Annotated in this window: 39 protein-coding genes and 1 riboswitch (1 of these 40 running past the window's edge); of the genes, 26 read left to right on the top strand and 13 right to left on the bottom strand. The window is 69.2% G+C overall.

Annotated features, from left to right (window positions below):
• The 4 genes from ACFXJL_RS04380 to ACFXJL_RS04365 form a co-directional block, all read left to right on the top strand.
• Positions 1-182, top strand: the 3' end of a protein-coding gene (locus tag ACFXJL_RS04380; RefSeq protein WP_003948568.1) for a response regulator transcription factor. The gene continues 430 nt to the left of window position 1, outside the view; the window shows 182 of its 612 coding nt (coding positions 431-612); its start codon lies beyond the left edge, outside the window; its stop codon occupies positions 180-182.
• A 253-nt stretch (positions 183-435) separates the two neighbouring features.
• Entirely contained in the window at positions 436-1,011 is a 576-nt protein-coding gene (locus ACFXJL_RS04375) for a sigma-70 family RNA polymerase sigma factor (protein WP_358876438.1), read from the top strand.
• Between the two features lie 326 nt (positions 1,012-1,337).
• A complete protein-coding gene (guaB, locus tag ACFXJL_RS04370) occupies positions 1,338-2,840 on the top strand; it encodes an IMP dehydrogenase (protein ID WP_358876437.1) in 1,503 nt (500 codons plus the stop codon).
• A gap of 150 nt (positions 2,841-2,990) precedes the next feature.
• The gene (locus tag ACFXJL_RS04365; RefSeq protein ID WP_329022296.1) at positions 2,991-4,115 is read left to right on the top strand and encodes a GuaB3 family IMP dehydrogenase-related protein; all 1,125 of its coding nucleotides are present in this window, start codon (positions 2,991-2,993) and stop codon (positions 4,113-4,115) included.
• A gap of 188 nt (positions 4,116-4,303) precedes the next feature.
• On the opposite strand, the gene ACFXJL_RS04360 is transcribed toward ACFXJL_RS04365, so the two are convergent.
• The gene (locus tag ACFXJL_RS04360; RefSeq protein ID WP_358876436.1) at positions 4,304-5,533 is read right to left on the bottom strand and encodes a nucleotide sugar dehydrogenase; all 1,230 of its coding nucleotides are present in this window, start codon (positions 5,531-5,533) and stop codon (positions 4,304-4,306) included.
• Positions 5,534-5,989: 456 nt separating this feature from the next.
• Between ACFXJL_RS04360 and ACFXJL_RS04355 the strand changes: the two genes are divergently transcribed.
• The 7 genes from ACFXJL_RS04355 (at position 5,990) to ACFXJL_RS04325 (ending at position 21,530) form a co-directional block, all read left to right on the top strand.
• The gene (locus ACFXJL_RS04355) at positions 5,990-7,696 is read left to right on the top strand and encodes a glycerol-3-phosphate dehydrogenase/oxidase (protein ID WP_358876435.1); all 1,707 of its coding nucleotides are present in this window, start codon (positions 5,990-5,992) and stop codon (positions 7,694-7,696) included.
• Between the two features lie 262 nt (positions 7,697-7,958).
• Positions 7,959-10,706 carry a protein kinase gene (locus ACFXJL_RS04350; protein WP_384689034.1) on the top strand — a complete coding sequence of 916 codons (2,748 nt, stop codon included), beginning with the start codon at positions 7,959-7,961 and terminating at the stop codon, positions 10,704-10,706.
• A 171-nt stretch (positions 10,707-10,877) separates the two neighbouring features.
• Positions 10,878-13,946: a serine/threonine protein kinase gene (locus ACFXJL_RS04345; RefSeq protein WP_384689032.1), complete on the top strand. Its 3,069-nt coding sequence runs from the start codon at positions 10,878-10,880 to the stop codon at positions 13,944-13,946.
• Positions 13,947-14,159: 213 nt separating this feature from the next.
• On the top strand, positions 14,160-15,875 hold the full coding sequence (locus tag ACFXJL_RS04340; RefSeq protein WP_384689029.1) for a serine/threonine-protein kinase: 1,716 nt from the start codon (positions 14,160-14,162) through the stop codon (positions 15,873-15,875).
• A gap of 105 nt (positions 15,876-15,980) precedes the next feature.
• Positions 15,981-17,681 (top strand): serine/threonine-protein kinase, encoded by a 1,701-nt coding sequence (locus ACFXJL_RS04335; RefSeq protein WP_384689026.1) that lies wholly within the window; start codon positions 15,981-15,983, stop codon positions 17,679-17,681.
• 322 nt (positions 17,682-18,003) lie between these two features.
• The gene (locus ACFXJL_RS04330) at positions 18,004-19,608 is read left to right on the top strand and encodes a succinic semialdehyde dehydrogenase (RefSeq protein ID WP_384689023.1); all 1,605 of its coding nucleotides are present in this window, start codon (positions 18,004-18,006) and stop codon (positions 19,606-19,608) included.
• Positions 19,609-19,673: 65 nt separating this feature from the next.
• Positions 19,674-21,530, top strand: a complete 1,857-nt coding sequence (locus ACFXJL_RS04325; protein ID WP_384689020.1) for a GMC oxidoreductase — start codon at positions 19,674-19,676, stop codon at positions 21,528-21,530.
• A gap of 245 nt (positions 21,531-21,775) precedes the next feature.
• Here ACFXJL_RS04325 and ACFXJL_RS04320 read toward each other — a convergent pair whose 3' ends face one another.
• Positions 21,776-22,363, bottom strand: a complete 588-nt coding sequence (locus ACFXJL_RS04320) for an LPXTG cell wall anchor domain-containing protein (protein WP_358876428.1) — start codon at positions 22,361-22,363, stop codon at positions 21,776-21,778.
• Positions 22,364-22,415: 52 nt separating this feature from the next.
• On the opposite strand from ACFXJL_RS04320, the gene ACFXJL_RS04315 reads away from it, so the two are divergent.
• The 3 genes from ACFXJL_RS04315 to ACFXJL_RS04305 all read left to right on the top strand — a co-directional run bounded on the left by ACFXJL_RS04315 (position 22,416) and on the right by ACFXJL_RS04305 (position 24,511).
• On the top strand, positions 22,416-22,730 hold the full coding sequence (locus ACFXJL_RS04315) for a hypothetical protein (RefSeq protein ID WP_358876427.1): 315 nt from the start codon (positions 22,416-22,418) through the stop codon (positions 22,728-22,730).
• Between the two features lie 568 nt (positions 22,731-23,298).
• A complete protein-coding gene (locus tag ACFXJL_RS04310) occupies positions 23,299-23,814 on the top strand; it encodes an SMI1/KNR4 family protein (RefSeq protein ID WP_384689016.1) in 516 nt (171 codons plus the stop codon).
• 112 nt (positions 23,815-23,926) lie between these two features.
• Complete coding sequence (locus ACFXJL_RS04305; RefSeq protein ID WP_384689013.1) at positions 23,927-24,511, top strand: SMI1/KNR4 family protein; 585 nt, start codon at positions 23,927-23,929, stop codon at positions 24,509-24,511.
• A 608-nt stretch (positions 24,512-25,119) separates the two neighbouring features.
• Here ACFXJL_RS04305 and ACFXJL_RS04300 read toward each other — a convergent pair.
• Entirely contained in the window at positions 25,120-25,416 is a 297-nt protein-coding gene (locus tag ACFXJL_RS04300; RefSeq protein WP_329022317.1) for a chorismate mutase, read from the bottom strand.
• A gap of 331 nt (positions 25,417-25,747) precedes the next feature.
• Between ACFXJL_RS04300 and guaA the strand changes: the two genes are divergently transcribed.
• Positions 25,748-27,334 (top strand): glutamine-hydrolyzing GMP synthase, encoded by a 1,587-nt coding sequence (gene guaA, locus ACFXJL_RS04295; RefSeq protein ID WP_358876424.1) that lies wholly within the window; start codon positions 25,748-25,750, stop codon positions 27,332-27,334.
• A gap of 294 nt (positions 27,335-27,628) precedes the next feature.
• Complete coding sequence (locus ACFXJL_RS04290; RefSeq protein ID WP_384631694.1) at positions 27,629-28,138, top strand: DoxX family protein; 510 nt, start codon at positions 27,629-27,631, stop codon at positions 28,136-28,138.
• On the opposite strand, the gene ACFXJL_RS04285 is transcribed toward ACFXJL_RS04290, so the two are convergent.
• Both ACFXJL_RS04285 and ACFXJL_RS04280 read right to left on the bottom strand, forming a co-directional pair.
• Positions 28,045-28,509, bottom strand: a complete 465-nt coding sequence (locus ACFXJL_RS04285) for a hypothetical protein (protein ID WP_384689009.1) — start codon at positions 28,507-28,509, stop codon at positions 28,045-28,047. The two genes, ACFXJL_RS04290 and ACFXJL_RS04285, sit on opposite strands and share 94 nt — an antisense overlap.
• Positions 28,496-29,872, bottom strand: a complete 1,377-nt coding sequence (locus ACFXJL_RS04280; RefSeq protein WP_384689006.1) for a PspC domain-containing protein — start codon at positions 29,870-29,872, stop codon at positions 28,496-28,498. Before ACFXJL_RS04280 ends, ACFXJL_RS04285 begins: the two co-directional genes overlap by 14 nt.
• Before the next feature lie 287 nt (positions 29,873-30,159).
• Between ACFXJL_RS04280 and ACFXJL_RS04275 the strand changes: the two genes are divergently transcribed.
• Together ACFXJL_RS04275 and ACFXJL_RS04270 are read left to right on the top strand one after the other, a co-directional pair.
• Complete coding sequence (locus ACFXJL_RS04275) at positions 30,160-31,467, top strand: PspC domain-containing protein (protein WP_329022329.1); 1,308 nt, start codon at positions 30,160-30,162, stop codon at positions 31,465-31,467.
• A complete protein-coding gene (locus ACFXJL_RS04270) occupies positions 31,464-32,159 on the top strand; it encodes a response regulator transcription factor (protein WP_329022331.1) in 696 nt (231 codons plus the stop codon). The genes ACFXJL_RS04275 and ACFXJL_RS04270 overlap by 4 nt, the downstream gene beginning before the upstream one ends.
• 182 nt (positions 32,160-32,341) lie before the next feature.
• On the opposite strand, the gene ACFXJL_RS04265 is transcribed toward ACFXJL_RS04270, so the two are convergent.
• On the bottom strand, positions 32,342-32,791 hold the full coding sequence (locus ACFXJL_RS04265; protein WP_358876420.1) for a hypothetical protein: 450 nt from the start codon (positions 32,789-32,791) through the stop codon (positions 32,342-32,344).
• 467 nt (positions 32,792-33,258) lie between these two features.
• Positions 33,259-34,320, bottom strand: coding sequence for an NlpC/P60 family protein (locus ACFXJL_RS04260; protein WP_384689001.1), 1,062 nt, complete (start codon positions 34,318-34,320; stop codon positions 33,259-33,261).
• Positions 34,321-34,576: 256 nt separating this feature from the next.
• On the opposite strand from ACFXJL_RS04260, the gene ACFXJL_RS04255 reads away from it, so the two are divergent.
• On the top strand, positions 34,577-34,930 hold the full coding sequence (locus ACFXJL_RS04255) for a hypothetical protein (RefSeq protein WP_384688998.1): 354 nt from the start codon (positions 34,577-34,579) through the stop codon (positions 34,928-34,930).
• Positions 34,931-35,123: 193 nt separating this feature from the next.
• On the opposite strand, the gene ACFXJL_RS04250 is transcribed toward ACFXJL_RS04255, so the two are convergent.
• Positions 35,124-36,200, bottom strand: a complete 1,077-nt coding sequence (locus ACFXJL_RS04250; RefSeq protein ID WP_384688995.1) for a C40 family peptidase — start codon at positions 36,198-36,200, stop codon at positions 35,124-35,126.
• 62 nt (positions 36,201-36,262) lie between these two features.
• Positions 36,263-36,427: riboswitch (cyclic di-AMP (ydaO/yuaA leader) on the bottom strand.
• Positions 36,428-36,751: 324 nt separating this feature from the next.
• Positions 36,752-38,425: an ABC-F family ATP-binding cassette domain-containing protein gene (locus tag ACFXJL_RS04245; protein WP_384688992.1), complete on the bottom strand. Its 1,674-nt coding sequence runs from the start codon at positions 38,423-38,425 to the stop codon at positions 36,752-36,754.
• A gap of 527 nt (positions 38,426-38,952) precedes the next feature.
• Between ACFXJL_RS04245 and pcrA the strand changes: the two genes are divergently transcribed.
• The gene (gene pcrA, locus ACFXJL_RS04240) at positions 38,953-41,418 is read left to right on the top strand and encodes a DNA helicase PcrA (RefSeq protein ID WP_358876415.1); all 2,466 of its coding nucleotides are present in this window, start codon (positions 38,953-38,955) and stop codon (positions 41,416-41,418) included.
• A gap of 204 nt (positions 41,419-41,622) precedes the next feature.
• On the opposite strand, the gene ACFXJL_RS04235 is transcribed toward pcrA, so the two are convergent.
• A complete protein-coding gene (locus tag ACFXJL_RS04235; protein ID WP_384688988.1) occupies positions 41,623-43,410 on the bottom strand; it encodes a M23 family metallopeptidase in 1,788 nt (595 codons plus the stop codon).
• A 357-nt stretch (positions 43,411-43,767) separates the two neighbouring features.
• A complete protein-coding gene (locus tag ACFXJL_RS04230; RefSeq protein ID WP_384689172.1) occupies positions 43,768-44,658 on the bottom strand; it encodes an esterase/lipase family protein in 891 nt (296 codons plus the stop codon).
• A 727-nt stretch (positions 44,659-45,385) separates the two neighbouring features.
• On the opposite strand from ACFXJL_RS04230, the gene ACFXJL_RS04225 reads away from it, so the two are divergent.
• Entirely contained in the window at positions 45,386-45,799 is a 414-nt protein-coding gene (locus tag ACFXJL_RS04225; protein WP_329022351.1) for a cobalamin B12-binding domain-containing protein, read from the top strand.
• 639 nt (positions 45,800-46,438) lie between these two features.
• Here ACFXJL_RS04225 and ACFXJL_RS04220 read toward each other — a convergent pair.
• Both ACFXJL_RS04220 and ACFXJL_RS04215 read right to left on the bottom strand, forming a co-directional pair.
• Positions 46,439-48,085, bottom strand: coding sequence for a DUF5691 domain-containing protein (locus tag ACFXJL_RS04220; protein WP_384688985.1), 1,647 nt, complete (start codon positions 48,083-48,085; stop codon positions 46,439-46,441).
• A gap of 11 nt (positions 48,086-48,096) precedes the next feature.
• Positions 48,097-49,434, bottom strand: coding sequence for an SWIM zinc finger family protein (locus ACFXJL_RS04215; protein ID WP_384688982.1), 1,338 nt, complete (start codon positions 49,432-49,434; stop codon positions 48,097-48,099).
• A 118-nt stretch (positions 49,435-49,552) separates the two neighbouring features.
• On the opposite strand from ACFXJL_RS04215, the gene ACFXJL_RS04210 reads away from it, so the two are divergent.
• From ACFXJL_RS04210 to sucD, 5 genes are all read left to right on the top strand, one after another.
• Positions 49,553-50,677 (top strand): AAA family ATPase, encoded by a 1,125-nt coding sequence (locus ACFXJL_RS04210; RefSeq protein ID WP_358876410.1) that lies wholly within the window; start codon positions 49,553-49,555, stop codon positions 50,675-50,677.
• The gene (locus ACFXJL_RS04205) at positions 50,674-53,448 is read left to right on the top strand and encodes a DUF5682 family protein (RefSeq protein WP_384688979.1); all 2,775 of its coding nucleotides are present in this window, start codon (positions 50,674-50,676) and stop codon (positions 53,446-53,448) included. The genes ACFXJL_RS04210 and ACFXJL_RS04205 overlap by 4 nt, the downstream gene beginning before the upstream one ends.
• Before the next feature lie 101 nt (positions 53,449-53,549).
• Positions 53,550-54,701: a VWA domain-containing protein gene (locus ACFXJL_RS04200; protein WP_384631938.1), complete on the top strand. Its 1,152-nt coding sequence runs from the start codon at positions 53,550-53,552 to the stop codon at positions 54,699-54,701.
• A gap of 618 nt (positions 54,702-55,319) precedes the next feature.
• Entirely contained in the window at positions 55,320-56,501 is a 1,182-nt protein-coding gene (sucC, locus tag ACFXJL_RS04195; protein WP_384631667.1) for an ADP-forming succinate--CoA ligase subunit beta, read from the top strand.
• Positions 56,502-56,522: 21 nt separating this feature from the next.
• Positions 56,523-57,407: a succinate--CoA ligase subunit alpha gene (gene sucD / locus ACFXJL_RS04190; RefSeq protein WP_358876407.1), complete on the top strand. Its 885-nt coding sequence runs from the start codon at positions 56,523-56,525 to the stop codon at positions 57,405-57,407.
• The last annotated feature ends 264 nt before the right edge of the window (positions 57,408-57,671 follow it).

Below are 57,671 nucleotides of genomic sequence, written 5' to 3'. Positions count from 1 at the left end.
CGCGGGAGATCCAGGTCCTTGAAGGTATGAGCCACGGCCGGTCCAACGCGGAGATCGGCCGGGAGCTGTTCCTCTCCGAAGACACCGTGAAGACCCACGCCCGCAGGCTTTTCAAGAAGCTCGGAGCCTCGGACCGGGCGCACGCCGTCGCGCTCGGATTCCGCTGGGGCCTGGTGCGTTAGACACCGGACATGGGGTGCCCGGGGGGTGCGATCTACCCCGCTCGCCGTACGGTGGGCGGGGAAACGGCCCGCACGGGCGCCCGTTTCCCTCGCGATGCCGCATTCTTGAGGGGTGGAGTTCCTCGGGGACGAGTCCAGCGAGCGGAAGGGGAGGGCGCAGGCAATGAGTTCCAGCGCACCTGCTCATAACGCTTCGGTGCACAACATGGGGCGCGGTGCCACGGATCAGCGGCCACCAAGGCACCATGGACCGATGCGTGACGACCAGACCACGGTGATCGGCGCGCTCGTTCACCGTGCTGTCGACGGAGACGAGCAAGCCACGCACGATCTACTCGCACATGTCCATCCGCTCGCGCTGCGCTTCTGCCGCACCCGGCTCAACCGGCTGCCAGGTGATGCGCGCCACTTCGTGGAAGACCTCGCTCAGGAGGTCTGCGTTGCGGTGTTGATGGCCCTACCGCGCTATCGAGATACCGGAAAGCCGTTCGAGGCTTTCGTCTTCGCCATCGCTTCGCACAAGGTCGCCGACCTTCAGCGGGCGGCCATGAGACATCCGGGGTCGACGGCGATTCCTTCTGATGAGATGCCCGAGCGTCCCGACGATTCACTGGGGCCCGAGGAGAGGGCACTGCTCAGCGATGATGCGGAGTGGGCCAAGAGACTCCTCGCCAGCCTGCCGGAGAACCAGCGCGAGCTGGTGGTGCTTCGGGTCGCCGTGGGGCTGACCGCGGAGGAGACGGGACAGATGCTCGGAATGTCGCCCGGTGCGGTGCGGGTCGCCCAGCACCGGGCCCTGAGTCGACTGCGGGCCCTGGCGGAGCAGTAGGGCCGGTCCGGGCTTGATGGCCGCCCGGTGTGGACACGGCAGTGGTAGGGCCGGCCGCCCCGGAAACGTACAGCGCAATCCTCTGCCCCGGACGCCCGTCCGGGGCAGAGGGCTTTCCACGGGGCCAACGTGATCAGCGCCACCCGGATCTTCGGTTCGGCCGCGGAATGAGCCGTCACCGCCCTCTTTGCGTATGACTTCGCACCAGATCGTTCGTACGTACGAACACACAAAGCCGGCGAGCGATCTTGATCGTGGAATGGGACGGCGTTTCAGGCCGTTAGCATGGACATCCGCACCGATCAAGGCCATTTGGGGAAGGTGTCATGACCAACGTCGACGGAGTGCCCGAGAAATTCGCGACACTCGGGCTGACCTACGACGATGTACTGCTGCTGCCGGGCTCTTCCGACATGGCCCCGGACCAGATCGACACCGCCTCGTATCTCTCGAAGAACGTGCGGGTGAACATCCCGCTGCTCTCCGCGGCGATGGACAAGGTCACTGAGTCCCGCATGGCGATCGCCATGGCACGGCAGGGCGGCGCGGGTGTCCTCCACCGCAATCTCTCCATCGCCGACCAGGCCAATCAGGTCGATCTGGTGAAGCGTTCCGAGTCGGGGATGGTGACCGACCCCATCACCGTGCTGCCGGACGCCACGCTCGCCGATGCGGACCGCCTCTGTGCGAAGTTCCGCATCAGCGGTGTTCCGGTGACGGACCGCGCCGGCAAGCTGCTGGGCATCGTCACCAACCGGGACATGGCCTTCGAGTCGGACCGCACCCGCCAGGTGCGCGAGGTCATGACGCCGATGCCGCTCGTGACCGGCAAGGTGGGGATCTCCGGTGTCGACGCCATGGAACTGCTGCGCCGCCACAAGATCGAGAAGCTGCCGCTCGTCGACGAGGTCGGGATCCTCAAGGGCCTGATCACGGTCAAGGACTTCGTCAAGGCCGAGAAGTACCCGATGGCGGCCAAGGACAAGGAAGGCCGGCTGCTCGTGGGCGCGGCCGTCGGAGTCGCCGGCGACGCGTACGAGCGTGCCCAGGCCCTGATCGAGGCGGGTGTCGACTTCATCGTCGTCGACACCGCGCACGGCCACTCCCGGTTGGTCGGCGACATGGTCGCCAAGATCAAGTCGAATGCCGCGGGGGTGGACGTCATCGGCGGCAACATCGCCACCCGCGACGGCGCCAAGGCGCTCATCGACGCCGGTGTGGACGGCATCAAGGTCGGCGTGGGACCGGGCTCGATCTGTACCACCCGCGTGGTGGCCGGCATCGGAGTTCCCCAGGTCACAGCGATCTACGAAGCTTCCCTCGCGGCCAAGGAAGCCGGTGTTCCGGTGATCGGCGACGGCGGCCTCCAGTACTCGGGTGACATCGCCAAGGCCCTGGTGGCCGGCGCTGACACGGTGATGCTCGGCTCGCTGCTCGCGGGTTGCGAGGAGTCGCCCGGAGAGCTGATGTTCATCAACGGCAAGCAGTTCAAGTCCTACCGGGGCATGGGCTCGCTCGGTGCGATGCAGTCCCGTGGTGAGCAGCGCTCCTTCTCCAAGGACCGCTACTTCCAGGAGGGCGTGGCCTCGGACGAGAAGCTGGTGCCCGAGGGCATCGAGGGCCAGGTTCCCTACCGCGGTCCGCTGTCGGCCGTCGTCCACCAACTGGTGGGCGGGCTGCGCCAGTCGATGTTCTACGTCGGCGGGCGCACGGTGCCCGAGCTCCAGACCAACGGCCGCTTCGTACGGATCACGTCGGCGGGGCTCAAGGAGAGCCACCCGCACGACATCCAGATGACGGTCGAAGCACCGAACTACAGCAAGAAGTAGGCCCAGCAGAACCTCGTAGGCACCCAGGGGCGATTTCCGGCCCGGGCCGCTGGCGGAGATCCGCCAGCGTTGTCCGAGCTCCGGAACCGCCCCTGTGGTGTGCGTCGGGGATACTGGTAGGCGCAGACGTAGAGGGAAAGGCCACACAAGGTGACTGAGATCGAGATCGGGCGCGGCAAGCGCGGTCGCAGGGCGTACGCATTCGATGACATCGCCGTCGTACCGAGCCGGCGCACGCGCGACCCGAAGGAGGTCTCGATCGCCTGGCAGATCGATGCCTACCGCTTTGAGCTGCCCTTCCTTGCCGCTCCCATGGACTCCGTGGTCTCTCCGAGCACCGCGATCCGCATCGGTGAGCTGGGAGGCGTCGGCGTACTTAACCTTGAGGGCCTCTGGACGCGCTACGAGGACCCGCAGTCGCTCCTCGACGAGATCGCCGAGTTGCCGGTCGAGGCCGCGACCCGTCGTCTCCAGGAGATCTACGAGGCCCCGATCAGGGAAGAACTGATCGGACAGCGCATCAAGGAAGTCCGTGACTCGGGCGTGGTGACGGCCGCAGCGCTGTCTCCGCAGCGGACCGCGCAGTTCTCCAAGGCCGTCGTCGACGCGGGTGTGGACATCTTCGTCATCCGCGGCACCACGGTCTCCGCCGAGCACGTTTCGGGGGCCGCCGAGCCGCTCAACCTCAAGCAGTTCATCTATGAACTGGACGTGCCGGTCATCGTCGGCGGGTGCGCCACCTACACGGCCGCCCTCCATCTGATGCGTACCGGCGCTGCGGGTGTGCTGGTGGGCTTCGGCGGTGGAGCCGCGCACACCACGCGCAACGTGCTGGGCATCCAGGTGCCGATGGCCACCGCGGTCGCGGATGTCGCAGCGGCCCGCCGTGACTACATGGACGAGTCCGGCGGTCGCTATGTGCACGTCATCGCCGACGGCGGAGTGGGCTGGTCCGGCGACCTGCCGAAGGCCATCGCGTGCGGTGCGGACTCGGTGATGATCGGTTCCCCGCTGGCCCGTGCGACGGACGCTCCGGGCAAGGGCCGTCACTGGGGCATGGAAGCCGTCCACGAGGACGTGCCGCGGGGCAAGCTCGTGGACCTGGGCATCGTGGGCACGACGGAGGAGGTCCTCACCGGCCCCTCGCACACCCCCGACGGCTCGATGAACTTCTTCGGTGCGCTCCGCCGCGCCATGGCGACCACGGGCTACAGCGAACTCAAGGAGTTCCAGCGCGTCGAGGTGACGGTGGCTGACTCCCAGCACCGGCGCTGACTCCCGGCGCCGGCGCTGACTCCCGGCACCGGCGCTGGCTCCCGGAACCGATATCGGTGGCCTGGCGGGCCGGCGGTGGACGGCTTGAGTCGTACGAAGGGCCCGGCACCTCGTTGGAGGGGTGCCGGGCCCTTCGCCGTACGTCCGTGCGGTGTCCGCTCAGGGGCGCTCAGGGATGCGCTCGGGGGTTACAACCGATGTGCGGCGCCCACCGGGGTGGCTCCCCGGGTGTCGAGGAGCAGTTGGGCCTTGACCGAGAGTCCTTGCAGGTCATAGGTCCGATGCTGTTGGAGCAGCACGGTCAGGTCGGCTCCTGCCGCGGCCTCGTACAGGGAATCGGCACGCGGTACGGGGCGCTCTCCCACCCGCCAGTCCTGCACATAGGGGTCGTGGTAGCTGACGGACGCGCCCAGATCCATCAGTCGGCGGGCGATCTCGGGGGCGGGGGAGCCCTGGAGGTCGCCCAGGTCGGGTTTGTAGGTCACGCCGAGCAGGAGGACCCGGGCGCCGCGCGCAGACTTGCCGTACTCGTTGAGGAGGGTGGCGCACCGCTGGCTGACGTACTGCGGCATCCGGGTGTTGATCTCCCGGGCGAGACCGACCATCCGCAGCGGTCGACCGGGGTGCGGCAGGGTTCCCGGGTCCAGGGGGACGCCGTGGCCGCCGACCCCCGGGCCGGGGCGGAAGGGCAGGAAGCCGTAGGGCTTGGTCTCGGCGCAGCGGATGACGTCCCAGAGGTCGACGCCGAGTTCATGGCAGAGGACCGCCATCTCGTTGACGAGGGCGATGTTGACGTGCCGGAAGTTGGTCTCCAGGACCTGTACGGTCTCGGCCTCGCGTGGTCCGCGGGCGCGGACGACCTTGTCGGTGAGCCGGCTGTAGAAGGCGGCGGCGGATTCGGTGCAGGCGGGGGTGAGGCCGCCGATGACCTTGGGCGTGTTGGTGTAGTCGTGGGTCCGGCTGCCGGGGTCGGTGCGGCCGGGGGAGTAGGCGAGGTGGAAGTCCCGCCCGGCCCGTAGGCCGGAGCCCGCTTCCAGGAGTGGGCGGAGAAAGGTCTCGGTCGTACCGGGTTGGACGGCGGATTCGAGCAGCACCGTGGTGTGGGGGCGGAGCCGGGCGGCGAGGGCGCGCGCCGCGTCGCCGAGGGCGCTGAGATCGAGGTCGCCCTGGCCGTCCGGTGGGGTGGGCACGCAGATGGCGGCGGTTCGTACGCGACCGAGTTCGGCCGGGTCGGTGACGGTTCTGAAGCCGCCCGAGAACATCTTGCGGATGTCGGCGGGGGTGCGGCCCGCCGCTGGTTCGGTCAGGTGCCGGGGGTCGGGGGCGTAGCCGATGGTTTCGATACCGGCGGTGACGGCGGCCTGGGCGAGGGGTAGGCCGTGGTGTCCGAGTCCGATGACGGCAAGATCTGCGGGCATGGCGTTGGCCGTCCTTCCCATAGCCGGAGGGGAGCGTTGACGCAAGCCCTGTGGGCGAAACGGGCGGTGCGCAATGTCAGACTAGGCGTAAATATGACCGATATGCCGCATTGCGGGCTCGTGGGTGGGTGAGTGTTATCCACAGGCGGTGGCTGAAGTCGGAGAGTGCGGACAGAATCGATGGTGTGAGTCTGACCGCGGGGACCTGTGCCCGGCCGGTCGGCGCTCATGGGCCCATGGACCACGGGTCCCGCGCAGGCCCGGGCCATCCGGGTCCTCGCCGGTCCCGGTCGAAGGGTCCGGCCGGTCCGGGCACCGGACGCCCGGCCGTGCGGGCTTGCGCCTGGCCGGCCAGACCCATGGACCGCGGGTCCGTGGGCAGACGGTCCAAGCGAAGTTCGACAGCGGGGCCACGGACCCCGGCAGGGGTACGCGGGGGCGACGGGAGGCATCGCAGTGAAGACAGCGAGACTGGGACCCGAAGAGCGCGTTCAGGCGCTCGCCAGCATGGCCGAGCGGGAACTGGACGTGCTGGTGGTCGGCGCCGGAGTGGTCGGCGCGGGCACTGCACTGGACGCGGTGACGAGAGGGCTCTCCACCGGACTCGTCGAGGCCCGGGACTGGGCTTCGGGCACATCGAGTCGCTCCAGCAAGCTCATCCACGGCGGACTGCGCTATCTGGAGATGCTGGACTTCGCCCTCGTCCGTGAGGCACTCAAGGAGCGGGGCCTGCTGCTGGAGCGACTTGCCCCCCATCTGGTCAAACCCGTGCCCTTCCTCTACCCCTTGCAGCACAAGGGCTGGGAGCGGCTCTACGCCGGATCCGGCGTCGCGCTCTACGACGCGATGTCCGTGTCCTCGGGCCACGGCCGTGGACTGCCCACCCATCGCCATCTCTCGCGCCGCCACGCCCTGCGGGTCGCCCCTTGCCTGCGGAAGGACGCGCTGGTCGGCGCCTTGCAGTACTACGACGCCCAGATGGACGACGCCCGCTTCGTCGAGACCCTGGTGCGCACAGCCGCGAGCTACGGGGCGCAGGTCGCCAGCCGATCACGCGTGGTCGGCTTCCTCCGTGAGGGCGAGCGGGTCGTCGGCGCCCGGGTGCAGGACGTGGAGGCGGGCGGCGAGTACGAGATCCGGGCCAAGCAGATCGTCAACGCCACCGGGGTGTGGACGGACGACACCCAGGCCCTGATCGGCGAGCGCGGACAGTTCCACGTACGGGCGTCGAAGGGCATCCACCTCGTGGTCCCGAAGGACCGCATCCACTCCACCACCGGCTTGATCCTGCGCACGGAGAAGTCGGTCCTCTTCGTCATCCCGTGGGGCCGCCACTGGATAGTGGGTACGACGGACACCGACTGGGACCTCGACAAGGCGCACCCCGCAGCCTCCAGCGCCGACATCGACTATCTGTTGGAGCACGTCAACTCGGTCCTCGCCGTGCCGTTGACACGCGACGACGTCCAAGGGGTGTACGCGGGGCTGAGGCCGCTGCTCGCCGGTGAGTCGGACGCCACCAGCAAGCTCTCGCGCGAACACACGGTCGCCCATCCCGTCCCGGGGCTCGTCGTGGTCGCCGGTGGGAAGTACACGACCTACCGGGTGATGGCGAAGGACGCGGTGGACGCGGCGGTGCACGGGCTCGACCAGCGGGTCGCCGACTGTGTCACCGAGGATGTGCCGTTGGTCGGTGCCGAGGGATACACGGCCCTGTGGAACGCCCGCGCCCGGATCGCGGCGCGCACCGGTCTGCACGTGGTTCGCGTGGAGCACCTGCTCAACAGGTTCGGTTCCCTGACGGAGGAGGTGTTGGCGCTGATAGCGGAGGACCCCTCTCTGGGTGAGCCGCTCACCGGCGCCGACGACTACCTCAGGGCCGAGGTCGTCTACGCCGCCTCCCACGAAGGGGCGAGGCATCTGGACGATGTGCTCACCCGGCGTACTCGGATCTCGATAGAGACCTTCGACCGGGGTGTGCGCAGTGCGCGGGAGTGCGCCGGGCTGATGGCATCGGTTCTGGGGTGGGACGAGGGGCAGATCGACAAGGAGGTCGCCCACTACAAGAAGCGGGTCGAAGCGGAACGCGAGTCGCAGCGGCAGCCCGACGATCTGACCGCGGACGCTGCGAGGTTGGGCGCACCCGACATCGTGCCCTTGTGATTGCGCCCCCGTTGTGATCCTGTTGCTCTGGCGATCCCGGTCCGCGCGGAGCCTGCGGCGGTGACCGTCTGAACCGCGAGCCGCATGTCGAGCGTTGACACTGTGGGTGGCCCCCGACTTCGGGGTTGTGCCCGGTGCTCCGCGGACCCGGGAGAGATGACGATCCCGGGGTGAGGGACAATGAAGCCTCTGCCAGGGCGTGTTACCGCATCGCGCGGGAGCGGCAGGCGCGGGCGAAGATCATGGATCGCAGAGGGGACGCATGTCGGAGGCGGAACAGTCGCGGGAGCCCCAGCGGGACAAGTCGAAGGAGCCCAAGGCGTCCAGCTCTCAGCGGGATGATGCGGGTCGTTCTCACACTGGTTCCGGTGAGCGGGCTGACGCGGCGTCGGGGGAGGCCGGTACGGCGGCGCAGTCGCCAGAGCGCAGTGGCCAGGGCTCCGGCGCGGAGGCAGGTGTGAAGCTCGGGACGAAGACCTCCGGTGTGCGGGGAGCGTCGGCCGATGCCGACTCGGCGTCGGGGGAGGGTGCCAGGACCGAACCCAAGGCCGACGCACCACAGGAAACTGATGTTCCGTCGGCCGTCGCCTCGGGCCGTGGCGCGGCCGGAGGGAAGGCATCCGGTATCTCCGGAGGCCGGCTGGACACGGCGGACGAGACCGGAGCCCGTGGTGGCGACAAGGTCGCGCCGCCCGCCTCCGGTTCGGACGAATCGACTCGGGTGCCCCGGCAGGCGACCGGCAGCGAATCCATCTCGGTGGAAAAGGGCGATCGGCAGGCCGACGGCACCTACCCGTCCTCCGTCCGTGCTGAAGCGCCCGACACCGGAGGGTCCGCGGAATCCGCGGAATCCGCGGAAGACGAGGGGCGCTCCAGCGGGGGGAAGGGTGCAAACCCGTCCGACGAGGGGCTGCCCGCCGATCGCGCATCGGCCTCCGACAGGGAGGCTCCGGCCCGAGACGGATCGACGGACCGCGCCACGGGCGAAGGCCGCTCATCCGGCAGGGAAGTGACGTCCCACCAGGACACCCCGCAGGACTCCCCCGGGGACACGTCTGCGGCCCGGGGTGAGCCCGCCGGCAGGACCTCCGCGGCTGCGGATCGCGCCGGCCGCAACTCCGGGCGGGGCACCGCCTCGGGCGGAGGGCGCCAGGACTCCGAAGGACGACTGCTCGCCGGCCGGTACCGGCTCGGCGGAGTGCTCGGACGCGGCGGGATGGGCACGGTCTGGCGAGCGGTCGACGAGACCCTCGACCGCACCGTCGCCGTCAAGGAACTGCGCTTCCCCACCAGCATCGACGAGGAGGAGAAGCGCCGCCTGATCACCCGGACGCTGCGTGAGGCCAAGGCCATCGCCCGCATCCGCAACAACAACGCCGTGACGGTCTTCGACGTCGTCGACGAGGACGACCGGCCCTGGATCGTGATGGAGTTGGTGGAGGGCAAGTCCCTCGCCGAGGCGATCCGCGAGGACGGCACCCTCACTCCGCATCGCGCCGCCGAAGTGGGACTCGCGATCCTGGACGTCCTGCGCTCCGCCCATCGTGAAGGCATCCTGCACCGCGATGTGAAGCCGTCCAACGTGCTGATCGCCGAGGACGGGCGGGTTGTCCTCACCGACTTCGGGATCGCCCAGGTCGAGGGCGATCCGTCGATCACCTCCACCGGCATGCTCGTCGGGGCGCCCTCGTACATCTCGCCGGAGCGGGCGCGCGGCCATCGACCGGGGCCCGCGGCCGACCTCTGGTCGCTCGGCGGACTGATCTACGCGAGCGTCGAAGGCTGCCCTCCGTACGACAAGGGCTCGGCGATCGCGACGCTCACCGCGGTGATGACCGAGCCGCTCGACCCGCCGAAGAACGCGGGCCCGCTGGAAGAGGTCATCTACGGCCTGCTGGCGAAGGATCCGGCACAGCGCCTGGACGACGCCGGTGCTCGGGCCCTGCTCACCAAGGTGGTGTACGCCCCGCCGCCGGCGCCCGAGCCGCCGCGGGACGCCACCCGCGCCATGGTTCTCCCCAGTGCGCCGCCACCGCTCCCGCCCCCTCCGGTCGTCCCGCAGGATCCGGCGGCCGACCCTCGGCGCGGTGCGTCGGGCGCAGCGTCCGGCGCCGCCCTGGCCAAGGAGCCCGACACCGCCGCCAGTGCCATGCAGCAGGACGGGGGGACGCCGCCACCCAAGCCATCGACCCCGCCCGTGCAGCGGGCCGCGGGTCGTGCCGCGATCACCGACGTCGTACCGCGGCGCACCCTGGTCATCGTGGCGATCGTGGTGGCCCTCGCGGTGATCGCCGGCGTGGTGTTCGCCGTCATCAACGGCACCGACGACGACAAGGACCCACAGGCGAAGCCGGAGTCGACCACGTCCGCCAACACGGGCCAGGAGTCCAAGACGGGCGCCCCGGGGACCAGCGGCGAGAGCGGCAAGGAAGACGGCAAGGAAGACGGCAAGGAGCCCACGAAGAGCGCGAACCAGAGCCCGGGCGCCGGACAGGGCAGCAATCCCAAACCGTCCACGACGCCCAGTACCTCCCTGCCCACGGGGAACGGCCTGCCGGCCGGGTACGCCCTGGTATCCGACGACGAGTTCCACTTCACCATCGCCATGCCGAAGGGCTTTAAGCGCACTGGCACGGCGGGGCAGAACTCAGGCGCCATATTCAGCGAGAACGGTGGCTTCCCGCGGCTTCAGGTGGACTTCAACGACAGCCCCAAGGACGACGCCAAAGCCGCCTGGAGCGCCGCGGTCCGGGCAGTCAGCGCGACCAGCAACGGATATGTGCACCGGGGCATAAAGACCGTCGAGTACAAGGGCTATCCGACGGTCGCCGATTGGGAGTTCGAGCGCGAGCAGCAAGGGCAGCGGGTTCGGATACTCAACCGGGGATTCAAGGTCGACGCCCGCCGCGGATACTCCATCATGATCACTTGTCCAGCGGCCGGATGGGACGCCGCGGAGTGCGACACGCTCCGTAAGACGGCGTTCGCCACATTCGCACCCAAGGAATGAGGCGGGCCACGTATCGTGAGAGCGCGCGGACGGTCCGCAGCCGCTCCATGCCGTTGAGTGACCGGAACTGACGGGTATTGACCAAATAGTGGGTCCGGGGTTTGGCCGCAGCTCCCGGAAGCACGTTGAAAGACAGTCGAAGACGGTGCGGCAGGCTTGCGGGGAGGCGACATGGACGAGTACGCGGGCAGGGTGCTCGCCGACCGGTACCGCCTGCCCCTACCGCCGTCGGACGAGTACGAACTGGCGGAGACCAGGGCGTTCGACACCTACAGCGGGCAGGAAGTACTCGTTCGACAGGTGCCGCTGCCGGAGATCGTCGAGGCCGAGGTCGTCGACGCCGACGGTCTCATGGCCGCTGTCGCCCCCCGACGCGGAGCCCACGGGCGCTCTGCGCGCGATGCCACAGACCCCTCGGTGGCGCGCGCTATCGAAGCTGCGCAGGCCGCGGCCAGGATCCCCGACCATCCGCGGCTGGACCAGGTCTTCGACGTGTTCGCAGAAGCGGGTTCGCTGTGGATAGTGAGTGAACGCGTCGCCGCGAGGCCGCTGGCCGCCCTGCTCGCCGAGCGTCCACTGGGTCCGTACCGGGCCGCCGAGGTCGCCTCCGACGTGCTGACCGCGCTGATGGTGCTGCACGCCCATGGTTGGACCCATCGGAACATCACGGTGCGCACGGTCCTGGTCTGTGACGACGGCAGGGTCGTCCTCACCGGGTTGGCGGCCGGCGCCGCCGAGGAGGCCCTGTGCGGCTACTCGCCGATCCCCCAGGAGTTCCCGGAGCCCGAGGCGCTTGAGTCCTCGCTCGACGAGTACGACGGTGGCGACGACTACAGCAGTGGCGACGAGTACGACGACGGTGGCGAGTACGAGTACGGCGAACGCGACGCCGATCACGAAGGCCATCCGGGTCTCGCCGGCCATGCGGAGCCTGACGGTTACGACGAGCACGACGGCTACGGCGGGGTGTACGCCGCCCACGAAGACGTACATGAAGACGCTCATCAAGATGCCCATGAGGATGTCCCCGGGCGTGACCGCGGCGGATACCGCGCGGGCGAAGAGGCCGATCCGTATGGCGGCTTCGTCCCGTCCCAGGGCGTGGGCCCCGCGGATCGCGGCGACGACCCGTACGAACGTTACGACTCCGCGGACGACGGCCGTGGGGGTCCGCCGAGCCCCTATGGCATACCTGCCGAACCCGGCCTGGTACGCCCCTTTGCGTCCCGGCCGGGCGAAGACCCACCGGCAGGCGTGCCCGACGCACGGGCCGCCCGCGCCGGTGCGATAGCCGCCTACCGCGCGGGCGCGCAGGCCGCGGCACGCATCACGGAGGACCAGCGCCTTGGCGGCCCTCCGGTGCAGACGGGCCACGACCCCGACTGGTGGGCGCGGAAGCCCAGCGACCTCACCAGGGAACCCGTCCAGCGCGACGGGCACGATGACGTCGAAGATCACGGCGATCACGGCAATCAGGGCGATCAGGGCGATCAGGAGTCAGACCGGCCCGGACGGCTCCGCCTCACCGGTACCTGGCAGGACGCACCCTTCCCCGGGCAGGACGGCCCGCCGCCGCTGCCCGCAGGCGGCGGATTCGAACCGCGGCACAACCCCCATCGCAACAGCGACCCCTACGGCGTTCGGCAACTGCCGCCGAGCCGGTCCGCAGACCGGCTCCCCGACCAGTCGCCGGATCAGTCCACCGGGCACGGCCAGGAGCAGCAGTCCGAAGGCGATCGAGTCCTGGGGCAAGGCCGGGACGACGAAGCCGATTTCAGGGCGCTGCCCGCGCCGCGCACCCCCAGCACACCGGCCATCTCGACGGCGGGCGGTTGGGACGGCCGCGGCGGAGCGGGCGGCGAGGCGATGCGCGCCGACGCCCAGCGCCAATCGAGCCTCCCCGCCGTCGCCCCGCCGACCCCGGTGGGCTGGGACCAGGTCCGGGCCGACGTAGAAGTCCCCGTTCACCATGGGCCGGCGACCCCCTTGGCGGCCGAGCGGGCCCGGCAGGCCAGGATCACGGTCGTCGGTGCCGTGACCGAGCGCTGGGCCCCCGAGCAGGCCGGCCCGGTGCATGAGAACTGGCAGTTGGCGGCCCCGGTGGGCCCCGCCACCGACCTCTGGGCGCTGGGCGCCCTGCTCTACCGGTGCGTCCAGGGCCACGCCCCGTATCCCGAGGAGAACGCAGCCGAGCTGGTGCAGCTCGTCTGCTCGGAGCCGCCTGCCTTCGCCGAGGAGTGCGGGGCGCTGCGTCCGATCGTCGAGTCTCTGCTGCGTCAGGACCCCACCGAGCGACCGGACTTCGAGGAACTGCGCGGCTGGCTGCGTTCCCTGGTGCGCTCGGCGCCCGAGCCCGAGGCCGGAGTGGACGTCGTACCGCTTCCCTCGCCGCCCATCAAACCGGACAGCAGCAGGCTTCCCGTCATCCGCCGGCGCGGTGAGCTGGTCCGGCGGCGGCGTACCAACTCGGAGATGGTGCACGGGCGGCACCGCCACAAGAAGCCGCGCGAGAAGCGGCGCCGAGCGGGGGCGCTCGGCCGCACCCTGCTGATGCTCATACTGTTGCTGCTGGCAGGGGCCGTCGCCTACGCCCTGTTCTTCATGCCGAAGGCCGAAGAACAGGACCGCACCGCACCCCAGGGCACCACGGGACCGCAGGCCACCCAACCGGCGCCGTCCGGACAGAGCCCCGACCCGGGTCGCACCCCGACCTCCGGACCGGCGAAGCCGACGAAGAGCCCCCGCTCGCAGCAGCCCCAGACATCACCGCCGAGCGTGGGCGATCTGCCGGCCGGCTATGTCCTGCGCAAGGACCCCGAGGATTTCCAGGTGGTCGTGAACAAGGGGTGGGAGCGCCGTCCGATGAACGACATCGGCCAGGTCCGCTACAGCAACGGCGACTTCACCCTCATCATCGTTCCGGGCCGTGACAGCGTGCAGACGAGTGGCGACGACCCGATGGTCTACCAGCAGGACAAGGAGCGTGAGCTCCAGCCCTTCCGTGACTCGTCCTGGGCGGGGGTGACCGGTCAGCGCCGTATCGAGGTGGGCCAGCGGGTCATGGCCGAGGGTCAGTACACCTGGGAGGACACCAATGGCCGGAACGTCTTCGTCCGTAATCTGGCGATGATCCTCGACGGCCGCTACCACGTGGTCCAGGTGATCGGTCCCGACGATCAACGGGACAAGATCAACGAGGCGTACCGCGAGGCCGCGGACAGCTATCGCGCTTCCAGCTGACTCCCGGCCGCCCGAGCTTTCGGTGCGGTCCTCGACGGCCCGCTCGGCAAAGGGTTTTGAGCAGGTGTCATCACCCCGTCGCAGCCGACGCCTCGAAGACATAGGACAGTTGGTGCAACCCACCTGATCCTTCTCGGCCATGTCTTCCGTACTCTGGGTCCCCAGGAACGGGGCGGGGGAATCGTGGAAAACGCTCAACGAGGCGGCGACGCCGTGCATTCTCAGGGCATCGGCTCAGGTCTGGTGCTGGCGGGGCGCTATCGACTGGCGGAGGCCATCGGTCGTGGCGGAATGGGCCAGGTGTGGCGCGCTCATGACGAGGTGTTGCACCGGGTCGTTGCCATCAAGGAAATGACGGCCGGCATGTACGCCACCGAGGCGGACCGTGCCGTACTGCACACCCGTACGCGGACCGAGGCGCGTGCTGCCGCCCGCATCAGCCACCCGGGTGTGGTGACCGTCCACGACGTGCTCGACCACGATGGTCGGCCCTGGATCGTCATGGAGTACGTGGACGGCCCCTCGCTCGCGGATGCCGCTGTGGCGCAGGGCCCTGCGGGCGCGCTGCCTGCGCGTGAGGTGGCCCGGATCGGCCTTGAGGTGTTGCGGGCGCTGGGCGCAGCTCATGCCGCGGGTGTCCTCCACCGGGATGTGAAGCCCGCGAACATCCTGTTGGGCCCGGACGGCCGGGCCCGCATAACCGACTTCGGCATCGCCGCCATCGAGGGGGACTCCACGATCACCAGGACCGGTGAGATCGTCGGGTCCCTCGACTATTTGGCGCCCGAGCGGGTGCGCGGCGCCGACCCCGGCGCCGCGTCCGACCTCTGGTCGCTGGGCGCGACGCTCTACACGGTCCTGGAGGGCACTTCTCCGTTTCGGCGCACATCGCCGTTGACGACCATGCAGGCGGTGATCGACGAGGAGCCCGCCCATCCACACCAGGCCGGGCCGCTCGCTCCCGTGGTCATGGCCCTGTTGCAGAAGGACCCGGCGGCCAGGCCGTCGTTGCAGGAGACGGAACGGATGCTCCAGGCGGCCCTGGACGGCCAGAACCCCGCTGCGGTGTTCGCCCCCCAGCCGTCCACTCGGACCCTGACGCAGCTGAACCAACCGCACCACCCGGTACCGCCGCCTCCCATGAACGCGCCGACTCCGGCCACCCACACGCCGTACGCGCCGCATCCCCTGCCGACGCCCGAGCCACCGCGGAGAACGGGCGTACGGACGTCCCTGGTCGTCATCGCGCTCGCGGTGGTCATCGGCACCGGTGCCGGAATCGCCGGGTTCGTCTACTTCGACCAACAGCGGGAGCAGACGGTGAAGTCGGCGACCCCGCAGGTCACGGCGGAGTCGACGCCCAAGGAGTCGGGGCTGATACTCAAGAAGCCCGCGCAGACGCCCAAGGCGTCCCAGCCGCCGCCAAGTCCCGTCGCACAGACACCTGAGGCATCCCGCACCCCCCAGGGCTCCCAGGAGGTGCCGGACGGCTGGCGCAGGGTGGAAGACCCAGCCGGTTTCAGCCTGCTCGTACCGAATGGTTGGGAGCGTCGGGTGCAGGGGGCTCAGATCGACTACACCCCCAACGGCGGTCGGCACCTCCTGCGGATCGGGATCGACACCTCACCCGACTACGACCATCCGCACGCGCACATGCTGGACCTGGAGAAGGTCCTCGCGAAACTTCCCGACTACCAGCGCGTCACGCTGGAGCCCAATCTCTTCCGGGACCAGACGAAGTCGGCGCTGTGGGAGTTCACCTGGAACGAGAAAGAGACCTTCCCCGGCCCACGACGGGCCGTCGACCAGATGTACTTCGGTGCGGACGGCACGGAGTACGCGCTCTACATGTCCAGCCCGGCCGAGGACTGGGGGACCACCGAGGAGCAGTTCAACACGGTGCTGCGCAGCTGGCGCCCCCCGAGCTGATGTTCTGCGCCGCTGGTGAAGTGCCTCGGCGTCAACTGTCACGGCTCTGCATCCGCTGTACGGCGGCCGTAGCGTTTACGGCTGAAAAGTGACCAGGATGTGTGCATGACGAACAACCGGGGCCGGGGGAACGAGCCCACCAGCTATGACCTCAGACCACCGCACGCACCGCAGATCCCCACGCACGTTCCCCCGTCGACGCCTCCGGAGCACCACAGCGCAGCGCAGTCCATGAGCGCGCCGCCGCCGCCGGTACCGGCAGCCGTACCGGTGCCACCCCCGGTGGGCGGGCCCGAGCAGGGGCGTCGGATCGGCGGACGCTATCGGCTCGTCAGCAGGCTCGGCCACGGCGGTATGGGCACGGTCTGGCGGGCCCATGACGAGGTCGTGGACCGCGAGGTCGCGGTCAAGGAACCTCGGGTCCCCGACCACCTGAACGCCGCTGAACGCGAGAAGGTCTATCTGCGGATGCAGCGCGAGGCCCGCGCTGCGGCCCGCATCGAGCATCCGGCCGTGGTCACCATGCACGATGTCGTCGTCGAGGACGGCAAGCCGTGGATCGTCATGGAGTTGGTCCACGGCCAGTCCCTCGCCGACCGCCTCCAGGAGGGCATCCTGGATGTCCGGGAGGCCGCCCGGATCGGGCTCGATGTGCTGGGGGCGCTGGCCGCCGCCCATGAGGCGGGCGTGCTGCACCGCGATGTCAAGCCGGACAACGTCCTGTTGGGCCGGGCCGATCGGGTGGTCCTCACCGACTTCGGCATCGCCCAGATCGAGGGCGAGCAGGGGCTGACGGAGACCGGCGCCTTCGTCGGCTCGCCCGAGTTCATCGCCCCGGAGCGGGTGCTGGGCCAGCGTCCGGGACCGGAGTCCGATCTGTGGTCGCTCGGGGTGGTGCTGTACGCGGCGGTCGAAGGGGTGTCCCCCTACCGTCGCTCGCACATCCCGGCGACCCTCCAGGCCGTGCTCTCCGCCGAGCCCCAGACGCCTTCGCGCGGATCGGGTGCGTTGGGCACGCTGGTGATGCAGCTGCTGCGCAAGGATCCGGCCATGCGGCCCGATGCGGCGGAGATCCGCCAGACGTTGGAGGGCGTTGCCCGGCCACCCCAGGTCGCGTACGACCCCACGCAGTCCATTCCGGGACACGTGCCGGGCCCGATCGGCGGGGGCAATCGATGGGTGCCGCCGGTGCTCCAGCAGAGCAAGGGCGCTCGGTACGGGCTCGGCGGCGGGTTGTTGGCCGTGGCGGTCGCACTCGCCCTTGTCCTCGTCGACCCGTTCGGCGGGACGGACGGTCAGATGCCCGAGGGCTGGGAGGTCCGTTCCGACCGTGAGGTGGTGGCGGCGAACATGGCCGTGCCGTCCGAGTACAAGCGCGTCGAGGAGGACCGGGGGGCGAGCGTCACGTACTACGACCCCAGCGGCGTGTTCCTGATCTATCTGGAGCGGGTCGAGACCGCCGAGGTGGAGAAGGAGTTGCCGCCGAGCCAGAGCGCCTGGCGCACCCACTACGAGCGGGGTGGGGACAACGGGACGGAGATCGACGAACCCAAGGTGACGGTTGCGGCGTCGGAGCAGCAGGGGAGGAAGGCGTTCGACACGACCGTCGACTTCCTGCCGCCCAACGCCTACGGCGAAAATCCGGCCCGGATGCGCTGGCAGGAGCGGATCGTCGCCACGGGCGAGGGGGCGAAGGAGGTGTACTGGCGGCTGCGGGTCTCCGGTCCGGCCGAGGGATGGGCGGCCAAGGAGGGCAGCGCACTGTTCGAGCGCGTGGTGGAGCATCTGGACATCCAGGAGCTGTGAGGAACCGTCCGCTGATGGGTCGCCCCTGATGCACCGGGCCCGCTTGCCCAGGAGGGGCCCGGCTCACGGTTCGGGGCGCATCGGCGTTCCCCCTCGGCACGCTTCCCGAGAGGGCGGCCCGACCCGAGCGCCCCACTCGGGCGGGCGCCTGCGGCCGGTGTCGAATGTCTCCCGCCCCCGGCGATTCAACGAGCGGCTTCATTGAGGCAACCCCGCTGATCAGGGCTTATGTGCCAGCGATTGCTGGCGCGGTGCCAGAACGGGGCGAAAGGTGTTACCAGCGGGTACCCAAACGGGCCCCGGGCTCGTTACCCTCGGCCTCATGACGGAGTCGAAGCCCTTCGGGACCAACCCCATCGCCCCCGCGCCGAGCGGTGCGCGCACCGCAGACGACGTGGTCACTCCCGAAGTGGTCGCCCAGCTCACCCGGGGTGTCATCGGCTCCCGTCGCACCGCGAACCACACCCCCTTCACCGGGGCGAAACTGGCCGATCTGCCCGAGGCGACGCCCGCTGATGTGGCCACGGCCTTCGAGCGGGCCCGCGCCGCCCAGGGCGCCTGGGCCGCAACCTCGATCCGCACCCGCGCCGCGGTCCTCCTGCGCTTCCACGACCTCCTCCTGGAACGACAGGCCGAGGTGCTCGACCTCATCCAGTTGGAGACGGGCAAGGCCCGGCTGCACGCACATGAGGAGGTGCAGGCGGTGGCCGTGTCCGCCCGCCACTACGGCCGCCGCGCCGCGGCCCATCTACACGCCCGACGCCACACGGGCGTGGTGCCCGTACTGACGAAGGTGACCGAGTTCCGTCAGCCCCGCGGAGTCATCGGCCAGATCGCGCCCTGGAACTACCCGCTGGAACTCTCCATCGGCGATGCGCTCCCCGCGTTCGTGGCCGGCAACGCGATGGTGATGAAGCCGGACACGGAGACCGCGCTGACCGCGCTGTGGGCCCGCGATCTCCTCCTGGAGGCGGGGCTGCCCGCCGAGGTGTTCCAGATCGTCCTGGGGGAGGGGCCCGTCGTCGGGCCGGAGGTGGTCCGGCACGCCGACTACGTCTCCTTCACGGGCTCCACCCGCACCGGGCGCGAGGTCGCCCAGGGCGCGGCGGCCCGTCTGATCGGCGTCTCGCTGGAACTCGGCGGCAAGAACCCGATGCTCGTGCTCCATGACGCGGACGTCGAGCAGGCCGCGGCCGGCGCGGTCCGCGCATGCTTCTCATCAGCCGGTCAACTCTGCGTCTCCATCGAACGGCTCTACGTCCACGAGTCCATCGCCGACCGCTTCATCGAACGGTTCGCGGAGCGCACCCGGGCCATGCGCCTCGGGAACTCGCTCTCGTACGGGGCGGACATGGGCTCGCTCGCCGGTGAACGGCAACTGACCGCCGTGACCCGACACGTGGAGGAAGCCGTCGCCAAGGGTGCCACCGTCGTGGCCGGCGGCACCGCCCGACCCGACATCGGCCCCTACTTCTACGAGCCGACCATCCTGGACGGGGTCGAGCCGCCCATGGCGGTCTGTGCCGAGGAGACCTTCGGCCCCGTGGTCTCCCTCTACCGCTTCACCGACGAGGACACGGTGGTCGAGGCCGCCAACGCCACCCCGTACGGACTGAACGCCAGCATCTGGACGCGCGACGGCAAGCGAGGCCATGAACTCGCCACCCGACTGCGCGTCGGTACGGTCAACATCAACGAGGCGTACGCATCGGCCTACGGGAGCGTGCAGTCGCCGATGGGCGGGATGAAGGACTCCGGCCTCGGGCGGCGCCACGGGGCGGAGGGCGTCCTCAAGTACACCGAGGCCCAGACGGTGGCCCAACAGCGACTCCTGCCCCTCGCACCGTCGCTGGGCATGGACGACCGGAAGTACACCACCGCGATGAGCCGCGCGCTTCGGGTGATGAAGGCCCTGCGCCTGCCCTGAGGCACCTTCGGGGGCCAACCGGCGCGGCCTCCGGACACACCCCAACCTCCCGGACGAGGAGAGCCATGCCCGAGGCACCCCCTGCGCACCGCACCTCCCCGGCCCCTGGCCCGTCCCCCGATCACGCCCCCGACTACGACGTGATCGTGATCGGCTCCGGCTTCGGCGGCTGCGTCGCCGCGCTGCGGCTCACCGAGAAGGGATACCGGGTCGGCGTCCTGGAAGCAGGCCGACGCTTCACCCGAGAGACCCTCCCCAAGAACTCCTGGGACCTGCGCAACTTCCTCTGGGCCCCGAAGCTCGGCCTGTTCGGCATCCAACGCATCCATCTGCTCGGCAAGGTGATGGTGCTGGCCGGCGCGGGTGTCGGCGGCGGCTCGCTGAACTACGCCAACACCCTCTACGTACCGCCCGAGCGCTTCTTCCAGGACCCGCAGTGGAAGGACATCACCGACTGGCAGGCGGAACTCTCCCCGCACTACGACCAGGCACGTCGCATGCTCGGCGTACGGATCAACCCGACCGTGACCCCGTCCGACGTCCACCTCCGCGCCACGGCCAGGGCGATGGGCATCGAGGACACCTTCCACCTGGCTCCGGTCGGGGTGTTCTTCGGCGACGGCGCCGACGCCGACAAGACCGTGCGCGTCGCTCCCGGCACCCAGGTGCCCGACCCCTACTTCGGCGGCGCCGGCCCCGCCCGTACGGCCTGCCGCCAGTGCGGCGAGTGCATGACCGGCTGCCGCCACGGAGCGAAGAACACCCTCAACGAGAACTACCTCCATCTCGCCGAGCGCGCGGGCGCCGTGGTCCATCCGATGACGACCGTGATCGCCGTCGCCGAGGATCCGCGGGGCGGACTGTCCGTCACGACCGTGCCGAGCGACCGCAGGCGCCGGGGTGGGGGACGTACGTTCACGGCGCCCCGGGTCGTCGTCGCGGCGGGCACCTACGGCACCCAGACCCTGCTGCACCGGATGAAGGACACCGGACGACTGCCCGCGCTCTCACCCCGGCTCGGCGAACTGACCCGGACGAACTCCGAAGCGCTGGTGGGAGCCCAGACCGACGACCGCCGCTACCGTCGGCGCCACGGCACACGGAAGGTCGACTTCACCCGCGGCGTCGCGATCACCTCGTCCATCCACCCCGACGCCGACACCCACATCGAGCCGGTGCGCTACGGCAAGGGCTCCAACGCCATGGGGCTCCTGACGATCCTCCAGGTGCCCTACAACACCCGGGCCCGGGTACGCGGCTGGGTCGGTCAACTGGGCAGACACCCCGTCCGGGCGGTTCGTTCGCTCTCCAACCGACGCTGGTCGGAACGGACCATCATCGGGCTGGTCATGCAGTCCCTGGACAACTCGCTGACGACCTACCGAAAGCCCGGTGGCCTCGGCAAAGGACTGCTGACCGCCCGGCAGGGCCATGGAGCACCCAACCCGGGTCAGATCGCCGCGGCCACCCGGGCCGCAGCGCTGCTCGCCGAGGAGATCAACGGCTTCGCCGGCTCCAACGTGGGTGAGCTGATGGGGACACCGCTGACCGCCCACTTCCTCGGCGGCTGCCCGATCGGAGCATCGGCGGACTCCGGTGTGATCGATCCCTACCACCGACTCTACGGATATCCGGACATCTCGGTGGTGGACGGCGCAGCCGTCACGGCGAACCTGGGCGTCAACCCGTCACTGACCATCACGGCCCAGGCGGAACGGGCCCTGTCGATGTGGCCCAACAAGGGAGACGCGGACCCCCGCCCCGCCCAAGGCGCACCGTACCGACGGATTCCGGCAGTGCCCCCGGTCGCACCCGTGGTGCCGGTCGGCGCCTTCGGTGAACTGCGGCTGCCGCCACTCCTCGACATACCGGTTGTACCGCGCCGCTCCGAAACCTCGGAGATCCCGCCGAAAGCGGACTGAATCCGGGCCGGCTGGCTCCACGCCGATTGGCTCCGGGCCGACTGAATCCGGGCCGGCTGACTTCGGTTCGACCGACTTCGGTTCGACCGTGCGCGACCGGCTCCGACTTCGGTTCGACCGTGCGCGACCGGCTCCGACTTCGGTTCGACCGTGTGCGACCGACTCCGCACCCGTCCGGACAGACAGAGAGGCCGCTGCGCCCCCCTCCAAGCGCAGCGACCCCTCCGGGTTCTTCGGCCTACGGGCTACGCCGTGGCACCGTTCGCGCGGCGGCGCTTCATCGCGAAGACGACACCCGCTCCGGCGACGATGGCGATACCGCCGACGATCCCGATGGTCGGGACGACGGAGCTGGAGCCGGTCTCGGCGAGGCTGCCCTCGACGACGGCCCCGCTGTTGTCCTTGGACGGCTTCTCCGTCGCGACCGGGACCTTGCCGCCTTCCTGCGGCTCGGTTCCGTCGGTGTCCGTGCCGGACTTCACGATCTGGAACTTGTAGGCGACCTCGCCGAAGCCCTCGCACTCGCCTTCACCGCTGGAGTAGAGGCTCGCGCCGAGCGAGAAGCCGGAGCCCACGGGCGCCTTCGCCTTGACGTTCAGGCGCAGCGGCAGGTTGACCTCGTAGTCGGGCTTCAGCTCATCGGTCCAGCCGACGAAGCCGACCGCTTCACCGTCGGGGCCTTCCAGGCCCTCCCACGACTTGGTGTCGGGGTCGTACGCCTGGAGTTCGACGTGCTTCTTCTTGAAGAGGTCCTCACCCAGCTTGTCCGACGAGGCTCCGGCGAAGAACGCCAGGTCGGTCAGGGTGTCGTCCGAGGTGTTGTGCACGTTCATGGAGAACTTGTGCCAGCCGCTGCCCGCCGCGATCTTGCCGGGGAGACCGCTGATGGAGACGTCGACCGCGGAGTCGTTGCACTCGGCCGGGGGCTCCGACTCCGAGGAGCTCGGGCTCGGGGACGCCGGCGGGGAGGACTCCGTGTTGCTCGGGCTCGGGCTCTGCGACGGGCTCTCGCTCTGGGACGGGCTCTCGGAGTTGCTCGGCGATGTGCTCTCGGACGGGCTTTCCGACGTGCTCGGCGAGGTGCTCTCCGAGGGGCTTTCGGAGGCGCTCGGCGAGGTGCTCTCCGAAGGCTTCTCCGACGGGCTCTGCGAGGTGCTCGGCGAGGACGAGGACTCGGAGGGGCTCGGGCTCGTCGCATAGGCGGCCGGGGCTGCCAGGAAGGTGGCAGGGGCTATGACGGCGCTCGCGGCAGCGATGGCCATAGCGCGGCGGAGCTTCATGAAGACCTCGGCGGTGTCTGGGCGCCGCTTCGATGCGGCACGGGCTGGTTGGCCTTCCGAAGCTGTGGTGCACGGGTGAGGCCGTCGGTACGCATGATTGACCTGCGACCCGCCGAAATGGTTGCCCATCTTCTGACAGAAATTTTATGTGGTGTAGGCCACGGACGTATTTCGCGGTGATAGCCCATCCCTCGGTCCGGTGGAGTAAGGGCAGCCGCATCGCCGGTCCGCAAGGGTGGTGGTACGTCCGCCCGCCCAGTGATCGCCCAGAATCCCGACAACGGTGGCAACGCGATCCGGTTCGATGCGGTCAGTGCGGTCAGTGCGGTCAGTCCGGTTGGTGCGGTCGATCGGTCCCCAGGCCCAGCTGGAACCCGAAGGGCAGTGGCTGTTCGCGGCATGAATGGATGGTTCAGAAGATGATTCAACAGTCGGGGTCCCGTGTGCTGGACGGTCTCATCCATCGCATAGGGAGTGGGGGAGACACCGTGGACTGGTCAGCGGTCCAGCGTTGTTGGGGTGTTCGCTTCCCCACGGACTACATCGATTTTCTGTACACATACGGAAAGGGGGTTTTTGCGCGGTATCTACTGATACTCAGTCCGGAGGTCGATGGTCCGATCGATTCCATGGCGGAAGAGACGGAGAACGCTCGCGGGTCCGAGCCGTTGCGAACAGATCATGACGTGATCGCTTGGGGCGTCGATTCGAGTGGGGATATTCTCTGCTGGCTCGTCTCGGGAGAAGAACCGGATCAGTGGCCAGTGGCGGTCTGGGGCAGGCATTCTTCTCCCCATTGGGCCACGTATGAATGCGGAATGGTCGAGTTCCTGCGGGCGACCATCTCCGGTGAGTTTCCTGAGTGTCCGCTCAGTGGTCTCGATCTGTGGAACACCGTGCCGGTGTCGTACCTGGGTGACCGAGAGGACAAGCGTCTGCGCTCTCTGGGCCTCGACCCATGGACGGGTGAGCCAGATCCCTACGCCGGAATGACGTTCGGCTGATGCCGTTGTCGGGCCGATGGGCCGAAGAGTCGCGTACGGCCGATCTCGATCGAGAACGGCCGGAACACCGGGTCGCCGTGCAGGGGCTCCGAGGCCGTGGGGAGGTGCGGAGATGGAACACCTGAAGCACGTGTTCGCGATGATGGGTGAACCCGATGCGCGCTACGCCGACCCCGATGCCTGGAACAGGTTGGAAGAGGAACTCGGGCTCGCACTACCGGAGGACTACAAGACCCTCGTCGATGCCTATGCGCCGATTCAGGTCAACGGACACCTCCACCTGGAGCATCCCGCCGCTCCTGGCCTGGGGCTGTCGTCCTTCATGGCTCGGACCGTGGAGGCGTTCACCGCCACCACTTGGGACGAGCACGTCCTGTGCCCCGGCTTTGAATCGACAGGTCCCCTGTTCGGTGGTGAGAGGGGGATGGTCCCCCTGTGCAGCACTGATCGGGGCGAGTACGTCTTCCTCGCCCCAAGGGCGGACGGCGAACCGGACCGGCTTCTCACCTGTGACGGCGATGAGCAGGACTTCTACGAGTACCGGATGTCGTTCGGCGCATGGTTGAGCCGGTATCTGACGGGCGGTGACATGGTCGGTCCCGACAGCGCGGCCTTCTATCCGGGACCTCTCCGGATGGAGCGCTGGCCGGCAGGGCAGCAGTCCATCGAGTGGTACGGGCCGGAGCGGGGAATGTGATCCTCCGCTCCGTGTTCCCGGGGTCCGTGTTCCAGGTGCCTGTGTCCAGGTGTCTGTGTCCAGTGGTCCGTGTCCCGGGGTCCGTGACCTTGGGCAGGAGTACGGGCAGGAGCACACGGCAAGGGTCCCCGCAGGTGTGTCCGCGGGGACCCTTGCCCGTCGGCGCCGGTGTCAGGGCGGCGGTGGTGCCGACGGACGCGGCGCTGGGGGGTGCGCCGCGGGGAGGGGATCTGTCGTTTCGCCGCGGTGGGAAACACGGCGGAAAGTGTGGTGGTGGGTCGGGTGGGACGCAGTGCGCAGCTGCTTCGACCGGATTGCGGTCGACCCCGAGCGTCCTCGGAGTCGACCGCTTTGGGGTGACCGGGCTGCTGTCCCCTGCCGACCGGTCACATGCGCTGGTGCGAGGTCCCACGACGTGCCGTCGGCACGTCACACGCCCCAGCGGAGCCACGCGTGGTTTTCCTTCCAGGCCCGCCCCTGGCTGACACGGACATGGGTTCCAACGAAGCCCGCTCGGCCTCGGTCACGCGCCGTACGGGTGAGAGCGGACCCGAACTCAGTTGCGCCCGACCACCTTGTCGGGCCTGTCCGGCCACGGGCCCGTTGATTCAGACGCGGCCTCGGCACAGCTCCAGCAGTGTCATCGCCAGCGCCGTCCCCGGCTTGCCCAGCGCCTCTCGGAAGTGGCCGAGAACCTCCATCTCGCGCGATAGGTTCACCCGTCGCCCACCCGAGGAGATCCGTGCGTCCTGGATCACCGCGGACACGGCCATCCGTTCCTGTACGAGACCGATGATCCGGTCGTCGAGTGCGTCGATGCGCTCACGTGCGTCGGTGATCAGGCCGGCCGCCTCCTCCGTGCGGGCACCGGTCTGCTCCGTGATCGTCTTCGCCGTCGTGGTCATCGTGCGGGGCTCCTCTGTCTCAAGGGGGCTGCCCCGGGGCGGCAATGGCCCGGGAATGACAGAACGCCCCGAGCCATATCGGCCCGGGGCGCCTGGGAAGTCGTTTGTCACTAGCTCAAACAGCACGACCATGGCAGCCGGACGGGCCGGTGCCATAGGTAAATTCGAAGGTCAGCTGCTGAAGCATGGAATCAGTATGGACCGGTGACGCAGCGCAGCCAACGCCGGGTTCGGATGGTGAGACGGAGTGGGAACTTCCGCGGACCGGGACGCCCCCTTGGCCCCGGTAGAATCGGGAGAACCGAAACCCAGTCCCGCCGGAAGGCCGCCAGTGTCATCAGCGTCTCCCGCTGCCGAGCCCGATGTCGTACTCGTAGTCGACTTCGGCGCGCAGTACGCCCAGCTCATCGCCCGCCGCGTCCGTGAGGCACGGGTCTTCAGCGAGATCGTGCCCTCGACGATGCCCGTCGCCGAGATGCTGGCCAAGAAGCCCAAGGCGATCATCCTCTCCGGCGGTCCGTCCTCCGTCTACGCCGAGCACGCTCCGAAGCTCGACCGGGCGATCTTCGAGGCCGGTGTCCCCGTCTTCGGCATGTGCTACGGATTCCAGCTGATGGCGACCGCCCTCGGCGGCACCGTCGACAACACCGGCGCCCGTGAGTACGGACGCACTCCGCTGCACGTCAGCAAGCCAGGCTCCACCCTCTTCGAAGGCACGCCGTCCGAGCAGCCCGTGTGGATGTCCCACGGCGATGCCTGTTCCGCCGCGCCCGAGGGCTTCACCGTCACCGCGTCGACCGACGTCGTACCGGTCGCGGCCTTCGAGAACGACGAGAAGAAGCTGTACGGCGTCCAGTACCACCCGGAGGTCATGCACTCCACGCACGGACAGCAGGTGCTGGAGCACTTCCTCTACCGTGGCGCCGGCATCGAGCCGGTGTGGACGACCGGCAATGTCATCGAGGAGCAGCTCGCCCTCATCCGTGAGCAGGTCGGCACCAAGCGCGCCATCTGCGGCCTCTCCGGCGGCGTGGACTCCGCGGTTGCGGCTGCGCTCGTTCAGAAGGCGATCGGATCGCAGCTGACCTGCGTCTACGTCGACCACGGGCTGATGCGCAAGGGCGAGACCGAGCAGGTCGAGAAGGACTTCGTCGCGGCCACCGGCGTATCGCTGAAGGTCGTCGACGCGCAGGAACGCTTCTTGACCGCGCTCGCCGGTGTCTCCGACCCCGAGGAGAAGCGCAAGATCATCGGGCGTGAGTTCATCCGCGTCTTCGAACAGGCGCAGGCCGAGATCGTCGCCGAGGGCGCGGCCGACGGCGAGGAAGTCGCCTTCCTCGTCCAGGGCACCCTCTACCCGGACGTCGTGGAGTCCGGTGGCGGCAGCGGAACCGCCAACATCAAGTCGCACCACAATGTGGGCGGCCTCCCCGAGGACCTTGAGTTCGCGCTGGTCGAGCCTCTGCGCAAGCTCTTCAAGGACGAGGTCCGGATGGTCGGCCAGGAACTGGGCCTCCCCGACGAGATCGTCCAGCGGCAGCCCTTCCCGGGCCCGGGCCTCGGTATCCGCATCGTCGGCGAGGTCACGCGCGAGCGCCTCGACCTGCTGCGCGAGGCCGACGCCATCGCCCGTGAAGAGCTGACCGCGGCCGGCCTCGACCGTGAGATCTGGCAGTGCCCTGTCGTGCTGCTCGCCGATGTCCGCAGTGTCGGAGTCCAGGGCGACGGGCGGACCTACGGCCACCCGATCGTGCTGCGTCCGGTCTCATCGGAGGACGCGATGACCGCGGACTGGACCCGGATGCCGTACGACGTGCTGGCGAAGATTTCCACCCGGATCACCAATGAGGTCGCCGACGTCAACCGTGTGGTGCTGGACGTGACCAGCAAGCCGCCGGGCACCATCGAGTGGGAGTGACCATCGAGTGGGGGTGACCGCCCACCGCTGAAGGCCGACGCCGTCATCCGTTCGTTCGGGTGACGGCGTTCGTCGTGGTCGCTGGGGCATCGCCCGCTCCGCGAGCGGCAGGGCTACGGCCCGGTGGGACGCCGACGTACGGCCCGGAGTAACGGACCGTACGCCCGGAGCTGAGTCCGTGCCCGGATCGATCGTCAGCCGCCACCGCCCTGGGGATGAATCGAACATCTGGTGAGCTTTTCGGCCCGGGTGTCCGTAGTGTCAGATGACGGGCCAACGGGAGGTGGGAGAGCCATGAGCACGAGCCATCGGTGGACAGCCGGGGACGGCACTACGCGGACCCGACGGGAGCAGGCGGGCCGCTACGCCCTGCTGCCGCTGCGGATCTTCCTCGGTGTCACGTTCATCTATGCCGGTCTCGACAAACTCACGGACAGCAGCTTCCTCCGCGACAGCGGCGCCGGCTCCATCGGCGATCTGATGCGCAATGTCCGGGACACCTCCGCCGTGCCCTGGCTGGTCGACCTCGGTCTGAGGAACCCCGAGGGCTTCGGCTATGCCCTGGCCTTCGGTGAAGTGGCCGTCGGCCTCGGCACCCTCATCGGACTACTGGCTCGGCTGGCGGCCCTGGGCGGCGCCCTGATCTCCTTGAGCCTCTGGCTGACCGTGAGCTGGCAGACCGAGCCGTACTACTACGGCAATGACCTGGTCTATCTGATGGCCTGGTTGCCGCTGGTCCTGGCGGGGGCGTCCGTGCTCTCGCTGGATGCGGCCGTGTCTGCTCGGCGGCGCCGCAGGCCATAGTGCACGAGGCCCGCCACACCGGCGAGGGACAGACCCCCTGTGATCACCGGGAAGACGATGAACCAGGGGATGTGCCAGGCCCCAGCCGCGTCGCCCGCGTAGAGCAGGGTCAGCGTGAGGGCCGTGAGTCCCGCGAGCAGCCGACCCGGTCTGAAGCCGTGCACGACACGGGAGGCTGAGGAGGAGGCGGGAGCGCACCGGGAGCGGCCGGGCGGGCCTTCGTCCGGCCGGGCGTCAGCGGCCACCGTCGTGTGGCCAGCCTCGTTGATCTCGTTGGGCTCGTTGATCTCGTTGATCTCGTTGGGCTTGCTGATCTCTCGGGGGGCCTGGGACTCCTCGGTCCTCGGCTGCTCGACATCAGGACGCGGCACGGGTCACCTCCACCTGGCCGATGGCCACCTTGAGACGCAGTTCGATTCCGCCCATGGGCTTGGCGCCCTTGGGCGCCGGCAGGCTCTGCCGCCGCTCCACGTCGGTAGAGATGTCGATGTCGTTCTTGGCGTCGCCCGGCAGGGATATCTCCCCGAAGTCCGCCGTGGCCCACACGGTGACCACCGCGTCCTTCGGTACGACCACCTTGAGCCGGCCGGCGCCCACCTCCGCCGTCGTGGAGACCGAACCCCCGGTCGGCACCGGCACGGCCGTCAGATTGAGGGTCGCGTCGCCCGAGCCCAGCTCATAGCGGGGCTTGATGTCCGAGACCGCCGTGGGCGCCCATTCCTTCTGGAGCCACCGGGTACTGATGTCCTTCGGCAGCGCAGCGGCGCCCGCCAACAGGAGCGCGGTGACGACCGTCAACATGACCGTACCGACTCCGGTGCGGCCGATCACCGAGCTGATGGCGATGCCCAGACCGAAGACTCCCAGGGCGCAGACCAGTCCGATCTGGAGGCTCGTACCCAAGGGGTGGCCGTCCCAGCTCATCCGTGTGCCCAGGAAGCCGGCGACCACGGCCAGCATGAACACCGTGCCGCCGATGCGTCGTGGCCCCACCGGCCGGGACCGTGGGGGTGCGCCCTTGCCGGGGACCGCCCTGGCGGCTTCGGACAGGGCGCTTTCGGGACCCCAGAGGTAGTCGGAGGGAGCCGGGCCGGTGGAGCCGTCCTTGACGATCGGGTCCCGCCACCACGACGGTGCCTCCCGCACCGGAGGGGCCTTGGTCTCGGGCGGCGCTTCGGAGACCGTCTGGGCGGTCGCCCGGTCGACGTGCGCGGTTTCCAGCACCGTACGTCGACGCTGCGACCACACCGCCGCACCGGAGATGGTGAGGGTGAGCAGGGCGGCGAAGGCGAGGGTCCCCCCGCTGTTCAGCATGGTGAGGAACAGGCCGCAGCCCAGGAGGGCGAGGAAGGTCGCGGTCAGCGCGGGTCCGTCGACCCGGCCCGAGAGCAGTCGACGGGCCTCGCTCTCCCCGTCGTCGTCCAGCGGCACCAGGAGCCAGGCGAACCCGTAGAGGATCAACCCGATGCCGCCCGCCGCCGCGAGCACGCCGATCACGATCCGGAAGATCACCGGGTCGATGTCGCAGTACCGGCCCAGCCCGCCGCAGACGCCGCCCAGGACCTTCTGCCGTGACGCACGGCGCAACGGGCGCTCCTCAGCCAGGTCGGGCTGGGGCTGGCCGGGACGCGCGTCCGACGTCCGCGGGGACGCGCCCGCGGGCTGTCCGCCGGCGGCGTCCCCTGCGGACGGTGCACTGCCACCCGCTCCCCGTGCGGCGGTCGGCCCGGTCATACGTGCACCACCTGGCACGGGAAGGCGATCGGCTCTGTCATAGGTCCATGGTGACGGGCGTTCGTCCGTGATGGCACCCGCGCCGACCCTGGCCCGTCCCTGAGATCTATCCCTGAGAGACCCACATCCGAGGGGGCGGCTGCCCCGGGTCGCGCCGGTGGCGGTTCCGGGTTCGGCGGAGGCCGCCCCGCTCCGGCCGGATACGGGTGGGCATCGGGTTCCTTCCCGGGGTGCTCTCAGGGTCGCCCCCGATACCGCGGGGCCCTCTCCCGTGTGACGATCGGTGCATGCCCGCCGCCACGCCCCGTACCGCCGCCCCTCCGCGCGCCCCGTTGCCCGAGGAGGCACCGCCGCGCAAGCTCTACCGCAGTGCCGACGGCCGGTTCCTCGGCGGGGTCGCCCGGGGCCTGGCGGGTCATCTCGGTCTGCCGGTCGTCTGGGTCCGGCTGGTCTTCCTCGGCCTGTTCATGACCGAGGGACTCGGCATCCTGCTGTACGCGGTGTTCTGGATCGTCGTACCGCTCGGGGTGGGCGGAAAGGGTGCGCAGCCGCGCTCCCTCTTCGAGGTGGCGAACGACGGCAGACGAAGGCTCCGCAAGCCCGACAAGGGCCAACTGTTCGCGATGATCGCCCTGGTCTTCGGCGCATCGATCTTCGTCGGCAACCTCGACACCAGCAGCGGTACCAACCGCTATGTGTGGCCGACGGTGCTGGTCGGCGCGGGTGTCGTCCTGGTGTGGCGCCAGGCGGACAACGCCCGCCGTGCCCGCTGGAGCGAGGCCAACACCCGTCGTCGCCGGCTGTTCCAACTCGGGCGGGGCCTGGCCGGGGTGGCGCTGGTCGGCATGGGCTTCAGCGTCTTCGTCGTCGTCCGGGGGTCGGCGGCGCAACTCGGCAATGTGCTCACCGCCGCGATAGCCGTGCTCTCCGGGATCGCCCTGCTCGCCGGCCCATGGCTGGTTCGGATGAGCCAGGACCTCTCGGAGGAGCGGACCATGCGCATCCGGGCCCAGGAGCGCGCCGAGGTCGCGGCGCACGTGCACGACTCCGTACTCCATACCCTCACCTTGATCCAGCGCAACGCCGATGACGCCGGTGAGGTGCGCCGCCTCGCCCGCGCCCAGGAGCGTGAGCTGCGCAACTGGCTCTACAAACCCGAGGGCACGGGCAAGGACGAGGCCGAGGAGCCCGACACCCTCGCGGATGCGGTGAAGAAGGCGGCGGCCGAGGTCGAGGACAAGCACGGCGTCCCGCTGGAGGTCGTGGTGGTCGGTGACTGTCCGCTCGACGACGGATTGAGCGCACAGATGCAGGCCGCACGCGAGGCAATGGTGAACGCGGCCAAGTACGGTGGCGAGGGCGGTGCGGTCCAGGTCTTCGCCGAAGTCGACGGCCGCACGGTCTATGTCTCCGTACGGGACCGGGGGCCCGGTTTCGACCTGGACTCCGTGCCGGACGACAGGATGGGCGTCAGGGAGTCGATCATCGGCCGTATGCAGCGCAACGGCGGTACGGCCCGACTCCGTCCGGCGCCCGGCGGGGGTACGGAGGTCGAGTTGGAGATGGAACGGGCCATGGAGAGGGCGGAACAATGACCGAAGCGACGGCGCCAGGGGAGAGCGGCGAGCGGCGGGTGCGGGTGGTGCTGGTCGATGACCACCGCATGTTCCGTACCGGTGTCCAGGCGGAGATCGGAGCGACCGAGCGCACCGGTGTCGAGGTGGTCGGCGAGGCCGCGGACGTGGACCAGGCGGTCACCGTGATCACGGCGACGCGCCCCGAGGTCGTCCTGCTGGACGTCCATCTGCCGGGTGGCGGTGGCGTCGAGGTGCTGCGGCGCTGTGCTTCCCTGATGGCGGCCGGCGAGGACCCCGTGCGTTTTCTGGCACTGTCCGTGTCGGACGCAGCGGAGGATGTGATCGGAGTGATCCGCGGCGGTGCCCGCGGCTATGTCACCAAGACGATCACGGGCACCGATCTGGTGGAATCGATCTTCCAGGTACAGGAGGGGGACGCGGTCTTCTCACCCCGGCTCGCGGGGTTCGTCCTCGATGCGTTCGCCTCCACCGACGCACCCCCGGTCGACGAGGACCTGGACCGGCTCACCCAACGGGAGCGGGAGGTGCTGCGGTTGATCGCGAGGGGGTACGCCTACAAGGAGATCGCCAAGCAGCTGTTCATCTCGGTGAAGACCGTGGAGTCGCATGTGTCGGCGGTCCTGCGCAAGCTCCAACTGTCGAACCGCCATGAACTGACGCGCTGGGCGACGGCCCGACGACTGGTGTGAGCCTGTGGCGGGCGGGCTCCTCGCACGGCTGGACCCCTACCGGCCGTGCGATGTCCGGCCGTGCTGGCCCAGGGGCCGCGACGATGCTCGAACGGTGTTGCCGAGTGGTGATCTCGCCACCGTGACGCCCGTGGGCGACTCCTGCGCGATATGCCCGTGCAGTGACGCTTGTGCGCTGACGCCTATGCCGTGATGTCGAGCCACCAGCGGGCGATCCGGCCGTCCATCCAGTACAGCATCTCCGCCTTGCCCGTCGCGCTGTCGATGCTGCCCTGGCTGTTCTCGATGGGCCAGCGCTTCTCCTGGAAGAGCTGGGCGGAGATGCGGCTGAGGGCTGCGTGCTCGTTGGCCTGCTGACGCTCGGCGAGCCCGGAGCGCTCGATGATCTCCGTGAATGTGACCTTCTCGTCGGGGCGTTCCGCGGTGGCGGCGAACAGGGCTTGGACACCGGGAAGATGGTCGACCCTGCTCCACACCAGGGCGACCTGCGCCTTCGTCCAGCGACCCTGGCGCCCGAGGTCGACGGTCTCGGTCCCTTCGATCTCCGTCAGCAAGCTGGTGAGTTTGGCCTTGACGGACTCGACGTCGGCCAGTGCGGCGACCACTGCCGTGCGCAGCTTCAGGTTGTCCATGCCGACTCCTCATGTGGTTTCGTGGACGAGACTCCACGACTGAACCGTATGGTTTCCTCCACGAATCCACAAGTCGTCTGATCTGGCTGGGAGTTCACCACCGAGGGCCGTGCAAGGGCAACGCCGTGCTTGCGAAGTCCACGTCAACCGAATCGACTTCGCTCATCGGCAGCCGCCGGCACGAGACCCATCGACGCATACAGAGGCCCGCGGGTACCCGCCCCCATGTGGAACAGCCGCTGGTTGCCTGACACCTGATGTCCCGCCTCCCGAAACCTCCACCGTGCCCACCGTCGACCACGCCCCCGCCCGCACCGGCCGTGACCACCAAGGAGGGAGCCCTTGGTGCGCTGGCATGACCTACCGCGAGGTATGAGGCACTCCCGGGGCGCCACATCGCCGAACGCACGGATGGTGAGCACCACTGCTGCCACCCGGCTGGAGCGGCGCTCCGGGGAAGCCGTTGGTCACCCGGGGCGGGTGGCCCCCGCGAAGGGCATCTCGTCGATCGGTGCGATGCGGATGTTCTCACCGGGCCGGGGTGCGTGGATCATCTTGCCGTCGCCGATGTAGAGCCCCACATGGCTGACTCCGGAGTAGAAGAAGATCAGATCGCCGGGGGCGAGCGCGGATCGCGGGATCCGGGTCCCCGAGTCGATCTGGCCGTAGGTGGTGCGGGGCAGTTGGACCCCCGCGTACTGCCAGGCGGCCCGGGTCAGTCCCGAGCAGTCGAAGGCATCGGGTCCGGTCGCACCCCAGACATAGGGCTTCCCGATGGCTTGGCGGGCATAGGCGATGGCCCGGTCGGCCCGGGTGGTGGCGGCGCCCGTGGCGTGCGGCTCGGCGATGGGTGTGACGGCCGCCGCTCTTGGTGTGCCGTGCCCCGCGGCCCGGTCGACGCGCAGGGCGTAGCGGGCGCCGAGGAGTTGTTGGGCGGCTGCGAGCTTGTGTTGGACGGTCGCCTTGTGCCGTGCCTGCTCGTCCTGGTGGGTGCGGAGCGCGAGGGCGGTGCGCTTCCCCTGCTTCCGCAGTGTCGCCAGACGCTTTGCCTGTTGCTCGGCCGAGGCCACCGTCGCGGCCCGACGGTCACCGATGTGTGCGGCGAAGGCGGTCCGCCGCAGATACTCGTCCGGGGTCGAGGTGAAAGCGACCTCCAGGCCGGGTGCGCTGCCCCCGGCCCGGTACTGGGCGGCGGCGATGGAGCCGAGAAGGCGACGGGTGGTGTTGAGCCGCTCCACCTCGCGTACGGCCGCGTCCCGCAACCCGTCGAGTGCGACGCGTTCGCGGGCTACTGCCTGGCGAGCCCGGTCATGCTGCTCCGCCGCGGTCTTCGCCTCCCGCTGGAGACCGTCGACCTCGGCCTTGATCTGTGTGGGGGTGGGTGCGGGGGCGGCCTGTGCGGTGCCTTGGAATGCGGTGGCGGTCGCAGTTCCGACGAGAGCGAGAGCGCTGGCCGTGCGGACGGCCGAGCCGGCGAGCGGGTACTGCCGGGACTTTCGGGGCTTGCGGTGCTGATGATGCGCGGCCACGAGAGCGTCCACGTCCTTCCGTGAAGCCGGTGAGGGGGAACCGGAGGCGGGAGGTCGCCTGGGCCAGGACCGTATGCCTGAGATGGCGTTAGTGGAGTGCTATCGACCGAATGTGGTGGAAGGTGCCCACCTCGCGTTGATTTCTGAAGGGGTTCCCGCGGGAGGTGTGACCCACTTCGTACCCCTGTGACCGATGCGGCGAATGAGGTACACCTGACCTGAGGGTGGTGATATGGGGAGGGCTAGGCTCCGCCCCATGGACGCACTCATCAATGTCTTCGTGGCGCTGCACATCATCGGCATCGCTTCTCTGCTGGGCGGATTTCTGACGCAGATGAAGGCGATATCTGCCGGTACTGCCCGTTTCAATCCGGCCATGCTGCACGGGGCGCTGACGATGCTGGTCACCGGCGTCGCACTGGTGGGCCTCAACCAGGCCGACGACCAGACGGTGAACAACATCAAGATCGGCATCAAGATGGCGGTGCTGGTCGTGATCCTGGGCCTGGTGTACGTCAAGCGGGACGAGGAGAGCGTCGAGAAGGGGCTGTTCGCTGCGGTCGGTGGACTGACGGTCGCGAACATCTTCATCGCCACCGTCTGGACCTGACGCGCACGGTAGGACGGCCTTCATCGCCACGCACGCCATGCCATGCACACCCGCCCGGCCCGCCCGGCCCGCCCGCCCCGTGGGGCCGACCCGAAGGTCGATCCGTACGGGGCGAACAGGGCCGGTTCACGGGGTGTGTTCAGCCGGGACTGCGCGCTGAGAGGGAGTCCGCGCGGGGCGGAGCCGTCAGATGTCAGGCAGGTCGGACGATCCCTCGGATCGGCATCATGTAGATCGACTCCTCCCGCACTTCCACATGGTCGTCCACGCCCGGTTGCGGCGCGTGGATCATTCTGTCGCCGCCGATGGAGATGCCGACATGGCTGCTGTCGTCATAGAAGAAGACCAGGTCACCGGGGCGTAGCCCGCCCATGTCCACCTGCCGCCCGGCATGCGCCTGCTCCCGGGCTGTACGGGGGAGATCCACCCCGGCCGCTCTCCAGGCCGCCCGTGTCAGGCCCGAGCAGTCATAGGAACGCGGCCCCGTCGCACCCCGTACATAGGGCTTCCCCAACTGGGCCCGGACGAAGGCGAGCACCCCTTCGGCGAGAGCCGCGCCCCAGGGCGAGCCCGGATGCCTCTGGCGCTCCCGCTCCAGCCGTTTCAGTTCCGCTTCCTCCGCGGCCCGGGCCATCGCCGTGTGTCTGGCCTCCTCCTGGGTGATCCGCCATGCCTCGGCCGCCATCTCCTGCTCGACGGCCGCGAATCGGGCTCTGGCCTCGGCGTCCCCCCGCCACAGCACGGAGCGCGCCTGGATCAGCTTCGACTGCACCTGCTGCTTTCCCGTGCGGAGGAAGCTCGGTGAGCGGGGGAGCGAGGTGGGCCGACCCGCCTCGGACGGTGTTTCGGCGAATGCGGCTCGCTGCGTTCTCTCGGCGATTGGGCGGTGTTGGGTGCCGACCGCCGCCGCCTCCAGCGGCACTCTCCGACCGTCTTCGGCCGGTGCACCGCCCGGGGCCTTCGGCCGCTCGGTCGGAGCCGATGGCTTCGCGGGGTGCTGCTCCTCCGAGGATCCCAGGGCTCTGCCCGTCTGCCTGAGGCGTTCCGCGCGTCGGGCGTAGTCGGACCGCAACTCCTCGACCTCGCGGCGTTCTTCGGCGGCTGCCTGCTGCGCCGCTCCCCGCGGCGGCATCCCCGTACCGGCCTTCCGGTACAGGGCGCCGATCTTCTCTTGGACTTCCTCCACGGATGGCGTCCGGTCATCCGCCGCCTGTGCGTCCTGCGCCGGGAGGATTCCGACGGACGCCATGGCCGCCGTGGTGAGTCCCACGGCAGGTGAGGGTTTTACCTTGCGACTTCGGGCCTTGCGATGCGACACCAAGGGCCGGCATCTCCTTCTTCCGTAGGCCGCCTACCGGGTTAGCTGTCGGGTTCGGGCGGACGGAAGAGCCCTACGGGCCTGCGCACGAACAGGCCCGATTCACCCCGGTGATGCACGGTGGTTCCCCGGTTCCCGTCTCCCATGGGGGTGGAGACCGAATTCGGCGTGGCTGCCCGATCGGCGTGGGTCGCCGCAGTGGTGCGGGCTGCCTGAGCCAGCACGCTAGCCAAACCGTGTGGCTGCTGTGAAGATTGGTGTTCGATTTGTCCGATACATTTTCGTGACCTTTTCATTCGGTGCGCCGTCGAGCTCGGATGATTACCTTTCGCATCTGTACGAGTTCCATGTGTGACCGAACCTGGTCTTCTGTGGCATTTGCGCAGGCTGCCAGGCTCCGACCAGCGGCCGGATCAGGCCAGGGCACCCGCTGACGTGCTCGGGAGCGGTCCAGCCCGAACCGCCTCGGCTCCCGGGCGTTCGGCGAGCCCCTCGTTCCCCGGTCAGCCCGCTGGTTCCTCGGGACGCCCCTCGGTCAGCCCTTCAGCGTCCAGGGTCCACCAGCGGGTGATCTCCAACTCCTTGAGGAACGCCCGGTCATGACTGGCGACGATCAACGCGCCGCGATAGCCGGCCAGCGCCTGGGTGAGTTGGGTGACGCTGGCCAGGTCCAGGCTGTTCGTGGGCTCGTCGAGCATGAGCAACTGCGGAGCGGGGTCGGCCAGCAGGAGTGCGGCCAATGTGGCACGGAACCGCTCGCCCCCGGAGAGCGTTCCCACCCGCTGTTCGGCCCGAGCTCCCCGGAAGAGGAATCGAGCCAGTTGGGCCCGGATCTCGTTGTCGGTCGCGGTGGGGGCCAGCCGGGTCACGTTCTGCTCGATCGTACGGTCGTCGTCGAGGACGTCCAGGCGCTGCGGCAGATACCGCATCGGTACGCGTACGGACACCGCGTCCCTCGCCCCGTCCCCCACCGGGGCGAGCTGCCCGCTGATGGTGCGCAACAGCGTCGTCTTCCCCGCGCCGTTGCCACCGAGCAGGGCGATGCGCTGCGGTCCGTGGACATCCACGGTGTCGATGACCGCACCCGTACGCAGTTGTACGCTCCGCAGACTCAGCACCGCGCGTCCCGGGTGCACGGTCGTGGCGGGCAGGTCGAGTCGGAGGGGCGCGTCCTCGCGCACCAGTGCCTCCGCCCGGTCCAACCGCTCGCGCGCCGCAGTCAGCCGTTCCTCGTGGACACCGCGTTCCTTCCCCGCTGCGACCTGGGCCGAGCGCTTCTTCGCCTGCATCGTCGTCTTGTCCAGCCGGTTGTCCGCGTACATCTTCTTCCCGTACCGGACACTGCGGGCCTGTCGGGTCTGGGCCAGGTCCAGTTCCTTCTTCTCCCGGGCGACCTGTGCCTCGGCCGCCTGTACCGAGCGAGTGGCGGCCTCCTGCTCGATCGCGACGGCAGTTCGGTAGGCGCTGAGGCCGCCGGTGAAGACCCGTACCTCCGAGCTGCGCAGCTCGGCGATCTGATCCACCTGTTCCAGCAGTTGCCGATCGTGGCTGACGACGATCACCGCACCACAGTGGCCGGCGAGCGCCGTCGAAAGGCGTCGGCGGGCCGCTCGATCGAGGTTGTTGGTCGGCTCGTCCAACAGCAGTACCTGGGGACGGGCCAGCAGCAGCGCGGCCAGCGACAGCAGCACGGCCTCGCCGCCGGAGACCTGGCCCACCGTGCGATCGAGCCCGACCCGGCCGAGACCGAGCTGATCCAGGAGGGCCCGGGTGCGCTCTTCGACGTCCCAGTCGTCGCCGATCGCGTCGAACTGCTCCGGGCGGGTGTCACCGGCCTCGATGGCGTGCAGGGCGGCACGGGTGTCCGCGATGCCCAGGACCTCGTCCACGCGCCGTTCGGTGGCCAGTGTCAGATCCTGCGGGAGGTATCCGACCTCTCCTGCGACCAGGACGGTGCCGCTCGTGGGAGTGAGCTGCCCGGCGATCAGCCGGAGCAGAGTGGACTTGCCGCTGCCGTTGTCGCCGACCAGCCCGGTTCGACCGGCGCCCAGTGCGCAGGAGACGTCGGCGAGTACGTCGGTGCCCTCCGGCCAGGTGAACGACAGACGGGAACAGACGACGGAAGGAGAAGAGGAAGGGGAAGGAGAAGGGGAACGAGAAGAAGGGGAACGAGACATCAGCGGATCTCCATCGCGACGTGCGAACAGGACTGCACAGGGAGATGCCGTGCGCCGCGGACCACGGCACAGGGGGGAGAACACAGAGAGGAGAACGCCGGAAGGGGGGAACGTCAGCTCCCCGGGCAGCTCGCTTCTGAGGTCGCGCACGTGCACACCGGTAGGACGGGGCACGGCATCTCGGACCTCAGCGGCGCAACGGCCTCTCCTCACGGCGACAACAGATACGCGAGCGACGCTACACGGCTCGTCACGGCCCGCCAACGCAATTTCTCGCCGCCCCGCCCAGCCCGTGAACCCGGCTGTCGTCGCGATCCGCTCCCCACTGGTCACCGCGCCTGGACATCCACCGTGAGCTGCGGTTTTGAACCGCCAACCCTGATGTCGCGGCGCGGGGGGCGCCGGACACCCGGGCATCGGGGCCCGGCCGGCCGGGTCACGGCTGGCAGCCGTGACGGGGGCCGTCCCGCCCCGATCGGTCGGTGCGGCCCCGGGTTGTCAGTGGGTCGGCCTAGACTCGTAGAGCGATGAGCAGCCTCTTTGACGAACACTTCCTGGCGAACCTCCAGCACGCCTCGCAGGAGCCCCCGCCGCCCGAGGACCATGAGGACCCCGAGGGCCATGCCCGGGAGGAGATCCCCGACGATCTCTTCCAGGGTGCCTTCGACGTACCTCCTGCCCGGGACGCCTACCACCGTGATGGCGCACCGCGCACCGTGGTGGACCCGGAAGCCCTCCTGGACGGGCTGAACGAGCAGCAGCGCGCCGCCGTCGTGCACACGGGCTCCCCGCTGCTCATCGTCGCCGGAGCGGGTTCGGGCAAGACCCGGGTCCTGACCCATCGGATCGCGCATCTGCTCGGGACCCGTTCCGTGCACCCCGGGGAAATACTGGCGATCACCTTCACCAACAAGGCCGCCGGTGAGATGAAGGAGCGCGTCGAGCAGCTCGTCGGACCGCGGGCCAACGCCATGTGGGTGTCCACCTTCCACAGCGCCTGCGTCCGCATCCTGCGCCGTGAATCCAAGAAGCTCGGCTTTACCTCGTCGTTCTCGATCTACGACGCGGCGGACTCCAAGCGATTGATGGCCCTGGTCTGCCGCGATCTCGACCTCGATCCGAAGAAGTTCCCGCCGAAGTCGTTCAGCGCCAAGATCTCGAACCTGAAGAACGAGCTGATCGACGAGGAGACCTTTGCCGACCAGGCGGGGGACCAGTTCGAGAAGACGCTCGCCGAGGCGTACCGGATGTACCAGGCACGGCTGCGCGAGGCCAACGCCCTGGACTTCGACGACATCATCATGACCACCGTCCATCTGCTCCAGGCGTTCCCCGACGTCGCCGAGCACTATCAGCGGCGGTTCCGGCACGTCCTGGTCGACGAGTACCAGGACACCAATCACGCCCAGTACACGCTCGTACGCGAGCTGGTGGGCCAGGGGTACGACGACCTGCCCGCCGCCGAACTCTGCGTCGTCGGCGATGCGGACCAGTCCATCTACGCCTTCCGTGGTGCGACGATCCGCAACATCCTCCAGTTCGAGGAGGACTATCCGAACGCGAAGACGATCCTGCTGGAGCAGAACTACCGGTCCACCCAGACGATTCTCTCCGCCGCCAACGCCGTCATCGAGCGCAACGAGAGCCGTCGCCCCAAGAACCTGTGGACGAACGCCGGCGCGGGCGCCCAGATCACCGGCTACGTCGCCGACACCGAACACGACGAGGCCCAGTTCGTCGCCGACGAGATCGACCGCCTCACGGACGCCGGGGACGCCAAAGCCGGCGATGTCGCCATCTTCTATCGGACGAACGCCCAGTCCCGGGTCTTCGAGGAGATCTTCATCCGGGTCGGGCTGCCGTACAAGGTCGTCGGCGGAGTGCGCTTCTACGAGCGCAAGGAAGTCCGGGACGTGCTGGCGTACCTACGGGTGCTGGCCAACCCCGAGGACAGCGTTCCGCTGCGCCGCATCCTCAACGTTCCCAAGCGGGGCATCGGCGACCGTGCCGAGGCGATGATCGACGCCCTCTCCCTGCGCGAGAAGATCACCTTCCCACAGGCGTTGCGGCGCGTGGACGAGGCGTACGGCATGGCGGCCCGCTCGGCCAATGCCGTCAAGCGGTTCAACGCACTGATGGAGACCCTGCGCACGATCGTCGACTCGGGCGCCGGCCCCGCGGTCGTACTGGAAGCCGTACTGGAGCAGACCGGCTATCTGGCCGAACTCCAGGCGTCGACCGATCCGCAGGACGAGACCCGCATCGAGAACCTCCAAGAACTCGCCGCCGTCGCGCTGGAGTTTGAGCAGGCGCGCACCGAGGACGAGGGAGCGGGCACCCTCGCGGAGTTCCTGGAGCAGGTCGCGCTGGTCGCCGACTCCGACCAGATCCCCGACGAGGACGAGGACGGCTCCGGGGTGATCACCCTGATGACCCTGCACACCGCCAAGGGCCTCGAGTTCCCGGTGGTGTTCCTGACCGGCCTCGAAGACGGAGTCTTCCCGCACATGCGTGCCCTCGGCCAGACGAAGGAACTGGAGGAGGAGCGCCGGCTCGCGTACGTGGGTATCACCAGGGCGCGCGAGCGGCTCTACCTCACGCGCTCGGCGATGCGCAGTGCTTGGGGCCAGCCCGCGTACAACCCGCCCTCGCGGTTCCTGGAGGAGATTCCGGTCCAGCACCTCCAGTGGAAGCGCACGGGGCCGATGGCAGCGCCCGCGGGTCCCGTGTCGGGCCTCGGGTCGCGCTTGTCCTCCGCGCCCTCGTCCCGTGGTCGGGCGGGTGCCTCCGGCTTTGCCACCCGTCGCGGCGGCGCCGCCGAGAAGCCGGTCATCTCGCTGTCGATCGGTGACCGCGTCACGCATGACCAGTTCGGCCTGGGGACGGTCGTCGCGGTCACGGGTGTGGGTGCGGATGCGCAGGCGACGATCGACTTCGGGGACGAGAAGCCCAAGCGTCTGCTGCTGAGGTACGCACCGGTCGAGAAGTTGTGAGGGACCCGGCCCGCGAGGGCGCGATCGTCTGATGCCGACCGCGCCGTCCGGGCCGATCCTGGCTCAGCCGATGCGGGTGGGTCAGGGAGCCTCCCGGCCATCCGCTGACCAGCGGGACGTGCCGGAGACATACGCACGCTGAGGCACGCCCGGACGTTGGAAGCGCCCGCATCCGACATCGGATACGGGCGCTGGGCAGGCTTCTTAGACGGGGTTGAGACCGTGGCTTTGCAGCCACGGCAAGGGGTTGATCGCCGCGCCGCCGCCGGGCCTGACCTCGAAGTGGAGGTGCGGTCCTGTTGACTTCCCGGAGTCCCCGGCGTACGCGATCACCTCGCCGGCCTTCACGGTGCCGGAGCGGATCTTGGCACTGCTCAAGTGGCAGTACCAGGTCTCGGTCCCGTCGGGGGCGGTCAGGATGACCATGTTGCCGTAGGCGCTGTTGAACTGGGTGCGTACGGTCCCGTCCGTCGCGGCGAGGACTTCGGTGCCGTAGCCCACCGGGAAGTCGATGCCGGTGTGCAGCGAGACCCAGTTGACTCCGGACTGGCCGTAGTAGGCGCTGATGCCGTTCTGCCGCACGGGCAGGGAGAACTTGGGGCGCAGGGCCTCGCGCCTCTTGGCCTCTTCCTCGCGCTTCTTGCGCTCGGCTTCCTGACGCACCTTGAGGTCGATGCGTTCCTGGGTGCGGGATGCGCGATCGCCGAAGTCGCGGGCTTCCGCGTGGAGCGCCGCGAGTTGGGTGTCCATCTTGTTGTTGGCGGCAGCGGTCGTGGCAGCGCTGGAGGCCACATCGGCTGCGGCGAGCTTGGTGGTGTCGTCCTTCTTGGCGTCGCCCCCGCTGAGGCCGCCGACAGAGGCGGCAGCGATACCGGCGACCCCCATCACACAGGCGGAGGGCACGGCGACCGTCAGGAAAGCGGAACGCTTGGCCGGAGTGCGGCGGCGCCCCCGTCCGGTGCTGCTGCTGCCGTGGGAACGTCGTACGGGACGCGGCGTCACCGGAGCGACGGGCGTGATCAGCCCCAACTCCTCGTCGGAGGGCTGGTCCGCGTCAGCGTCGGTGTCGTCGTCCGCAGCGAAAGCGGTCTCGGGAGCGCTGTGCGCGAGGTCCAGATCGACGTCGAAGACGAAGGTGTGGTCGGGTTCGGGGTCGAGACTCGGGCCGAGCTCACCGGTGCTGTTGAGGTCTGCCTCCGAGCCCGGTTCCGAACCGTCCTCATGAGCCGCGAAGGTGTACGAGCCGGTCTCGTAAGAGGTGGTCTCATACGACCCGGTGTCGAAGGCGCCGACTTCCTGGTGCCCGCTCTCGTATCCGCCCGCCTCATAGGTCCCGGTCGGGTACGAACCGGTGTCATAGGCGTCGGGCCCGTACGTCTCGGACTGAAAGGCTTCGGACCCATAGGCGTCGGGCTGAAAGGTCTCAGCGCTGAAGTCCTGGGCGTTGAAGTCCTGGGTGCCGAAGTCCTGGGCGTTGAAGTCCTGGGAGTGGTCCGCCATCAGCTCCGACGGTGCTTCGGCGCCGAAATCACCGTGGTTCACGCCGAAATCATTTGCGGTGAACTCATGATCAGGTGTGAACTGCTGGGGTACGCCTGCTTCCGTGCCCACGTTCCACGCGGTGGCGTCGTACGCGCCGCTGTCGGCGCCCGTGACCGTCCACTGGCCGGTCGAGTCGGGCACGAAGGTGGCGGCGGCCGTGTCGAACTGACCGGTGTGACCGGTCTGGTTCCATGCAGCCGCGTCCCACTGCCCGGTGGGGTCGACCTGGACGAACGGGTCGATCTGCTGCGGTTCCGCGTACGTTCCGTAGTCGGCGCTCTGATGCGATCCCGTGTCCCAGGCGCCGGTTTCATAGCCGCCACCGTGGGAAACCGATTCGTACCCGGCCGGTGCGTGAGCGATGGCACCGAAGAGCGGATCGATGTCAAAGCTGCCGGTGGGGTTGTTGTCGTAGCCGACGTGCCCGGCGTGGGCGTGCTGGTCGTTCACCAACTTCTCTCTCGCCTCGGCAGCAGGAACTGGCTTTCTGGGGCCATGGAGCAGTTGAATCCCAGCAGGGGAACCAGTGGCGCGACTGTACCCGGCGGTATGCGACGGCGACAATCTTCCTGAGGTTTTGGCCAATCAGGAAACGGGCATTCGAGCGTCTTTCGGCGAGGTGCAGACCTAGGTTTGGCTCTATGTTCGAAACACGTTCGAGCTTTGGCTGACCGATTTGTCGCTGTCGTCTAGGGAATCGCCGTCGAGCATGAGGGTCTTGAGGCGGAGTTAAGTAGGTGCTGTGACCGTTCCGGGCGGAGCGAGGAGCCGTCGTGCGCGCCGGGGAATACGGGTCCCAGCCGTGGCCTAGGCGACCGAGGCGCTGTCGGCGCTTCCGGCGTGGGACTCATCGGGCTCCAACGCCCTTCGGATGCCTGCGGCAACGGCCGGGTGGACCGGGAGTGCGAGATGGCCGACACCGCTGATCTGCACATTCGTGGCCAGGAGATCGGGGTGGTCCAGACGTGCCGTCTCGACCGGGGCCATCAACTGGTCGAGATCGCTCCAGAAGCTGATAAATCGCGTACGGCAGCCCGGTGCGGGCCGCCCCAGCTCCTCGATGACCGAGGACCCCGGGCGCATCTGCCGCACGATGGGGTGTGCGCTGGCGAGCGGGATGACCGTGGTGCCGGCATGGGGAGTGCCCAGGGTGACCAGAGTGCGGACGCGTAGGTCACCGCCGAGACACTGTGTGTAGTAGCGGGCGATCAGCCCGCCGAGGCTATGGCCGACGATGTCGACCCTGGGCTGTCCCGTGCGCTCGCAGATCTCCTCGACGTGCCGGCCCAGGAGGTCGGCAGCGGCGCGGATGTCACAGGTCAGCAGGGAGTAGTTCAGGCATTCGAGATGGTGCCAACCGTGCCGGGCGAGGGATCGCCGCAGCAGCACGAAGACCGACCGGTTGTCGGCGAAGCCGTGCAACATGATGACGGGAGGGTGCTCCTGGTCGGGGCGCTCCGGCGGCTGGGTGGCAGTGGGGCTCTGTGGCCCGGTGCGAGTTTTGTTCCGGGGCTGGCCGGATGCCCGTGCGGGTGCGGGTGACGCGGTCCGGTTCGCCGCGCCGCTGCGCCGGCCCGGGTGAGGGGCTTGTTTCTGCCGGGCACCCTGGCGCGGACGCGGCGCCTTGCCGGCGTCGAGGGGGCGTGGGCGGTCGACGCGCAGGGTTCCTGGCCCGCTGTCCCCGCTGTCCCCGCTGATTCCGGTGTCCGCGGTGTCTGCGGTGTCTGCGGTCTTGTCAGTCCCGGTGTGCTGCGCCGCCGGCCGCTCGCCTTGCAGTTCGGAGGGGTCGTCATCGCAGGTGGTCGGCGGCTTCTGGGGTGAAGGGATGCCGCTGCGCTCGGGGGCGAAGCCGGAGGGGTAGAGCAGTGCATGTCCGGCGAGGATGGCCAGCTCAAGGGCTGTCGCGCGGAGCACCGTGCCAGGGATGCGCAGGTCACACAGGGAACGCAGCTGCTGGGCCGTGCGCAGGCTGACGGTGTGCAGATCCCAGCCGTTCATGCCCGGATTCAGTGAAAGGCACTGGGGCAGCGGGGCCAGGCCGAGGCTCAGGCTGAGGGGAAGGAAGGGCAGGACCTGCATGGGCCGACCTCCGTATGACATCCCGAAGGACAGCATCGTCGCTCGGGATGCCCTCAGTGGGGCCTCCTCAGCGGCTTCCGCGAGCGCCGATGGCATCGGCGCTCGCCGAGGCGTGGGTGCCGGATCTCCGTGCCGTGCGGCTGACGGCAGGGCCATCCAGCGCTGAAGCGGCTCCCTTGCGCCGGCCTCGCCCTGGCTTGTCTGCCTGGTGCAGCGGGTACGACGCATAGCGAACATGTCCCAGTGTGTGATTTCCCCCTCCCTGTTCACCGCGAAACGGGTAGCTGCGGGATGCTGGAGATAACGTTCGTTCACTTGCGGCGGAGTCGGCTATGTGGAGGCAGCGATGGGTGTGACGGGTCCGATCCGCGTGGTGGTGGCCAAGCCGGGGCTCGATGGCCATGATCGCGGAGCCAAGGTGATCGCGCGGGCCCTGCGTGACGCCGGCATGGAAGTCATCTACACGGGCCTGCACCAGACGCCCGAACAGATCGTGGACACGGCGATTCAGGAGGACGCGGACGCCATCGGACTCTCCATCCTCTCGGGTGCGCACAACACGCTCTTCGCCAAGGTGATCGCGCTGTTGAAGGAGCGGGAGGCAGAGGACATCAAGGTCTTCGGTGGCGGGATCATCCCGGACGCGGACATCCCACCGCTGAAGGAACTGGGGGTGGCCGAGATCTTTACGCCCGGTGCCACGACGACGTCCATCGTTGACTGGGTGCGGGCGAACGTCAGGGAGCCTGCCGGCACCTGAACCGTCCGTCCGGGCAGCGGCGCACCTGGCGCGCGATTCCGAACAGGGTGTGGGCGAGTCGGGTGAAGGGCGTCGAAGGAGGCCAATGTTCAGCCGTTCGGCCCAAACCAGCTGTGGGCATGGGCCGGGATCTCTGCATGTGTGACGCTCCGGCCCGGTGAGCCCGTGGCATTGCCTTTGCTGCTGAATGCCTGGAAAACGGTCTAGGTCTCGGGCGAGTACCCCCACTGGGGTATGGGCTTTGTGTGTGGGGCGCGGCGTTCCTGCTTCGGCGCCACGCCGAAGCAGCGGCGGCCGAGCGAAGCGAGAGCCGATATCCACCCCGGGGCGAGGTGCGGATGCGCGCCGGGCTTCTCATTGAGGGTGGAGTGCGCACCCTCTCGCCGTGTCGCCGTACGCATACGCGGGCCTTTCGATTGCCCGTCCGCGACCGCCATGGAAGACCTCCGTGACAAAGGGGGACGATCCCTCCCTGCCAGACGAGGGCTCTGCCATGGCTTGCCCGACCAACACCCTCCGGTTTGGCTGCCGGCGTCCTGACGACGAACACGCGATGGGCCGGCGTGGTGGGGCTCTGGCTGCCTTCCGATCCGGATCGGATCGGAAGCCGGGTCGGAAGACAGCCAGGAGGAGAAGCGATCAGCGGGGGAGGGTCCCCGCCAATTCACCCTGCATCGCCTCGCGCAGCCGCAAGGTGGAGACCAGCCGCTGGAACGCCTCCGACCAGTAGCTACCCGCGCCGGGTGACGCACCCTCGACCTCTGCCGGGGTGGCCGTCAGTAGATCGAGCCGGCCGGCCTCGACCGGGGCGAGGCAGCGCTCGGCCAGCCCCATCACTCCGCTGAAGCTCCAGGGGTAACTCCCCGCCTCCCGAGCGATGTCGAGTGCATCCACCACCGAGTGCCCCAGCGGTTCCGACCACGGCACCGCACACACCCCCAGCAACTGGAACGCCTCGGACAGGCCGTGCGCCGCAATGAACCGCGCCACCCAGAGCGCCCGTTCGTCCTCGGGCAGAGTGGACAGCAGCTTGGCGCGCTCGGCCAGGGAGGACGTGCCCTGGCCCGACTCCGGCGGCGCGCCCGGTGTACCCAGCAGAGCACGGGCCCACTGGGCATCGCGCTGTCGTACCGCAGCCCTGCACCAAGCCGCGTGCAACTCCTCCCCCCAGCCGTCCGCCACGGGCAGGGTCACGATGTCCTGCGCCGAACGACCGTCGAACTGCTCCGTCCAGGCGGACAGTGGCGCGGACTCCACCAACTGCCCGAGCCACCACGAACGCGCGCCGCGACCCGTCGGCGGGGCGGGCGCCACGCCGTCCCGCTGCATCTGCGCATCGCACTCACGCGGAGCGGTCACCGCGATGGACGGCTTCCCCGCCACCAGCGCCGGACCGACGCAGGCCAGTGCACGCTTCGCCATGCGTCCGGCGAGTGCGGACAGTGGCAGCGCGGACAACAGTTCCGCCGCCGTGGCCCGAACATTGCGGCTGCGGTCGGTGAGGGCCTGCTCCAAGAAGGGTTCGTCCGCCGGGGACAGGCCCGCACGCAGGGAGTCGAGGAACATCAACCGGTCCTCGGCCCGTTCTGTGGACCAGGTGCCGGCGAGCAGTGCCAACGCCCGGCTCGCGTCCCGTGTCCGCACCGCCGTCAGCAGGGCCACCCGCTCCGCGAACAGGCCCTCGGCCCAGAGTTCGCGCACGGCATTCAAGTCGTCCGGGTCCAACAACAGCGCACCGCTGCCCGACGCCCCTCGGAGCGCAAACTTCCACTCCGGATTGAGCCGTGCCAGCCACAGCCCCCGAGAGCCGACGAAGGTGAGGACTTGCGTCCGTAGGTCCGTGCGGGCACGCGCAGCGTCCAACAGCGCGGGCAGCAGTGGCGCCGGGGCCTGGTAGCCGTGGTCGTTCGCCTTGGCCAGCCACTGGGGCAGCAGCTCCGTGAGGTCCGGTGCCGTCCCCCGACGGCCGCTCGACGACGGAGTCGACCGATCGGCCAGCAGTTGCGCGAGACGACGGCGGGCGGCCAACGGCGGTAGCGGTCTGCCGTCGAACGGAGCGGGCGCAGGTCGACAGGCTGCTACGGCGGGTACCAGACCCGCCCTACGGCGCACGGTGTGCACCACAGCCGCGTCCAACAGTGCGGTCGTGGCTTCCCTGCCGTGCGAGTGGACCAGCACGGGTTGACGACGCTCGGTCCCCAGGAGGGCCGCGGTGACCAACTCCTCCCAGCGGGGGAGAAGGTCTTCGGTCCGGTCGGTCTCGTTGCTGTTGCTCCTCAACGTCACACCTCTCCCTCTCAGATCAGGACTACCGTCTCGAACGCACTCCCCGACCAGGCGGCGAGCGGGGTCACGCCGCGGTGGCCGCACTCGCCGAACACGGTGATCGGCCCGCCTCCGGACAGGGCCGCGAGCCGCCACAGCCCTGGCCGGGAGATGGCGGACGGGGCGATGGGCAGTGCGGAACCGCCCTCCGCGTCCGCGAGTTGCCAGCCGTCCCCGTCGGGGACGGGAATCACGTCCGTCAAGGTCACCGGCCAGCTGTCGAGCCAGGGATCATCGCTCAACGCACGCCCGTACGCCTCGACGGCCGAGGCAACGGGGCCACCGGGCGGCGGGGAACCCATCGGGACCGGTATCCCGAACTGGCCGCTGAGATCCGCGCGGAGCTGTCCTGCTCCCAGATGGGGAGTCAGCTCCGCGTCGATGACGGTCCCCACGGGGAGCGACAGTTGTGGAGCCCTGCCCGCAGCCCCGAAGGAGAGAAGCAAGGCCATCTGTTGCGTTTCCCTTCCGTACACCCATATACGGCGTGTGGTGATCTTCGCTTCGGCCCTGTCGTACTGGGACAGCACGGACCAGTGGTCCCGCACCGGCTCTCCAGCGGCGGGTGAGGGAAGGCCGACCTTGGTCCGCACGGTGACGGCGAGCGGCTCCGGGAGCCGCTCGATCTCCAACCACGCCCGGTTCAACAGATGGAGCATCGAACACTCCTCCAGCAGCCGCGCCGGCCAGCCGGGCCCCGAACCGGGAATCGCCCCCAACTCCCGCACCCGGGAAGCCAGCCCCGGCGCCTGGGCGTCCACCATGCGGGCAGCGGTCTCCTCCCAGAGGCCGTAACCCGCGCCCTCGGCTGTCGCCAGCCCGCCGCGCAGCAGATCGGTCAAGCGCTGCTCCAACTCCATCGCTCCGGACGTGATCCGCTCGGCCCGACGCGCCGCCCTGCGTCTGGCCGCCTCCGGATCCGCGACCTCCCCCGCTCCCGTCTCGCCGCTTCCCTGCTCCGCTCGACTCCGCCGCCCACTCAGCCACTGCTCGGCCCAGTCCGGCTCCGCGCTCGCCCGTACTGCCTCCTCGTCCGTGACCCACAGCAGAAGCAGCCCCAGCGCATGCTTGCAGGGGAACTTCCTGCTCGGACAACTGCACTTGTACGCGGGGCCCGTGATGTCCACGACCGTCTGGTAGGGCTTGCTCCCGCTGCCCTTGCACAGACCCCATATCGCTCCGGCTTCGCTCCGACCCGTGCCCGACCACTGGCCCGTTGTGCCGAGCTTGCTCCCCGCCTTCTGTGATGTGGCGTCAGGAGCCAGTGCCAGGACCTGTTCCGATGTCCAGCGAACCCCCGTCTGATTCATGTCCACGACGTTAGCCCCCACCACTGACAAACAGCTCTGACCTGCGCTGACGGTTGACTGTCAGTGGTGTGGTGCAGGGTGGGAACCACATCGGATCGCACGATCTGGAGGGGGACACATGACCATGCCCGAGACCGGTTCCGGCATCGGCGCGGAGGCCGGCGCCGAGGTGCTGCGACCCCATGCGGAGGTGGCCTTCGCACAGGAGTTGGAGGCACTCGCGGCGGCCGATGACCGACCGCGCCCCGTCAACTGGCGGCTCTCTCCCTGGGCGGTCGCCACCTATCTGCTGGGCGGCACCCTGCCGGACGGGACGGTGATCTCCCCCAAGTACGTGGGGCCCCGCAGGATCGTGGAGGTCGCCGTCACCACCCTCGCCACCGACCGTGCGCTGTTGCTCCTCGGGGTGCCGGGCACTGCGAAGACCTGGGTGTCCGAGCATCTGGCCGCCGCCGTCAGCGGGGACTCCACCCTGCTCGTGCAGGGCACGGCCGGCACCCCGGAGGAGGCCATCCGCTATGGGTGGAACTACGCGCGACTGCTGGCCCACGGCCCGAGTCGGGACGCTTTGGTGCCCAGCCCCGTGATGCGCGCGATGGCCGAGGGAATGACCGCCCGCGTGGAGGAACTGACCAGGATCCCGGCCGATGTGCAGGACACGCTCATCACGATCCTGTCGGAGAAGACCCTGCCGGTCCCCGAACTCGGGCAGGAGGTCCAGGCCGTCCGAGGGTTCAACCTCATCGCCACCGCCAATGACCGAGACCGCGGTGTCAACGACCTCTCCAGCGCCCTGCGTCGACGGTTCAACACGGTGGTGTTGCCGCTGCCCGCGACCACCGAAGCGGAGGTGGACATCGTCTCCCGTCGAGTCGATCAGCTCGGGCGTTCGCTCGACCTGCCCGACGCACCGGCGGGACTGGAGGAGATCCGGAGGGTGGTCACCGTGTTCAGGGAGCTTCGGGAGGGAGTGTCGGCCGACGGTCGTACCAAGATCAAGTCTCCGTCGGGAACACTGTCCACCGCCGAGGCGATCTCCGTGGTGACCGGGGGGCTCGCCCTGGCCGCCCACTTCGGCGACGGCGTGCTGCGCCCCGCGGACATGGCGGCCGGAATCCTCGGTGCGGTGGTGCGCGATCCGGCCTCCGACCGCGTGGTCTGGCAGGAGTACCTGGAGGCCGTGGTCCGTGAGCGCGATGGTTGGCAGGACTTCTACCGGGCCTGCCGCGAGGTGAGCGTATGACCGGCCCGCTGCTGCTCGGAGTCCGACACCACGGGCCGGGCTCGGCGCGGGCGGTGCGGGCCGCGCTCGATGCCGCTCGTCCGTCGGCCGTCCTGATCGAGGGGCCGCCCGAGGGCAATGACCTGATCGCCCTCGCCGCGGACGAGGGGATGCGACCCCCGGTGGCGCTCCTGGCCCATGCCGTGGACGATCCGGGGCGGGCTGCCTTCTGGCCGCTCGCGGAGTTCTCCCCCGAGTGGGTGGCGATCCGTTGGGCCCTGGCGCGGGGCGTTCCCGTCCGCTTCATCGACCTTCCGGCTGCGCACTCGCTGGCACTTGCGGCCGAGGAGGAACAGCGGGAAGCGGACGATCACAGCACGTCGGACGGCGATCGCCCCATGCCGGGCAGCGAGGCGGCAGGCGCCGACCGGCACGGGCGGGACGTCCCTGCATCTGACCGACCCGAGGACCCCGATGGATTGCCCGGAGCGCATGGACCGGAGCCGGCCGGTGCTGGAACGGTGGATCGGGAGGCGTGGGAGGGCGCTGAGCCGGGCCAGCGGCGCCCGCCCGCGAACTCCGAACAGGCCGTGTCTGCCGACGTACGCATCGATCCCCTCGCGGTCCTGGCGGAGACAGCCGGATACGACGATCCGGAGCGCTGGTGGGAAGACGTCGTCGAACACCGGGGCGGCCCGGTCGTCACGGAGACCGCGCCTGCGGACGTACCTGCCCCCATCGCGCCGCACAGCGGATCAACGTCCGACGCAGGGAAAGGGGCGGACACCGACCCGCTGGCGCCGTTCGCCGCACTCGGAGAGGCCATGGCCGTGCTGCGCGATACGTACGGTCATGGCGGGCACCACCGGGACCTGGTGCGCGAGGCGTACATGCGGCTCCAGTTGCGCACCGCGCGCAAGGAGTTCGGTGACGGGGTGGCCGTGGTCTGCGGTGCGTGGCATGTGCCAGCCCTCAGCGAGAGGACCACCATCGCCGCGGACAGGGCCGTACTCAAGGGTCTCCCCCGGACCAAGACGGAGATGACCTGGGTTCCCTGGACCCATCGCAGGCTCTCCCGGTACAGCGGATACGGCGCTGGGATCGACTCACCGGGGTGGTACCAGCACCTCTTCCACACGCATGAGCGCCCCATCGAGCGATGGATGGTCAAGGTCGTCGCACTCCTGCGTGAAGAGGACCAACCCGTGTCATCGGCCCACGCCATCGAAGCCGTTCGGCTCGCCCAGACCCTGGCGGTCCTGCGCGGACGGCCGCTGGCCGGGCTCGCCGAGACGACCGACGCGATCCGGGCGGTCATGTGCGAGGGCTCGGACGTGCCACTCCAGCTGATCAAGGACCGATTGACCATCGGCGATGTCCTCGGCGCGGTTCCGGAGGGCGCCCCCGCCGTGCCGCTCCAGCGAGACCTGGCCCGGGCCCAGCGCAGACTGCGACTGAAACCGGAAGCGTCGGAGCGGCAGTTGGAGCTCGATCTGCGGTCCGACGGCGACGCCGCCCGGAGCCGACTGCTGCACCGGCTGCGACTGCTCCGCGTGGAGTGGGGCGAGCCGCATGCCGGGCGGAGTAGCACCGGCACCTTCCGGGAGGGCTGGCGGGTGCGCTGGGAGCCCGAGTTGTACGTACGCGTGGCCGAGGCCGGGGTCTGGGGCACCACCGTCCTGTCCGCCGCCACGGCCAAGGCGGAGCACCGGGCGCTCTGTGCAACCACCCTCGGCGAGATCACAGCACTCGCCGAGGAGTGTCTGTTGGCCGAACTGACCGACGCGCTCCCGGTGGTGATGCGTTCGCTCGCGGACCGGGCCGCGCTGGACACGGATGTCGGCCACCTCGCCGAGGCGCTGCCCGCCCTCGCCCGGTCCCTGCGCTACGGCGATGTCCGCGCGACCGACACCGCAGCCCTCGCCGAGGTTGCGACCGGCCTTGCCCAACGCATCTGCGTGGGACTGCCACCCGCCTGCTCGGGACTCGATGGCGACGGCGCCGTCGCCATGCGCCACCACATCGACGCCGTCCACACCGCCGTGGGGCTGCTGCCCGCCGCGGGAGAACTCGGCGAGCGCTGGGGTTCCGTCCTGCTGCGGTTGGCCTCCCGAGACTCCGTGCCCGGGTTGCTGCGGGGTCGCGCGGCCCGGCTCCTCCTTGACGATGGACGGCTCGACGACATGGAAGCCGCTCGTCTGATGGGCCTGGCCCTGTCCGGCGGTGCTCCACCGGCGGAGGCCGCCACCTGGATCGAGGGATTCGTCGGCGGAGCTTCAGGTGGTGGGCTCCTCCTGGTGCACGACGAGCGGCTGCGGGGGTTGGTCGACGCCTGGCTGAGCGGAGTGTCAGGGGATGCGTTCACCGACGTCCTTCCGTTGCTGCGCCGTACCTTCGCCGCCTATGAACCTGCCGTTCGGCGAACACTGGGCGAATTGGTACGGAGATCCACTGCGGAAGGTGCGACCCGCCGTGGGACGGGGGCGCGAGGGCTCGGCGCAGTCGGTTCCGAGGGATTCGGGGACGGTCTCGACCGGCCACGGGCGGACGCGGTGCTGCCGATGCTGCGGTTGATCCTCGGTATCGCCGCCGAGGAAGCAGGGGGACCAGCGGAAGCGACGGAAAGGTCTGCAACGCGCGTATCAGCTGAAACGCCTGGAGCAGCTGAAACGGCAATCTGCGCCACGGGGGAGCGGGTGATGGTGGACCGGCTCACCGCCGGAGCCGCGATGAGCCGAATCGGACCGGGAACGAGCGGGTGTGCGGACGCCAGAGGGGGCGGTGCGAAGTGACGACGGAAGAGACGATCTTGGAGCCGGGGACGCCCTGGACCGCTCCTCAATCCGCGGCCTCGCTACCTCCGGAGTCCACGGCGACTGACCCGACGGAGACCCTGCCCGAGACGTCGGACCGTGAGCGGCTGCGGAGATGGCGGCTGGTCCTCGGCGGTGAGTCGGCCGACGGTACGGGCTGCTCCCTCGCCGGGGCGGACGCCGCAATGGACAGTGCCCTCACCGCCCTCTACGGCACCGCGCCGAACGGCGGTCGCAGCAAGGACCGTGGCGCCGGTCTCGGCTCCTCCGCGCCTTCCGTGGCCCGCTGGCTCGGCGACATCCGTACGTACTTCCCCAGTTCGGTGGTCCAGGTCATGCAGCGCGACGCCATCGAGCGACTGGACCTCGCGACCCTGCTGCTGGAGCCGGAGATGCTGGAGGCAGTCGAGGCGGACGTCCATCTCGTCGGCACCCTCATCTCACTCAACAAGGCCATGCCGGAGACGACGAAGGAGACGGCCAGAGCCGTGGTCCGCAAGGTGGTCGACGACCTGGAGAAGCGGTTGGCGACCCGTACCCGGTCCACCCTCACCGGCGCGCTCGACCGCTCGGCCCGCACCAGCCGCCCACGCCACCAGGACATCGACTGGGACCGCACCATCCGCAGCAACCTCAAGAACTATCTGCCGGAGTTCGCCACGGTCGTCCCGGAGCGGCTGATCGGCTACGGGCGCGCATCCCAGTCCATGAAGAAGGAGGTCGTGCTCTGCATCGACCAGTCGGGCTCGATGGCGGCTTCCATCGTCTATGCCTCGGTGTTCGGTGCGGTGCTCGCCTCCATGCGGGCCATCGCCACCCGTCTCGTCGTCTTCGACACCGCGGTGGTGGATCTCACCGATCAACTCGACGACCCGGTCGACGTCCTGTTCGGTACCCAACTCGGCGGCGGCACCGACATCAACAGGGCCCTGGCGTACTGCCAGTCACAGATATCCCGGCCGGCCGACACCGTCGTGGTGTTGATCAGTGATCTCTACGAGGGCGGTATACGGGACGAGATGCTCAAGCGGGTGGCGGCGATGAAGGCGTCCGGAGTGCAGTTCGTGGCGCTGCTCGCCCTCTCGGACGAAGGGACGCCCGCGTACGACCGCGGTCATGCGGCTGCGCTGGCTGAGCTCGGGGTTCCGGCGTTCGCTTGTACGCCGGACCTCTTCCCGGACGTCATGGCGGCGGCGATCGAGAAGAGGCCGCTCCCGATACCCGACCGATGAGTGCCGAAGGTGCCGCTGTGTCCTATGGCGGCCCGCTACGGCGGTCCTGCGACGGGACAGATATGCGGCGGGACAGATAGAGGACACATGGCCAGCGGAGGGCCGGCACCTGGCGGACATCAGGGTCGCGACTGTGGGGCTGCGGTGGGGGAGGAGGGCGAGCATCCGTACAACGCGGACGCTCTCCGCGTACGGTCGCTGGCGGATGGGGACGGGTGGGGGCGACGGCGTCCCCGGCTCCGGTTCGAACTCCGTCGGGTCACCCTGCGGCGCGACCTGCGTCACAGCGGTCCGACCCCCTTCGGCGAGTCGGACCGTCCGTGACCCGGCGACCCCTTCCGGTGTGGATTCCGCAGGCCAGTAGGGCCGAACGGCAGATGCCCCGGGGGCTTCGACGCCACTGCGACACGGCCTGAGGATCGATCTGTGACTGTTATCACCACTCCTGTGTGAGCTCCAATTTAGGGAGCCACCGCCCACGGGGATAACCTGCGAGACGGACATGCCGCGTGCCCGGTCATCGTGTGCGCATCCCTTGTGACATCGCAGTCACGTTGCCCTTCGCGGCACGCCCACGCAGAAAACGAACCGCGATCATCAGAAAAGGGACGGACGCGCGTGGACCTGTTCGAGTACCAGGCGAGGGACCTCTTCGCCAAGCACGGTGTACCGGTGCTGGCCGGTGAAGTCATCGACACGCCTGAGGCGGCGCGCGAGGTGACCGAGCGTCTCGGCGGCCGTTCGGTCGTCAAGGCGCAGGTGAAGGTCGGTGGCCGAGGCAAGGCCGGCGGCGTGAAGCTGGCCTCCACCCCGGATGACGCGGTCGAGAAGGCCGGTCAGATCCTGGGCATGGACATCAAGGGCCACACGGTCCACAAGGTGATGTTGGCGGAGACCGCCCCCGAGATCGCTGAGGAGTACTACGTCTCGTACCTCCTCGACCGCACCAACCGCACCTTCCTCGCCATGGCCTCCGTCGAGGGCGGCATGGACATCGAGGAAGTCGCGGCCACCAAGCCCGAGGCCCTGGCGAAGATCCCGATCGACGCCAACGAGGGTGTCTCCCCGGAGAAGGCCGCCGAGATCGTCACGGCTGCGAAGTTCCCGGCCGAGGTGGCCGACCAGGTCGCCGACATCCTGGTGACGCTGTGGAAGACCTTCATCGCCGAGGACGCGCTCCTCGTCGAGGTCAACCCGCTGGCCAAGGTTGCAGACGGCCGGGTCATCGCGCTGGACGGGAAGGTGTCGCTCGACGAGAACGCCGACTTCCGCCAGCCCGACCACGAGGCCCTTGAGGACAAGGCTGCGGCCAACCCCCTGGAGGCCGCGGCCAAGGCCAAGAACCTCAACTACGTCAAGCTTGAGGGCGAAGTCGGCATCATCGGCAACGGCGCGGGTCTGGTGATGTCGACCCTCGACGTCGTCGCCTACGCCGGCGAGGCCCACGGCGGCGTCAAGCCCGCCAACTTCCTCGACATCGGTGGTGGCGCCTCCGCCGAGGTGATGGCCAACGGCCTGGAGATCATCCTGGGCGACCCGGACGTCAAGTCCGTGTTCGTCAACGTCTTCGGTGGCATCACCGCCTGTGACGAGGTTGCCAATGGCATCGTCCAGGCCCTGGAGCTGCTGAAGTCCAAGGGCGAGGCCGTCACCAAGCCGCTGGTCGTGCGCCTCGACGGCAACAACGCGGAGCTGGGTCGCAAGATCCTCTCCGACGCGAACCACCCGCTCGTGCAGCGCGTGGACACCATGGACGGCGCGGCCGACAAGGCTGCTGAGCTCGCCGCGGCTGCGAAGTAAGGGACGAGGGACTCCACAACCATGGCTATCTTCCTCACCAAGGACAGCAAGGTCATCGTCCAGGGCATGACCGGTGCCACGGGCATGAAGCACACCAAGCTCATGCTGGCCGACGGCACCAACATCGTCGGCGGAGTGAACCCCCGCAAGGCCGGTACGACCGTCGACTTCGACGGCACCTCCGTACCCGTCTTCGGTTCGGTGGCCGAGGCGATGAAGGAGACCGGCGCTGACGTCTCGGTCCTCTTCGTCCCGCCGGCCTTCGCCAAGGCCGCGGTCGTCGAGGCCATCGACGCCGAGATCCCGCTGGCCGTCGTCATCACCGAGGGCATCGCGGTGCACGACTCCGCGGCCTTCTGGGCGTACGCGACCAGCAAGGGCAACAAGACCCGGATCATCGGCCCGAACTGTCCCGGTCTGATCACCCCCGGCGCCTCCAACGCCGGCATCATCCCGGGAGACATCACCAAGCCCGGTCGGATCGGTCTGGTCTCCAAGTCCGGCACGCTGACGTACCAGATGATGTACGAGCTGCGGGACATCGGCTTCTCCTCGGCCGTCGGCATCGGTGGCGACCCGGTCATCGGCACCACCCACATCGACGCGCTCGCGGCCTTCGAGGCCGACCCGGAGACGGAGCTGATCGTGATGATCGGCGAGATCGGCGGCGACGCCGAGGAGCGCGCGGCCGACTTCATCAAGACGAACGTCACCAAGCCGGTCGTCGGCTACGTCGCGGGCTTCACCGCCCCCGAGGGCAAGACGATGGGCCACGCGGGCGCCATCGTGTCCGGCTCGTCCGGCACGGCGCAGGCGAAGAAGGAGGCCCTGGAGGCCGCCGGGGTGCGGGTCGGCAAGACCCCCACCGAGACGGCCGTCCTGGCTCGGGAACTGCTCAAGGGCTGATGCCCGAGAGTGATCAACGTGTGGTGAACACGGGTGTGGGCCCTGCCGGGGAACGACGGCGGGGCCCGCACCCGTTTCGTCACTCCGCGCCGTAGCGGGCCCTCGCCGCCCCGCGCGGTCGGCCGGTGCACTGGTCGGCGGTCCGGTGCCACGCACCCTTGTCACGGCACACGGCACACGGCACACGGCACACGGCACACGGCACACGGCACACGGCACACGGCACACGGCACACGGCACACGGCACACGGCACACGGCACACG

Source organism: Streptomyces sp. NPDC059256, from assembly GCF_042753785.1.
Classification (GTDB): Bacteria; Actinomycetota; Actinomycetes; order Streptomycetales; family Streptomycetaceae; genus Streptomyces.
This window is presented reverse-complemented; position numbering and strand designations above follow the sequence as displayed.

What these genes read in the sequence shown, in the direction of transcription:
- ACFXJL_RS04375 (WP_358876438.1), top strand. Translation starts at nt 436, where the DNA reads ATGCGTGACGACCAGACCACGGTGATCGGCGCGCTCGTTCACCGTGCT.
- guaB (WP_358876437.1), top strand. Translation starts at nt 1,338, where the DNA reads ATGACCAACGTCGACGGAGTGCCCGAGAAATTCGCGACACTCGGGCTG.
- ACFXJL_RS04360 (WP_358876436.1), bottom strand. Translation starts at nt 5,533, where the DNA reads ATGCCCGCAGATCTTGCCGTCATCGGACTCGGACACCACGGCCTACCC.
- ACFXJL_RS04350 (WP_384689034.1), top strand. Translation starts at nt 7,959, where the DNA reads ATGTCGGAGGCGGAACAGTCGCGGGAGCCCCAGCGGGACAAGTCGAAG.
- ACFXJL_RS04345 (WP_384689032.1), top strand. Translation starts at nt 10,878, where the DNA reads ATGGACGAGTACGCGGGCAGGGTGCTCGCCGACCGGTACCGCCTGCCC.
- ACFXJL_RS04335 (WP_384689026.1), top strand. Translation starts at nt 15,981, where the DNA reads ATGACGAACAACCGGGGCCGGGGGAACGAGCCCACCAGCTATGACCTC.
- ACFXJL_RS04330 (WP_384689023.1), top strand. Translation starts at nt 18,004, where the DNA reads ATGACGGAGTCGAAGCCCTTCGGGACCAACCCCATCGCCCCCGCGCCG.
- ACFXJL_RS04325 (WP_384689020.1), top strand. Translation starts at nt 19,674, where the DNA reads ATGCCCGAGGCACCCCCTGCGCACCGCACCTCCCCGGCCCCTGGCCCG.
- ACFXJL_RS04320 (WP_358876428.1), bottom strand. Translation starts at nt 22,363, where the DNA reads ATGAACGTGCACAACACCTCGGACGACACCCTGACCGACCTGGCGTTC.
- ACFXJL_RS04315 (WP_358876427.1), top strand. Translation starts at nt 22,416, where the DNA reads ATGGAGACGTCGACCGCGGAGTCGTTGCACTCGGCCGGGGGCTCCGAC.
- ACFXJL_RS04305 (WP_384689013.1), top strand. Translation starts at nt 23,927, where the DNA reads ATGGAACACCTGAAGCACGTGTTCGCGATGATGGGTGAACCCGATGCG.
- ACFXJL_RS04300 (WP_329022317.1), bottom strand. Translation starts at nt 25,416, where the DNA reads ATGACCACGACGGCGAAGACGATCACGGAGCAGACCGGTGCCCGCACG.
- ACFXJL_RS04290 (WP_384631694.1), top strand. Translation starts at nt 27,629, where the DNA reads ATGAGCACGAGCCATCGGTGGACAGCCGGGGACGGCACTACGCGGACC.
- ACFXJL_RS04280 (WP_384689006.1), bottom strand. Translation starts at nt 29,872, where the DNA reads ATGACCGGGCCGACCGCCGCACGGGGAGCGGGTGGCAGTGCACCGTCC.
- ACFXJL_RS04275 (WP_329022329.1), top strand. Translation starts at nt 30,160, where the DNA reads ATGCCCGCCGCCACGCCCCGTACCGCCGCCCCTCCGCGCGCCCCGTTG.
- ACFXJL_RS04270 (WP_329022331.1), top strand. Translation starts at nt 31,464, where the DNA reads ATGACCGAAGCGACGGCGCCAGGGGAGAGCGGCGAGCGGCGGGTGCGG.
- ACFXJL_RS04265 (WP_358876420.1), bottom strand. Translation starts at nt 32,791, where the DNA reads ATGGACAACCTGAAGCTGCGCACGGCAGTGGTCGCCGCACTGGCCGAC.
- ACFXJL_RS04255 (WP_384688998.1), top strand. Translation starts at nt 34,577, where the DNA reads ATGGACGCACTCATCAATGTCTTCGTGGCGCTGCACATCATCGGCATC.
- ACFXJL_RS04245 (WP_384688992.1), bottom strand. Translation starts at nt 38,425, where the DNA reads ATGTCTCGTTCCCCTTCTTCTCGTTCCCCTTCTCCTTCCCCTTCCTCT.
- pcrA (WP_358876415.1), top strand. Translation starts at nt 38,953, where the DNA reads ATGAGCAGCCTCTTTGACGAACACTTCCTGGCGAACCTCCAGCACGCC.
- ACFXJL_RS04225 (WP_329022351.1), top strand. Translation starts at nt 45,386, where the DNA reads ATGGGTGTGACGGGTCCGATCCGCGTGGTGGTGGCCAAGCCGGGGCTC.
- ACFXJL_RS04215 (WP_384688982.1), bottom strand. Translation starts at nt 49,434, where the DNA reads ATGAATCAGACGGGGGTTCGCTGGACATCGGAACAGGTCCTGGCACTG.
- ACFXJL_RS04210 (WP_358876410.1), top strand. Translation starts at nt 49,553, where the DNA reads ATGACCATGCCCGAGACCGGTTCCGGCATCGGCGCGGAGGCCGGCGCC.
- ACFXJL_RS04205 (WP_384688979.1), top strand. Translation starts at nt 50,674, where the DNA reads ATGACCGGCCCGCTGCTGCTCGGAGTCCGACACCACGGGCCGGGCTCG.
- sucD (WP_358876407.1), top strand. Translation starts at nt 56,523, where the DNA reads ATGGCTATCTTCCTCACCAAGGACAGCAAGGTCATCGTCCAGGGCATG.